Genomic DNA, 43,115 nt, shown 5'->3' on the forward strand with positions numbered 1-43,115 from the left:
AGGGGGAGTCCGCGGAGAGGGCAGGGATGCACGGGACGAGTACCGAACCGAAAGAAGTCGCGGTACGCGCGCGACTCCTCGGCCCGCTCGAACTGCACACCGGCGGGGCCGATCGCGCGCCGACCACGCCGAAACTCCTGCAGCTGCTGGCGATGCTGCTCATCCGGCCCGGCAAGACGGTCCACGTCGATTCGCTGGTCCACGAGCTGTGGAACGACACTCCCCCGCGCAGCGTCCGCCGCACTCTGCACACCTACGTCCACCACCTCCGCCGTCATCTGGACCCCGACGGCGAAGGTGGTCTGCTGGTCACCTGTCCGCCCGGCTACCGGCTGGACGTCGACGCGGGCATGGTCGATGTGTCGGAGTTCCAACGCCTGCACCGCCTCGGCCGCGACCTGCTGGCCGGAGGCGACGACGCGGCGGCCGCGCACGCGTTCCGTACCGCGCTGGATCTGTGGTCCGGTCCACCACTGGCCAACATCCACTGTGGACCGACGCTGGCCGCGTACACCGTCTATCTGCTGGAGCACCGGCGCAACGCCCGTGACCTGTGGATCGAGGCCGAGATCCGGTCCGGGCGGCACCGGGAGATGCTCGGCGTACTGCGGTCGCTGACCACCGCGAACCCGCTCGACGAAACCCTGCACGCCCAGCTGATCCGCGCGTTGTGGCTCAGCGGACGGCGTAGTGACGCGCTCGCGTCCTACCACTGGCTGCGGGCGAGGCTCGAAGACGAACTGGGGGTGGAACCCTGCGCCGAACTGCGAGAACTGCACCGCGAACTGCTCTCCGAGGGAAACCCGGTCCGCTGATCACGCCGACCGGCGGACGAACACCACCCCGTCACCAGATCCAGGAAGTTGAGGAGTCAAGCATGACCGCTCGCACCTACGGCCAGTTCTGCGGCCTCGCCCGCGCGCTCGAAATCATCGGGGAACGCTGGTCCCTGCTCGTGATCCGCGACCTGGTGCTCGGCCCGAAACGTTTCGACGAGCTCCAGCAGGGCCTGCCGAAGATCCCGACGAGCATCCTGTCGACCCGGCTGAACGAACTCGAACGGCACGGCGTCGTCCAGCGCCGGGTGCTTTCGCAGCTCGACGCCGGAGTGGTCTACGAGCTGACCGAGTACGGCAACGACCTCGACCAGATCCTGCTGCAGCTGGGCCTGTGGGGTGCCCGGTCGCTCACCGAGCCCGCCGCGGACGACCTGTTCACCCTCGACGCGGCCATCCTTTCGCTGTACACGACGTTCCAGCCGCACGAGGCCCACGGCGTCCGTGGCTCGTTCGAGCTGCACTACGGCGACCAGATGATCGTCCACGCGGTGGTCGAGGACGGGGCGGTGACGGCAGGCGAAGGCCCGCATCCGGATCCGGATCTCGTCATCGAGCCGCGCGGACCGCTCATGCTCAAGCTGATGAACGGCGAGCTGGACGCCACGAGCGCGCTCACCTGCGGCGCGGTGGCCATCAAGGGCGACGCGGCGTACCTGGAGCTCTTCACGCGGCTCTTCCACATCCCGTCGGCCCCGTCGAAGACCGAAGGGCTTGTCACGCACTGACGAGGACGGAACCGCGCGCGGGCCGGCACCACGACCGAGGTGCCGGCTCGCGGTCATTCGAAGCGTGCGGGGTCGCCGGCGCCGCGCCGCACGATCTCCGGTTCCCCCGACGAGAAGTCGATCACCGTGGTGGGCTCGACCCCGCATTCGCCGGAATCGATCACCGCGTCCACCACGTGCTCCAGCCGCTCCTTGATGTCCCAGCCCTGGGTCATCGGCTCTTCCTGATCGGGCAGCAGCAGCGTGCTCGACAGCAACGGTTCGCCGAGTTCGCCCAGCAGCGCCTGCGTGACCACGTTGTCCGGGATGCGCACGCCGACCGTTTTCTTCTTGGCGTGCATGAGGCGGCGCGGAACCTCCTTGGTCGCCGGGAGAATGAACGTGTAACTGCCCGGCGTGGATGCCTTGACCGCGCGGAAGACCGCGTTGTCCACGTGCACGAACTGGCCCAGCTGGGCGAAGTCCTGACACACCAGGGTGAAATGGTGGCGGTCGTCGAGCTTGCGGATACTCCGGATGCGGTCGATACCGTCCCTGTTGCCCAGCTGGCAGCCGAGCGCGAAGCAGGAGTCCGTCGGGTACGCGATCAGCCCGTCCCCGCGCAGGATGTCGACGACCTGTCCGATCGCGCGCCGTTGCGGATTTTCCGGATGTACGTCGAAATACCTGGCCATGCACCGAGCTTAAGGCCACCGGTCCCCCCGCGCCGCGACAGGCCGTCCCGGCGTGGCGTACACAGTGGAACCGGAGGATTCGGCGCACGTCTTCCATCGTGGCGTGTCGCGAGATCACCCGCATGGTCCGAACGACCCACACCCGCACGGGTGACCGCCGGGATTTTCCCTGTCACCGGCGGGGAAACGTCCTCTCGTCCGCCGTTCTCCCTTACCCGGAAAGACCAACCGGGGTAACAAGCATGGGTTAGGATCCGAATACACCGCGATGGAAGGCCGTGCGACGGCCGTCCTTGGCCGTCGTGAGGTCGGAACACGACAAAGTTGAGACGTTTCCTGTTACCACTGGGGTGCCTGTGCCGGAACAGCTCGCGGTGACCGCCGAGCCGCTGGGGACCGCCGGGATCGACCGGCGGCCCAGGCGGGCGTTGTTCCTCGCCGGGTTGATCATCACCGTCGTCTTCGTCAACTCGTGTCTGTTCGGTCTGCTGTCGGTGCTGCTGCATCCCGGGGTGGACTTCTGGCAGGGCCTGCTCGCCGTGCTCTACGTCGGCCCCGTGCTCGCGATCCAGCTCCTGTACTTCAGCCGCCCGGCCGTCCGCCTGGACACCAGGCTCGCGAAGGTCATGCTGGGGATCCAGGCATGCCTGGCCTATCTGCCGACCCTGCATTTCGAGGCCGCGCTGAGCTCGCTGACCACGCTCGCGGCGGGCAGTGCGCTGCTGCTCTTCCGGCCGCGGACGGGCTGGACGGTGTTCACCGTCTTCATGGCGGGGACGACGTGGATCCTGTGGACCTACGACGCCACCTGGCTCGGCGCGGTGTTCGACAGCGTCACCGCGCTCTTCTACGCGCTGGTCGTGTACCTGCTGACCTGGCTCGCGCGGCTGGTGACCGAACTGCACCAGGCCAGGACCGAACTGGCCGGGCGCGCGGTGGCCGAGCAGCGGCTGGCGTTCGCGAGGGACCTGCACGACCTGCTCGGGCTCAGCCTTTCGGCGATCGCGCTCAAGGGCGAACTCGTGCACCGGCTGCTGCGCAAATCGCTGGACCGGGCACGCGAGGAACTCGCCGAGATCACCGGGATCGCCCAGCGCACGCTGTCGGACGTGCGGTCGGTGGCCAGGGGCTACCGGGAGCTGTCGCTCGACAAGGAATCACGGACCGCGGTGTCACTGCTCTCCGCGTCGAACGTCGCGGTGCGGCTCGACCTCGAGCAGGTCGAGCTCCCGGTGAAGCTGCGCACCCTGCTGGCGAAGGTACTGCGGGAGGGCGTCACGAACGTGCTCCGCTACACCGGCGTCGAGCACTGCGAGATCACCGTGCGCGCGAACGAGGGACGGGTCGCACTGGAGATCGTCCACGACGGCACGGCGCACGAGGACGTCCCGGAGGAAACGGCCGAGAGCCTGCGCGAGGTGACCCAGGAGGTCGACGGGCACGGCGGAACGCTCAGCGCGGGCACCGACGCGGCGGGCCGGTGGCGGTTGCACGCCGAACTCCCGGTGCCCGACCAGGCCGAACCCACCGAGACGGCGCTGGCACAGAACACCGGCCACTGGTCGAGGATCGACGCCAGGAACGTCCAGTGGACGCTGACGGTGGTCTTCATCCTCTTCGGTCTCTCCGCGATGACGCGGGCCTTCATGCTGACCGACGACGGCTGGTACCTCACGCTCACCGCCGGGTATCTCACCGCGCTGATCACACTGCAGCTGTCCTATTTCGCCCGGCCGAACGTCCGCCTGCGCTCGCGCCAGAGCTACGCGCTGCTCTTCGTACAGGCCTGCCTGATCTTCCTGCCGTTGATCCCGCTGGGGAAGGCCTGGGTGAGCCTGCCCAGCCTGTTCGCCGGCACCGCGCTGCTGGTGCTGCCGCCGCTGGCCGGATGGACGGCGTTCGCCGTGACCGCCGCCGGGGTCGTGCTGATCCGGATCGACCACGGCACCGACTTCCTCGGCGGCTTCTACAGCTTCGCGTCCATGCTGAACACCGGGCTGATGGTCTTCGGGCTCATCTGGCTGATCCGGCTGGTGACCGAACTGGACGCGACCAGGAAACGCCTCGCCGAGGTCGCGGTCGCCGAGGAACGGCTGCGCTTCGCCCGCGATCTGCACGACCTGCTCGGGATGAGCCTTTCGGCGATCGCGCTGAAGAGCGAGCTGACCAGCCGGATCATGGACATCGACACCACCCGGGCGTCCGACGAGCTGCTGGAGATCCTTGGGCTCACCCGGCAGGCGTTGACCGACGTCCGCTCGGTGGCGAGCGGCTACCGGGAACTGTCGCTGGACCAGGAGTCCCGCTCGGCCCAGGCGGTGCTGGTGGCCGCCGACGTCCAGGTGCGGCTCGAGATCGAGCACGAGGACCTGCCGTCGACCGTGCGGACGGTGCTGGCCGTGGTGCTGCGCGAGGGCGTGACGAACGTCTTGCGGCACAGCAAGGTCGAACGCTGTGAGATCGCGGTGCGGCGGGTCGGCGACGGCGTCGCGCTGGACATCGTCAACGACGGCGTCCAGAACGGGCAGGCGAGGCCGGAGAAGACTGTCCGGGTCGAGGCGCCGGGCAGCGGCATCATGAACATGTCGGACCGCGTCGCCGGGCTCGGCGGCGAATTGACCGCCGGTGTCGAACCCGACGGGCGGTTCCGGCTGCGCGCGGTGGTCCCGGTCTAGGCCTAGATCCAGCCGGACTCCCTGGCGATCCGGATCGCGTCGACCCGGTTGCGCGCGTTGAGCTTCGAAACGATCGTGGTCAGGTAGTTGCGCACGGTCCCGGTGGAGAGAAAGGCCTTCGCCGCGACCTCGAGGGTGTCGCGGCCTTCGGCGGTCAGCCGCAGGACGTCGACCTCGCGCGGTGTCAGTGGGCAGTCCACGGTGTCCCAGGCGGCCAGCGCCAGATCGCCGTCGACCATCCGCCGCCCGGCCGCCACGCCGCGTACGGCGTTGGCGAGTTTCTCCGCGGGGGCGTCCTTCAGCAAGAACCCGTTGACCTTGGCCGCCAGCGCCCGCCGGAGCGTGCCGGGCTTGCCGAGGCTGGTCAGGATCAGCGTTCTGACCTCGGGAAGCTGCTCGTGCAGTTCGGTGGCCGCGGTGAGACCGTCCTTGCCGGGCAGATCGATGTCGATGACCGCCACCTGGGTGCGCGAGGTGCGCGCGGCGGCGAGGATCTCGTCACCGGAGGCCACTTCGGACACCACTTCGATATCCGGTTCCAACCGCAGCAACGCTACAAGTGCCCCCCTGACGATGTGCATGTCTTCGGCCACGAGAACCCTGATCACCATCGCGCCGCCCCTCAGACCACGCCCCCGTGACCCAAGATAAACACGGTCGGACAGAACGCGTTCCACCGTTCGGGTGGCGAGTGCTTCCGGTCCAGCGGCATCCGCCCCGAGGAAGCTACGACAATCGGGCCACCCGGACACGGCGCTGGTAGTTGGTCGGTGACTTTCCGTCGCCGCGAGGAGGTTCGCGGCGCGGCGCACGCACGGAACCGGCCGCTTTTCGCGTTCGAACGCGAAAAGCGGCCGGCGGGGATGCTCTCAACTCGCCTCGGCCAGCGGCGGGGAGACGCAACAAGCTCCGGTGAAACAGTCGAAGACCTGACCGCCCGGCCGGTTGGTCCAGTTGTCGAACCGGTCGATCACCAGGTCGACCTGGTTCCCGGCGGAACCGGTGTCGATTCCCCGTACGGCGAAAAGCGAGCGGACGTTGTCGGTCACGGTGTTCTTCATCGAGTGGCTCCCAGACGTTTCGGAGGTTGATCGGGGTGTTCCTTCGATGAAGAAATCGTGCTATCCGGGGCCGGTGCGCAACCAGTGCCATCAATCATCGCGAGTCGTGCTTTTCGCCTACGCCAGAAGGTTCGCTTCGACTACTCCATTTCCGCGCCCGCGATTATCAGATGGAGTAACGAGGCGGAATTGTGATCACGGACCGCGATCGCCTGCTCTCACCGGGCGATAATGACCGACTGTGGTCATCGAGGCGTCCGATGCACACGAATGGCGTAGTCACTCGCTAGGACCGGCTCGGGATGCACCCGAGTTCAGGAATCGAGCAGCCGCGCCAGACCCGCGTAGCCGCCGTCCTTCAACCGCACGCCCGAAGTCTTCGCGTAGGCGGCGTCGGCACGGATCCCGAGTCCCTCGACCATCCGGTTCATGAAGTTGAACAGCGCGCACACGAGGACGGCGTCGTGCAGCGCGGCTTCATCCCAGCCCGCCGCGAACACGGCTTCGGCGTCGGCGTCGGTCATCTTCGACGGCGTCCGCGTCAGCTTGCCCACGTAGGCCAGCACGGGCTTCATCCGCTCGTCCACGGGCGAGGAGTCCAGATCGGCCAGTGCGGCGGCCAGAAGCCCTTCCGGCACACCGAAAGCCTCGGCGGTGACGGTGTGGACCCCATGGCAGTACTGGCAATCGTTGACGCCGGAGACGTACGCCGCGATCAGTTCCCGCTCACCGTCACCGAACGCCGACGGCGCCCGCATGACGAGTTCGTGGAAGTCCAGCAGCCGCGACGCCGGGGCCGGGAACTTCTGGAAGACCTGCAGCAGCGTGGCGTCAGTCGGCAAAGACTTGAGATAGGACATCGCGTGTACTCCCCTTTTCCGGCGTCCGCCCGTGTTCGGCGAACTTGTCGACGTCTTCGCGGCGCAGCCAGCAGGCGGCGAGGCAGGCGACCGACGCCGGACCCAGCCCGGTCACCGTGGCGGTGACCCTGGCGGCGGTCTGTTCCCATTCCTTGCGCAGCGAACCGGCCGTGGTCACCTCCGGCCCCGCCTCGATCAGCGGGCGGACCGCGCGCCAGCGGACGACGCCCGCTTCGATCAGCGCGTCGGTGTCCAGGTTGAGCGCGTCGTGCCGGGCCTGGTCCACGGCGAGCGCGACCAGAGCGGGCTCGTCGGCGATCCGCGCGAGGCCGACGCCGGCGAGCAGCCGTTCGGCGTCCAGTCCCATCAGGATCACCCCCGCCTCCGTCGACGGGGCGTCGTCGATCGAGGGCAGGGTGAACCGGGAGTCGTAGGGCTCAGACACGGGCGACGTCCTTCGTGGCGACCCGCGGCGAGGTTCCCGTGCGCAGGTTCGCGGCCACGGTGGCCGCGACCCTGGCGGTGGCGACGCGATGGCCGTCGATGTTGCGGGCGGCCGGGCCCAGCGCCATACCCGCGGCCGCGCCGACGGCGAAGACCCGGGGCGCGCCGACGTAGGCGAAAGTGCGCTCGTCCAGGCTCGGCCAGCCACCGCGGTCGAGAACGGCCTCGTCGGGCATCAGAGCGTCGCCGATCGACGGCGTCGTGCCCAGTGCCAGGACGGCGTGGTTGACGGTGACCGTCTCGCCGTCTTCGAGGTGCAGGCGCACCCCAGGCCGCACCTTCGTGATCGCCTTGCCGCGGTGCACGATCAGCCGTCCCTCGGCTTCGGCGGCTTCGAGCATCGGCCGGAACTCGAACATGATCGACGCGCGCCGGAAGCGGCCCATCAGTTCGAGGCGGTCGGACCAGCTCACGCCGTCGAAGCGGGCGCGGCCTTCGGGGCGGAAGAACGACGAATTGACGTCAGCGCATTGATAGCGCTCGCCTGCTTCGCGGACCACCCAGTGCACCTCGCGGCCCTGGGCGAGCCCGGTGGAGAGCAGATGCGCGGCGGTGAGGCCCGCGCCGACGACGGCGAGCCGTTTTCCGCCGTCGGGAACGGGTTCGTCCCAGTAACTCACGCCGCGTGGCGGATGGCCGCCGCCCCACCAGATGTCCGGAGCCGACCGGCGTTCCTCGCCGAGGCACAGCACCACCTGGCGGGCGGTGACGGAGAACCGGTCGGCGCGCACGGTGACCGCGTCCGACGTCGGCAGTACCTCGCGGACCGAACCGCGCCAGGTCCGTTCGGTGACGTGATGGCCGGCGGCGAGATGCGCGCAGTAGGCCTCGAAGACGTCGACGGGGACGACCGAGCGGTGCCCGGCCTGCGCCATCCGGATCTCCCGCCGTTCCACCGGGGTCAGCACCGACCAGTGCAGCCGGGCGAAGTCCAGCAACTCGCAGTCGCGATAGCCCTCGACGCCGGGATGGTGTTCGTACGGCGAACGCAGCACACGCTGGCCGAGCAGGTCGACGCGGTCGAAGAACCGGCGGCAGGGGCGGCCGTCGCGGTCGACGACGACGAGGTCACGCACGCCGTGGTGCCACAGCGCGGAAGCGACCGCGAGCCCGGCCGGGCCCGCCCCGACGATGACGACGTCGGCACCGGACGGCGGGGCGGGGGTGACGGCGGCGCGGGTGGCCGGGAGAGCGGGCCACTCGCGCCCGCGCGGCGATTCGAGCAGATGGGGCTCCGGGACGAAGGTGATCACCGGCGTGCTCAGCCGATCACGGTCACCGGGACGATCAGCTCGATCACGGGACGCTGTTTCATCCCGTTGCTGATCAGTTCTTCCAGTGTCTGCTGGGACTGCTCGGCGGTGTCGGTCGCGATCGGGCTGTAGCGGGAATAGGAGTAGGTCGGCTTCCGCCCGCCCGCGTCCAGCGAGTACACCTTCAGCACGGCTTCGCCGGGGCGGACTTCACCGTCGTAGAAGGTGAGCCGTCGCTGATCCGGCGTCATGAAGGATTTCGAGAACTGGCGGGAAAGCACGAGGGTGTCGGCGTCGTTGACGAACGTCGAATCCTCGTCGGTGACGACCTGCATCGCGACCCAGGTCTTGTCGGTCAGGTTGGTCTCGGATTTGATCACCTGCCACCGGCCCGGTTCCGGCAGGTTGACGCTGACCGAGACGTCGTGGTCGGTGGTGTCGATGGCGCCGGAGATCATCAGCACCCGGCGGCGGACATCGGCGACGCCCGCCATTTGAATGTCACGTGCGCGTACCCGGGTGGAAACGTCCAGTCCTGGGAATTCGGGTGATGACATTTTTCGTGCCTCCATACCTCGATGACCGCACTCTTTCAGCTACACTGCTCAGCTGCGCCGTTCGATCGTGCCGTTCGACCCTGCCGTTCAACCGTCCCGTTCGACTAAACCGGTCGGCAGAATTCCCCCCATCCGCAAACACCCGAAGAATTTCACGGTGACACGGACGGTGTCAAGATGAGGAACGCAGGACGCACTGGTGCGAAAGGCTGCCGGTAACGAGGTTTCGGACTAGTCCGTTCAGCGGTACCAGGTCAGGACTCGTCCGAGTCCTCTGCCCAGGCCGCCGCGGGTGTGCCGTGTTCCAAGGCGCCGATATAGACGATCTCGAACGAGGAATCGGCCCGCTTGAGCCCTATCCTGATGACGAGGTCGTGTTTCACCAGAATGATGAACTGATGCGGATCCCTGCCATCTCCGAAAATGTCGTAGATGAGAAAAGCGGATCCGTCGGCTACCGCGAAGAGGGCTTCGTAGATAACATTGCGATCGGCCTGCGGAGCGTTGATCGCCCATTCTTCCAGCACCTGCAAACCCGACGTGAGCTGGAGGCGCATAGCCATCCGAAGGCCTCCTCGAGGTCTCGCCGGGTCGCGGACGATCTTCATTCTCCCGTCCGCGGTACCCGATGGTCTTCTTTGTTCGTGCCGCGCGTACTGGTCGCCGCTCATGTCCGCTAGTTGTAACCGAGGACGATGTGGTCGGCCGACGCCTCGTTTTCGGCGGACGGCCTCGGCTCCGGGACGAACACCGTCTCGTCGGCCCCGCTGATCCCGCGTGGGTCGAGATCATCGGTCACCACCCAAATTCGCACCTGTGCCGTCATGACGTTCCTCCCGGCCTTCGATGAACCGCTCACTTGACAACCCAGGATGGACCTCGCCGATCGGAGGGCGATCGTGGCGCACTCGAAGTCCGCTGGAGATCGCGATGAGCAAATAACGAGTCGCCGGTGAGGGGGTACCGGTAGTGCCCTGGTAGTACACGGAAACCCAAGGAGCACACCATGACCGAACGCCTCGACCCGTACGAGATCTACGCCGACGACGAACTGGACGTCGAACTGCTTGGCCTGTCCTGGCCCGACGCCGACGCCCCCGAACAAAGGGACCGGCCGTGAGCGCCGCGGAGCGGCAGCGGACCTGTGCGGCCTGTGGAGGCCCGTTCGAGCCTGGGGAGCGAACGGGTCTGGAGACGGTGGTGGCGGACGGGATTCTCTACGTCGCCGTGCACATCAACCACAGCACGTATCCGCCGCGGCGGGAATCCGAGGCGGCGCACCGGCTCGCGACCGTCGACGCCGCGTGAGCCGCAAACCGGAAAGGTCCGTGAAGGCCTCCTTCCCTACCTTGAGAGTAGGGAAGGAGGCCTTCACGGACCTGACACCTCAACGCAAGACCGAAGTACGCCAATCCGCCCGCCCCCGCGCGGACCACGCCGACCACACCGGGCCGGCGGGTGGCGACGCCGCGGAGGCGAGCGCGCCGAAGACGGCGAAGAGTGCCGCCAGTTCGCGGTCTTCCGGATCCCCCCGCAGGACCCGGAACACCGGCACCGAAGTGTCCTTTTCGGACGGTGGCATGGTTCCCCCGTTCAGATCGGGTGGTTGCCGTGCTTGCGCTGGGGCGCCGCCTTTCGCTTGTCCTGCAGCATTTCCAACGCCCGCGCGACGGCGGAACGGGTGTCCGCCGGGTCGATGATGTCGTCGACGAGTCCCCGTTCGGCGGCGTACTGCGGGTTCATGAACTCTTCGGTGTACTCGGCGACCAGGTGGGCGCGCAACGCGGCCGGGTCGGCCGCGGCGGCGAGGTCCTTGCGGAACAGTACGTTGACCGCGCCCTCGGCGCCCATCACGGCGATCTGGTTGGTCGGCCAGGCGAGCGACAGGTCGGTCCCGATCGACCGCGAGTCCATCACGATGTACGCGCCACCGTATGCCTTGCGCAGGATGACCTGGATCCGCGGCACGGTCGCCTCGCAGTAGGCGTGCAGCAGCTGCGCGCCGTGCCGGATGATCCCGGAGTGCTCCTGTTCGACACCGGGCAGGAAGCCGGGGACGTCCACGAGCGTCACCAACGGGATGCTGAACGCGTCGCAGAACCGCACGAACCGCGCCGCCTTCTGCGAAGCCGGTCCGTCGAGCACGCCGGCGAACACCACGGGCTGGTTGCCGACCAGGCCGACCACGCGGCCGTCGATCCGCGCGAGCGCGCACAGCACGTTTCGCGCCCACCGCTCGTGCAGTTCGAAGAACTCGCCGTCGTCGGCCAGTTCCGTGAACACGTCCCGCATGTCGTAGGGCTTGTTCGGCTCGACGGGGACGAGTTCGGCGAACCGGGGACGCCGGTCCTTCCCCGCGTCCTGTGACGGCTCCCGTGGCGCCGGGTCGAGATAGTTCGACGGCAGCAGCGACACCAGATAGCGGACGTCGGCGAGGCAGGCCTCCTCGTCGTCGTGCACCACGGTCGCGACGCCCGAGGAGGCGCCGTGCACGTCCGCCCCGCCCAGTTCGTCGTGGCTGACCCGTTCACCGGTGACGGTCTCGACGACGTCCGGTCCGGTCAGGTACATCCGCGCGGTGTCCCGCACCATGAAGACGAAGTCCGCGAGCGCGGGCGAATACGCCGCCCCGCCCGCGCACGGCCCCAGCACCACGCTGATCTGCGGGATGACACCGGACGCCTCGACCTGGCGGCGGAAGATGCCGCCGTAGCCGTTGAGCGCCATGACCCCTTCCTGGATCCGCGCTCCCCCGCTGTCGTTGAGCCCGATCAGCGGGGAACCGGTGGCGATGGCCAGATCCATCACCTTCTGGATCTTCGCCGCGTGCGCCTCGCCGAGCGAACCGCCGAAGACGGTGAAGTCCTGCGCGTAGACGAACACGCGCCGCCCGTCGATGGTGCCGGAGCCCGCGATGACGCCGTCGGTGTACGGCCGGTTCTCCGCCAGCCCGAGACCGCTCGCCTGATGCCGCCGGTACAGCTCGACCTCGGTGAAGGACTCGGGGTCCAGCAACAGGTCCAGCCGTTCGCGCGCGGTGTGCTTGCCGAGCGAGTGCTGCCGCCGGACGCCGTCGAGCCGCCCGTCGACGATATGCTCGCGCAGCTCGTCGCGCTGGCCGCGCAGCAACGGCATCGTCGGTTCCGGTGGGTGCACCGGTTCGGCGCCGCGGGCGAGCGGGATCACCTGCCCGTCGGTCGCCCTCGGGATCCGGGTGCGCCGCAGCCGGTCCTCCGGCAGCGGCACCACCTCGGAGTCCTCCGTGCGCTGAGCGCCCGGATCGCCTTGCAGGGTCACGCCGCCTCCTTCAGCCGGGCCTCGCGCTCGAGCTCGTCGAGTTCGATCTCGCGCACGATGTCGCGCCAGCACACCCCCCGTCCGAGCCGAGGCATCGTGGTCACCACCGGCGGCCGGTCGAGCGAGTGCACCGACACCGGTGTCTCGTCCGGCCGGGCGGTGGCGGATTCGTTGGTGGTCATGACATTTCCTCTCTCTCAGGCCGACGCGCGGACGCGGCCGTCGATCTGGTGGTAGCCGCCGCTGTAGAAGACCAGCGAGTCCTGCGCGGTGCCACGGCTGGAGGCGACCACCCGGCCGAGGAAGATCGAGTGGTCACCGCCTTCGTAGACCTCGGCGAGCTCGCATTCCAGCCACGCCAGCGCACCGTCGAGCAGCGGGGAACCGGTCTGCGGGCCTGCTGTCCACTCGACGGAATCGAACTGCGCGAGCCCGGCCGGACGGCGCCAGTCGGCGAAGTACTTCGCGAGGTCTTTCTGGTCCGACGCGAGCACGGTGACGGCGTACGAGCCCGCCGTCACGATCGCGTCGTGCATCCGGGCCGCGCGGGAGACACAGCACAGCACCATCGGCGGTTCCAGCGACACCGAGGTGACGGCGTTGGCGGTCATCCCGTGCGCCCGTTCACCCCCGGCGGTCAGCACGGTGACCCCGGTGGCGAACTGGCCCATCACCTCCCGCAGCCCGGCCTGCGCGGACAACCGGCGCCGCGCGGCCGGCGTCGGCAGGCGTTTCAGCACCGGCCGCGAGGGTTCCTGAGCTCCCGTTGCAGGCTCCACTGTGCCCACGTCACTCCCCCTTGCCGTTGACCGCGTACGGGATCAGCGCCTCGCGCAGCTGCTCGGGCACCCGGCTGGGCACCGTGGCCGTGTTCGGGCCGCGCATGCACGCGATCCGCTGCCGCCCGCGCGCCACCAGCCGCTCCCCCTCGTCGGTGAGGTGGACGTAGTCGAAGGTGAACTGGATCTGCGTCTGGGTCAGCTCCTCCAGGCGCAGCCTGATGGACAGCTCGTCGAACGCGGTGATCTCCGCGTAGAACTCGCAATCGACCTTGAGGGTGAACAGCTTGAGGTCGCGGCGGACCTCTTCGAGCACCGCGGGCGCCTTGTCCTTCAGGAACATCTCGCGGCACCGGCCCTGCCAGCGCACATAGTTCACGTAGTAGACGTTGCCAACCAGGTTGGTCTCTTCGAATCCGACCGTGTGCAGGATCTCGTAGTAGTCGGCCATGTCAGTCTTCCTCTCCCTGGAGCACCGCGAAGACGACGGGATCGGTCCGGTCGTTGACGGTCGTCGCCCAGGTGGCGATGCGCGCGGTACCGTGCGAAAGCACCGCCCAGCCGTCCGGATCGACCCGGTGCACGGTCAGCGCCTGTGTCATGTCGCCGGTCTTGCGCACGCATTCCAGCGCGCTCCAGACCCGGGTGTAGGCGACCGAGAGCGGCTCGCGGGTGTCGGCGGCGAGCAGTTCGCCGACCGAAAGCAGCTCCTCACCGAGCAAACCGGCCCAGTCCTCCGGTGTCCGCTCGATCGCGGTTTCGACGTCGCACGCGATCCGGCCGCTACCGGCGATCGCCAGGGTGAGGTCGGCGCTGTGCGACGCGCTCACCTCGACGCCGTCGGCCTCCGGTTTCCCGTCCGGGCGATAGCGGATCTCGAGCGGGGCGTCGACCGCGCGGCCGGCGGCCAGCGCCGTCTGCGCCCGCCGTTCCGGCGTGGTCTCGACCGGGACGCCGATCGGGTCCGGTTCGACGACGATCGCCCGTGACGAACCGAGCAGCCGTTCGGCGGAACGCTCCAAATAGGACCCGAGCATCGACGGGACCCATGGCCCCGCACCGTCGCGTTTGCGGACCGCGCGCAGTTTCAGCCCTTCCCATCGCTCGACGAGCTTCCCGTCGGGGTTGCGGACGTCGAGGTCGTAGACGTAGCTGTCGCCGTCCTGCGACCGCTCGCGGGCGTCGAGGAGCACGTATTCCGGATGCTGCTCGCCGGGTTCGGCGAGGTACAGCCGCTCGATCCCTTGCGGCAGCAGCGTCGCGTCCGGGACGCAGCACTGGATCGCGTGCATCATCGCGTCGCGGGTGCCGGGGTCGGCCAGCAGCTGTTCCTGCGGGAGGAACGGCGCGAACCAGTCGACCTCGGCGCCGGTCGCGATCTCCGCGACCGCGTGCCGCGCGCTGGCCCGGCGGTAACCGGTGACCCGCTGGAATCGCTTGCCCTGGAAGAGAACCGTGCCGTACAGCTCGGTCGTCGGGTCGACCGGGACCGGCGGCAGCGCGACGTCGCGGACCACCGTGTCACCGAGCGGATCCGGACGACTGAACCGCAGCCGGGCGCGGAAGTGGTCGGCGCTGAACCCGGTTTCCCCGCTGCGCAGCACCACGTCCACCGTTTCGGCGTCCCTGGCCAGCGCGGCGAGCCGGATGGTGGTCGACCCGCCTGGCGAGACGATGATCGGCCGCAGGAACTCGACGTCGGAGAACACCGGCGCCGTCAGGCTTTCCACCGCCAGCGTGGCCTTGGCGACCTGGGTCATCGCCTCCATCCCGATCACCGCCGGGAACAGCAGCTGGCCGTCGAGCAGGTGGTCGGCCAGATACGGGTCGCTGCCCGCGGAGAGGTCGGCCTCGGTGATCAGCTCGACACCCGGGTAGTGGACCACCGCGCGGTCCACGAAGCGGTTCAGCGGCAGTTCGCGCTTCTCCACCGGCAGGGTGGCCAACCCCGCGGTACGGCCGCAGACGACCAGTACCGACGGGGTGGCCGGATCGCCGACGACCTGGCGGAGGATCTCGATGCCCTCCTCGGTCGGGATGGGGGTGATGCCGTCGCGCAGCAAAGCGCTGACCACACCGAGCTTTTCGCCCATCCCGGTCCCGGACCAGACCGACCATTCGAGGGCGATCGCCCGCGCCTGGGGGTGTTCGCGGCCGAAGCGCACGGTCAGTTCGGTCATCCAGTCGTTGGCCGTGGCGTAGTGCGCTTCACCGCGCAGGCCCGCCCGTCCGATGATGCTGCCGAAGGTGACCAGCAGCTTGATCTTGTCCTTGTCGACGGCGTCGAGGACGGCGTTGAGACCGCCGATCTTCGGTGCCAGGGTCTTGCGGAAGGTCTCCTCGGTCAGGGAGAACAGCGCGGCGGGCTCGTTGCGGCCCGCGCCGTGCAGGACGGCGGTGACCGGGCCGAATTCGGCCTGGATCCGGCCGATCGCGTCCGCCACCTGTTGTGCGGCGGTGACGTCGGCGCGTTCGTAGCGGTAGGTGATGCCCGCCGCCGCCATCCGGCCGAGGTTCTCCGACAGTTCGGCGTCGTCGGCCGGATCGCTCCGGCCGAGCAACGCCAGTTTCGCGCCGGAGTCCTTGGCCAGCGCCAAGGCGCTCTCCGCGGTGATGCCCTTGCCGCCACCGGTGACGAGCAGGACGTCGTCGGTGCCCAGCGGGGTCCCTTCGGACTCCGACGGCTTCAGCGCGCCGAGCTTCGGCACGGTGCGGACACCGGCGGAGTCGTAGCGGACTTCGCTGAAGTCGTTCGTCGCCGCGACCTCGGTGACCACAGTGGACACCGCGGCGCCGATGGCCCCGGGGTCGACCGGATCGACGTCGGCGAGATCGACGATCGTGGTGCGGGCCGACGGGTCCTCCAGCCGTAGCGTCTTCGCCAGCCCGGAAGCGCCGAGGCCGTGCTGCACCACGACGAACCGCGTGCCGTTGGGCGCGGCCAGCACCGCACGGCCCGCGTCCAGGAACAGCCCGACGTCGTCGGCGTCGCTGTCCTCCTTCAGGCAGAGGAGGACACCGTCGCCGACACCCGCGCCTGCCAGCGCCGCGCGCAGCGGCTCCGCCAGCGGGTGCCCGGCCGGGGCGAACGCCGTCCACTCGGCGGTGGAGATGCCCGGTGTGAGATCGGGCGCCGGTTTCGGCGCGACCACGTACTCGACCGCGAACGGACGGACCCACGGTCCGACGCCCGCCACCTCGGCCTGGTTGCTGTCGGCGGGTTTGGCCGTCTGCGCGAGTTCGTCGATCATCTCGGCGAGTTCACCGAGACAGACGGTCGCGAAGTTCGGCATGCCTTCCAGCGCCGGACGGCCGAGCGCGCGGGTCACGTCGTTGACCAGCTGGCCGACGGTGATCGACGAAAGGTGCAGGTCGTCGAGTGGATGCGTATCGGCGGTGACCGCTTCGAGCGGCAGTTCGACCCGCTCGGAGGCGAGCTTGCGCAGCAGGTCGAGCGTGCTGCTGCCACCGCTTTCCGAGGCCTCCCCCGCCGCGGCCGCCTCGGCGGGTTCGGCGACGCGGTCGCGGGCCAGTTCCGCGCCGATGGACGGCGCGGCCTCGCACGGGCTGGCGAGGAAGGAGAACTCGCCGTTCGACGGCAAGGCCCGCACGACACGGCCGTCGAACAGCGCCGACGTGTCCAGCGGGGCGCCGAACGCGAAGGCCGCACCGGCGACCTTCAGTACCGCGGCCAGCGTCGGGCTTTCAGTGTCGATCGCGAGTACCGGCGTGCCGGGCGCGATCTCGCCGAACAGACCGGTGAGCACCCGGCCGGGGCCGACCTCGATCACCAGATCGCTGCGCTCGGCGACCTTCGCGGCCGCCTCGCGGAAGCGGACCGGCAGGACCACCTGGTCGCGCAGCAGATCACGGAGATCCTCGGCGGCGTGCAGGACGTCACCGGTCACCGTCGACACCACGGGCCGATCGAGCCGCGCGAAGCCGAACGCGGCCAGTTCCTCGGTCATCGCTTCGGCCGCCGGTTCGACCGCGGGTGAGTGGAAGGCGTGCGAGACGTTGATCCGGGTGGCGGTGATGCCCTCGGCACGGGCCGAGGCGACCACCCGCTCGATCGCGTCCGCCGGTCCGGAAAGGACGGTCTGCTCCGGCGCGTTGTAGCCGGCGATGACGACGTCCTCACCGTCGGCGATCCGCTCGACGACGTTCGGTGCGGCAGCGATCCCCGCCATGGCACCGTTGCCGTCGCTGGCGGTCGCCATCACCTTGCCGCGGATCTTCGCCAGTTTGAGGACTTCGCGTTCGGTGAGCGCGCCGCCCCAGTGCAGTGCGGTCAGCTCACCGAGGCTGTGGCCCGCGGCCGTCTGCGCCTCGATGCCGAGCCTCTTCAGCACGCGGAGCCCGGCGAGCGAACCGGTGACGATGCGCGGCTGGGCGACGTCGGTGCTCACCTGATCGGCGCCGGTGGACAGGCCCGCGGCGCGGTAGATGTCGTCGGCGCCTGTGAAGCGTTTCCGCAGCGCGCCGACCGTGCCGTGCCCGGAACCCTGGCCGGGGAACAGGAAGCCGATTTTCGGTCCCTTGGAGCGTGCTCCGGCGAAGATGCCTTCACCGGCGGAGAAGACCTCCGGTTCGCCCTCGCCGAGGAGGTCGAGCAGCTTGGCCAGCTTGCGCTCGGCGTCCTCCGGGTTGGTCGCGACGACCGCCGCCCGCACCGGTTTTCCGGACAGTTCCGCGGACAGCGTGCCGGCGAGGTCGGAAAGTTCCGCGAACGACAGCTTCGGCACGACCTCCAGCAGCCCGCTGACCCGGCCGCGCAACGAGGCGGCGTCGTCGGCGTCCAGCAGCAGCAGCTCGCTGTCCTGCCGTCCGGCGACGAGCGACCGGGTCTTCTCGTCGAGCTCCTTGCGCCGGGCCGCACCCGGTGCCTCGGTGACGGTGACATGCGAGTTGATGCCGCCGAATCCCATCGCGGAGACTCCGGCGCGGACCGGGTGGTCCGAGGGCCACAACCCGGCCTCGGCCGGGACGTACATCCGCGCGGAATCGCCGACCAGCGACTCGTGCGGGTCGAAATGACCGGTCGCGGGCGGGATGACCTGGTGGTAGACCGCCAGCGTCGCCTTGATCAGCCCGGCGACCCCCGCCGCGGCCTTGGTGTGCCCGATGTTGCCCTTGATCGTGCTCAGCGCGGCACGGTCGGCGAGCGGGTCGGCGTCGCGGCGGGCAGTGGAAAGCGCCTCGATCTCGGTGGCGTCGCCCAGCGCGGTCCCGGTGCCGTGACCTTCGAAGTAGGAGACGGTTTCGACGCCGTATCCGGCTTTGTCGTAGGCCCGCTTCAGTGCGAGCCGGTGCCCCGACGCCTCGGGCCGGGTGATGCCGCCCTTGCCGTCGGACGAGACGCCCCAGCCGCCGATCGAGGCGTAGATCCGTTTGCCCTGCGCGATCGCGTCGTCCTCGCGCATCAGCACGAGCATGCCGGAACCCTCGCCGGGCCAGAAACCGTTGGAGTCGGCGTCGTAGACCTTCATCTCGCGTTTGGCGAGCGCGCCGGTCTTGGCGAAACCGATCACCTCGAACGGGTCGATCGACAAGTCGACACCACCGGCGATGGCGACGTCGAGGTCGCCTTCCGACAGCGCGTTCGCCGCGGTGACCACGGAAAGCAGCGAAGAGGAGCAGGCACCGTCCACAGTGAACCCGCCGCCGCCGAAGTCGAAGAAGTTGCAGACCCGGCCGGCGATCGTGTTGGCGAGCCCGCCGGCGAGCGTGTCTTCGTCGATCTCCGGGAACGGCGCCTTGTACTGCGCCTCGAGGTCGTGGAGGAACTCGGCGGTGTCACCGTCGGCCCAGCCGCGCTCGGCGAGTGCCGCCGCGACCGTGCGGCGCACGTACGGCCAGCGCAGCCGCATGATGTTGGCACGCGAGAACTCACCGGTGAGGCTGTTTCCGATCACCACGCCGGTCGCGGACCTCGGCAGTCCGTCGCCTTCGGGGAAACCCGCGTCCGCCAAGGCCTGTGTGGCGACGTCGAGGGCGAGCCAGTGCGTGGTGTCGGTCGACCGGAACGTGCTGCCGGCCACCTTGTACTTGATCCGGTCGAACTCGTAGTCACGCAGGACCGCGGCCTTCTTGGCGTAGAAGCGGTCCGGCGCCTTCGGGTCGGGCGAGTAGTAGTCCTCAAGGTTCATCCGCTCGTCGGGCAGTCTCCGAAACGCCCGACGGCCGGCGAGGACGTTCTCCCACAGTTCATCCGGGGAACCGGCGTCCGGGTATCGGAGACCGATACCGACAATCGAAATCCGCTCAACGCTCATGCCACCGCACTCCCCTAGCTCTCAACCACTCAAGTCATGGAATCCGGCCTCGGCGCGGGCCGCTGTCCCCAGAAGCACCGCCGCCGTCCGCATCTGCAGTCCGGTCAAGCATGAACCGGAGCCGGTCGGCGAGTCTTCTCTCATGTTGTTGAAGGCGGACCGCGAAATCCGCATTTAGTCCTCTAAATGCGCTGACGTGGTGACACAGCGTTGCGCGGCAACGAAACTCGCCCACCCCACCAGCTCGATCAGCTCTCGGTCACCCAAGCCCGCCGCGGCGACCAGGGCGTCGTCGACCTGGTATGGCGCTTTCGCGACCACCAAAGCCAAACGAGCGGCCGGATCGTCGACGACGTCCACCCAGGACCGGCTCAATCCAGGTGGCGAGCCGTCCCAAGTGGACAGTTCGCGCGACACGACATCCCGCACGACAGGAGAGATCGACAGCGCCGCAAACGCGGCTTCAGCACGGGAGAAGGCATCCTCGACGACAGGATTCCCCGTAGCCCAGCCGAAATCCCGGGAACCGGGGCGCAAGAACTCCAGCGAGTCACCGGGCGGAGCGTCTTCGACCGGTTTCAGGAACCGGCCGAGAACCGCCTTCGCCCTCGCCCGTGCGGAATCCGGCACGGACGAAGGCAACGGCGACGGCCCGAGGAACACGCTCACCACCCGGTTCAGGTAGTGGAACGCGAAGGCGACCGCGGCCAGTTCCGACCGGCCCGCCTCCGACAACGTCGCCGAGGAGCGTGGATCGGCCACGGGACGGCCGGCCTCGATCGCCGAAGCCACCGAGGAACGCCCGAGCGAACCCAGCGCCATGCCGTGCACCTCGACGCAAAAGGGGCACGAATTCGCCTGTGACACCAGGGTGGCGACGACCTCCCGGTCCGCCCGGCTCGTCGCTCCCGCCGCCACCAGCGATTCCCGCAGCATCAGCCAGCTCGCCGCGAGAACCGGTGGTGACGGCGATTGCAGCGCCACCGGCGGGGCCAGCATGCCGAAGTCCCGTTCGATCTGACGATAGACATCACGGATGAGTCCGGTCGCCCGGCCGTAGGAGACCGGCCGGACGTACCGGACCTCGCGCAATGCCCGCCGCAAAGCCAGTTTCACCGGTTTGGGCGCCATGATCAGCTTCCGGCTACCAGCGACAGCTTGCTGACCGCCCGCCGCCCGGTGATCGAACCGTCCGGCGCCGGAGCGCCGTAGGAGACGTCGACCCCGCGCGCCTGCAGCGCCCGCACGATTCCCGGCACCGAACGTTCGGCCAGCGCCGCGATCGTCATCGCCGGGTTCACCGTCAGCGCGCCGGGGACGGAGGCGCTGTCGGTCACGAAGATCCCGGGATGGTTCCGGAGTTCGTGGTTCGGGTGCAGCGCCGAGGTCTCCGGGTCGTCACCGATCCGGCACGACGCCAGCGGGTGCACGGTGTACGCGCCGACGACATCGTTCGTCCACGGCGAGACCTTCGCCAGGCCGTCCTTCTCCAGGATCTCCTTGCACTCCGCGTCGGCCAGCGACCAGCCGTGCAGGGTGTTCGGCGTCGGGTCGTACTTCAGCGGCCCTCGGCCCAGCATCTGCTGCGAGATGCGGTAGGCGTTGCCGGTGGGCGGCGGAGCGCCGAAGACACCCTCGTTGTCGTCCTCGGTCATCAGGAAGATGGTGAGCCAGGAGGCCCACTTCTTGAGGATCTCCTTCTTCTGCGCCCCGAACCAGCGTGGCTCGTCACCGTCGGGCACCTGCGCGAGGATCGTGCCCAGCCCCGGCGGGAAGTACAGCTGCTCCAGCGAATACCGCTCGTACTCCGGCAGCGAACCGTCGAGTTTGTCCCAGTTCGCCACGGTCGGGCCCTTGCCGATGTGGTTGGCCTCGTAGACCTTGCCGTCCTCACGGGACAGTCCGAGCACCTCGCGGACCCGCTCCTCGTCGATGATCGCGGTGTTGAGCCGCTCACCGTTGCCCGAGAAGTACCGGCCGACCGCGTGCGGCATGGTACCCAGCGCGGACTCCGAACGCTGCAGGATCACCGGCGTCGCACCGGCGCCGGCGGCGATGATGACGATCTTCGCGTCGATCGTCCCGCCGCCGGAGTGCACGCGGTAGTCCTCGTCGTCGACGATGTTGAAATGCACGCGGTAGTCGCCGTCGTCGATCCGCTCGATCCGCTGGACCTCGTGCAGCGGCCGGATCTGCGCGCCGTGCGCGAGCGCGGCGGGAAGGTAGTTGGTCAGCAATGAGCGCTTCGCGTCGAAGCGGCAGCCCGCCATCATGAAGTTGCAGTTGACGCAGCGGTCGTTGTCCACCGCGACCGGCGCGGGATTCGCGGTACGCCCGGAATGGTTACAGAACGCCGCCCACAGGCCACCGGCGTACGAGACGTCGTTCCAGTCCTGTTTGGACACCGGCAGCGAGTCCGAAACCCGATCGTACCAAGGCTCCAGCGAGTCCCGCGTGATCGCCGACGGCCACATGCGGCGGCCGATGCCGCCGTGCCGTTCGAAGACGAACTTCGGCGCCCGCGGCATCGCGGCGAAGTACACGACGCTGCCGCCACCGACACAGTTCCCGCCCAGCACGCTCATCCCGTCGCCGACGACGAAGTCGAACGCCCGGGTGTAGGACGAGCCGAGCAGGTAGTCGTGCTCGAAGTCCTTGGTCTCCAGCCAGGGTCCGCGTTCCAGCACGGTGACCTTCGCCCCGCCCGCGGCCAGGTGGTAGGCGGGGATCGAACCGCCGAACCCGCTGCCGACGATGACGACGTCGGTCTTGTCGCAGGCAGTCATGCGGGGCTCCCGGATGGCGTGGTGTCAGGGTGGAGTTTCGCCAGTTCGCGGCGATACGAGAACTTCGGGAACCGCCACAGGCCGTCCGCGTCCGGCGCGGTGTACCCCATCGCCAGCAGACCGGGGTGGCCCTCGGCGATGGCCTCGGCGGTGTGCTTGTGCGCCGCGCTGTCGAAGGACATGTTGCAGAACAAGGCGAGGCTGACCCAGCCGTCCTTCTCCGGATGCCCCGGCGCGGTCAGCGACCGCACGAGCGCCGTCCGGTCCGCGAAGGACAGTGCGACGAACGGGGGCAGCTCCTCGGCGAGCGTGAGGTCGTGTTCCTTGGCGTAGACCTTCGCGTGCTCGTTGAGGGACTGCGCGAGATACGGCAATCCGACGGTCACCCCGGTCGCCTCGGTGTGCAGCAGTTCGAGCGCCCCCGCCACGACCGCGCCCGGCCCCGGCGCGGCGCCGGCGATCGCGTGGTCGCCGGGAAACCGCTTCTCCCCCGGCAAGATCGTGTCCGCGTAGGCCTCCAAAGTGGACACCTTGGCCTGTTCGTCCGGTTCCACGGAACCTACCTCCTGTTCCTGGTGTGCACGGTCATCGGCAGCCCGCCGCGCACCCGGAGCGACAGCATCGCCTCGGGAACCACGTCGTAGCCCGGGAGTTTCCTGAGCTCGAGGTCGCGCAGGACCATCGTCAGCACGAAAACGGCCTCCATCACGCCGAGGCTGTTGCCGATGCAGAACCGCGGCCCGGCGCCGAACGGGATGTAGGCGTACCGGGGCCGCCCGCTCGGCCGGTCCGGATCGAACCGGTCCGGATCGAACTTCTCCGGCTCCGGCCAGAAGTCCGGATGCCGGTGCAGCGTGTAGGGCACGACGACGACGTCGGATCCGGCCGGGATGTGGTAGCCGCCGATCTCGTCGTCGGCCTGCGCCACCCTCGGCAGCAGCCACACCGGCGGGTACAGCCGCATGACCTCTTCGACGACGCGCGCCGTGTACGGCAACCGGTGCAGATCGTCGTGGGTCGGCAGCTGGTCACCGAGGACCGCGTCCGCCTCGGCGCGGAGTTTCTCCGCGACTTCGGGATGTTCGTCGAGCAGGTGGAACGCCCAGCCCAGCGTGCTCGCCGTCGTCTCGTGCCCGGCCAGCAGCAGGGTGATCAGCTCGTCCCGCATCTGCTCGCGCGTCCCCGCCGAGTCGATGAGGCGGGACAAGACGTCCTCACCGTTCTCGACGGGATTCGCGAACCGCTGCTCGACGAGTTCCTCGGCGATCCGGCGCAGGTCGTCGCGCGACTCCCGGAACCGCAGTTGTTTCTTCAGCGGAGCCCACTGCGGGACCATGCTCAGCGTCACCGCTTCGAACATCGCCTGATCCTGCACGGCCTCGAAGGAGTGCCCCAGCGAGGTGAACCCGCCGAGATCCGCGTCGAGCAACGTCTTGCCGAGCACACCGAGGGTCAGCCCGGTCATCTCGTGCAGGATCTCGACCGGGCCCTTCGTGTCCCGCAGTCGTTTCACGAGCCCTTCGACCTCGTTCGCGACGACGGAGGCCTGCCGCGCTATCCGTTTCGGCTGGAACACCGGCTGGATCGTGCGGCGCTGCTTCTTCCAGGTATCGCCGTCGCTGGTGAGCAGCCCGTCGCCGAGCGCCCGCCTCGCCTCCTGGAGGCCGATTCCCTTGTGGTAGTTGGCCGCGTTGTCGGCGAGCACGTGTTTCGCCAGCTCGGGGTGGTTCACCAGGTACATCGTCTTGGGACCGATCGCGATCCGGACGACATCCCCATGCGCCTCCGCCGAATCCGACATAAGCGCCAGCCGGTCGGTGAACAGCTTCTTCAGCAGCCCGAAGGTCGCTCGGCGCGGCGGCCCCGGCGGCGCCGCCCTCGGCGTACTCACCTGCCGGGTCATGCCGCCACGGCCCCGGTTTCCGTTTCCGGCTTCTCGGCCGGCTTGGGCAGGGTCGTGACTTCGGCCGACTTCGCCTGCTCGGCCTCCCACTTCTCGGTGGCCTTCTTGGAGAAGTGCAGGCCCCACAAGAAGGCTCCGCGGATCAGGCAGACCAACGCGGTGGCCAGGAACAGGCCGTAGGCGACGTGGACCACCATGAAGAACCCGTAGGCCAGCGCCACCCCCGAACCGAACAGGACCTGCGACGCGGGCTTCGACGGCGTCGTCCCCGGGTCGGTGACCATGTAGTTCGTGTAGAGCACGAACGCCACCCCGGTCATCATCCCGAGCGCGCCGGGGATCGCGGTGTCGAACACCAGACCACGGACGATCGCCTGGAGCGCGAAGGTGATGAGCCACGCGCCGATCAGCCACATCCGCTGGGTCAGCATCGCGTTGAGCACGGTGCCCGACACGATGATGATGCCGACGATCAGCCAGCCGACCCACGAGTCGACCTTCTCGGTGAAGTGGTACGGCGGCGCGATGCTCGCCCAGGGGAACACCAGCAGGATGATCGTGATGCCGAAGTTCGACGGGTTCATGTAGTGCCGGAGCCTGCCTCGCACCGGTGCCTGCAGCACCCACTTGGCGCCGACGGCGACCACCACGCCGAACATCATCACCAGCACCTGGTCGTTGACGTAGGTCAGCATGTTGAGCGCGAGACCGGTGATGTGGGCCGGGAAGAGGAACTCCACCAGGCCCTTGAACCCGTTGCCCCGGAAGCGGACCGCGCGGCCCTGTGCACGGGCGCCGATGATCTCCAGCAGGATTTCCGTGGTGTACGCGGTCGCCAGCGCGATGAACGGGTAGGTCCAGGGCTGCTCGAAACCGAGCACGGTGTAGCCGATGATGTTGAAGATCGAGATCGAGATCGCGAACCGGCGAAGGGCCGTGATCGTCTTGTTGCTCTTCGGTGCGGCGAGTGTCTGCTCTGCCATGACGGTTACTTCTCCTTCGCCTGGGTGCCGAGCTGGAGCGTGTGGCTGCCCGGGGCCAGCTGGATCTCCTGCGTTCGGATCTGCCCGGTCAGGTCGCGCCACTGCAGGCAGACCTTCACCGGTCCGGTGACCTTGCCGAGTCCGATCTGGATCTCGTGGCTGCGCTTGCCGGAGTGGCCGCTGCCGCCGTCGACGCGGTCCATGTACTTCTTGCCGTCGGGGGTGATGACGGTGACCTGGGCGCCGATCGCCGCGGTGCCTGCCGCCTTCAGCGCGCCGTCCGCCGGCTGCTTGTCCTGCAGCAGCTTCAGGTTCAGGTACGAACCGGAGTCGGGGCTGACGTTGTGGTAGAAGATCGGCTGCTCCCACTGGCGGGCCACGGCGAAGTCGAGCTTGCCGTCACCGTCGGCGTCACCGGTGGCGATACCGCGGGTGGGCACCGGCACGGCGAGACCGAGGCGCGGGGCCAGGTCGGTGTAGCGGCCGTCGGCGCTCTTGGCCCAGAAGTGCAGGGTGTGATCGCCGCCGACGTCGTCACCGGCGACCATGTTCGGCCAGAAGTACGGGTGCTTCAGCAGTTCGTCGTTGGACGTCGCCAGCTCCTGCAGCTGCGGCCAGCGGTTGACGTCGCCCTTGACGAAACCGGTCGCCTGGGTGATGACCGATTCACCGCTGTTGTTGTAGTCGGCGATCTTGACGTCCCAGCCCCAGCCGGACCACGCGGTGCCCGCCTGTGCGCTGCGGTCCACCCACGGTGCCTCGCCGCCCTGCAGACGGCCACGCAGATCCGCGGTGTCCTTGGCGGTGTTCATGAACTGGAAGTGGCTTTCCTCGATACCCCACGACGTCGTGATGTTGCTGACGTACATGTCGTAGAGGCCGTCGTGGTTCAGATCGGCGAAGTCGACGCCCATCCCCTTGAACGAGTCGTTACCGACCACTTTGGACTTCGGCTCGGTGGGCCCGCGGATCCCCTTCACCTCGGCGAAGGAGGTCTTGCCCGCCGTGGACTTGTTGTACAGCAGGCGGTCGTGACCGAAGTCGTTGCCGATGTAGAGCTCCGGCAGGTTGTCGCCGTCGACGTCGGTGGCGCTGGCCGCCAGCGACCAGCCGCCGCGGGCGTCGGCCGGGATGGCCTGATCGTCGCATTCGAAGGTGACCGCGGGCTTGCCGCCCTGAGTGGTGGCGCCGGTGAAGCGGAAGATGTACTTGCCACCCGCGTTGTCGGCGTGCGACATCGACTTGTTCATCTCGACCCCGCCGTCGACCCGGTCGTCCAGCACCGCGCTGTCGGGGAAGTAGTTGCCGATGAAGATGTCCTGGTGGCCGTCGCCGTCGAAGTCACCCACGGTCGCGGCGTTGGTGTTCCACAGTGGACCGGCGTACTCGCCGTTCTTGACGTTGTTGCCCGGCACCAGTTCCACCGGCACGTAGGACTTCACCGCGAGGGTGGTCGCGGAGGGGTTCGCGAGGAACACGATCGGCGTGCGGCCCCAGTAGTAGGCCAGCAGGTCGACCCGGCCGTCCTCGTTGAAGTCGCCCGGCACGCAGCCCATGGGCGCGATGTACTTGCCCATGGGCAGCGGCGCGGCGTCGAGCGCGAACGGCGCGTAACGGTCGCCGCCCTTGCCCGGCGTCGGGGTGACGACCACCTGGTCGCTGCGCGGGTCCACGAAGCACAGGTCGTTGGCGAGCTTGTCGCCGTCGAGGTCGTTGACCGCGACCGCGGCGCCGACCGAGGAGATCCAGGCGCGGATGTGCTCGTATTCCTTGTTCACCGTCCGGATCGACTGGCTCTTCGCCGCCTCCGGCAGAGCGATCGTCAGGGGTTCGAACGCGTACTTCGAGGCCATGGTGTCCGCCTCGGCGGTCGAGACCGTGGGCAGCTGTGCCACCACGAACAGTCCCGCCATCAGCAACAGCGCCACGATGCCCGCAAGCTGCTTGCGGAGCCAGCCCAAGGTCGCGGTCATTTCCCTGCACCTCCAGAGAGAATCGCTTCGGCGATGCGCTGTCGCCAGGTTTCGAAATGCGGGAGTTCACCGTCGACGACCACAGCGGGGCGGACTTCCTGGGTGATGGCCGCGGCGCGCTCGGCCGGCAGCCCGCAGATCGCCTGGGTGGCGACCTCGGTCTCGGGGATCAGCAGTCCGGCGCGGATGCGAGCCTCGGCGGCGAAAGCGCTGCCCTGGGCCAGGTTTCCGCGATACTCACCGGCGAATTCGGCCAGCTTCAGCAGTTCGTCGCCGGTGACACCGCACGCGTACGTCGAGGCGAGCCCGACTCCGGCGTAGAGATCTCCTTGGCGCTGCTTGGGGAACCGCGCGATCGTGTCGGCGACCAGATCGACGTCGGTGCCGCGGACGAACCACAGCGCCCGGCCGATGCCCTGGTCGATCGCCCGCAGCGAATAGCCGTTGTTGCCGGCGGGCCAGTCGAAGTTGGGGTCCTGGAATTGACCGTCGATGTATTTCGCGGTCTTGAAGTAGGCCTGGTGGAAGCCGTACCCGTCGAGCACCAGCCAGCGCAGCAACGGATCGAAGTCCTCGGCCGACGGCCAGCGGAAGCGCGGGAGCCGCGCCATCGCCCAGCCGACACCGACGTAGATGATGTAGTCGTGCTTCTCGCCGGGGCCGTCGAGGAAGTCCGCGATATGCCCGCGGCCGCCTCCCGGCAGGCCGTCGAGCATTCCGTAGCCCATTCCCGCGCCCTCGTAAGCGAAGCCTCGGTATTTGACCGGAATACGCTCAAGCCATTCTTCGGCCTGTTCGACGGAACGCGCTTCCACCGCGTGCGCGTAGCCGAGGAGGAATTTCTCCCCGACGGTCTCCAGCAGTTCTTGAGCGGCTGGGCTCTTCTTGTGGAAACCCCGCTTTTCCAGCGACGTCTCGGAGACGTCCGGTGTGATCATGCGACGTCTTAACGTGCGCCAACCATTGCCCAACGCACTCTCCCCCTAACGGGTGGATTCGAATTCTGCGGTCTGGTTAAAGGCTCACATGCGCGGCGGCGCCCCAGCTACTCCACGGTTGCGCCCGCGGTTCTCCCGGTTTGCGTGACCGGGAGAACCGCGGAATAGGCCTCAGGCCACCGCGCGGAGGTAGTCCGTGGCCGGCATGGTCATGCGATTGCCGGTGGAGGCCGGGCCACCGGCGAGGGTGATCGCCATCGGCGCGTCGGTCGGCTGCGGGGCCCGCATCGGCATCCGCAGGTGGACCCGGCCGTAGCGGGTGATGTCGACGCGGCCGGGCAGCGTGCCCACCGAGAACGACGACGCCGCGGTGCCCGCCGCGTGCTCGGCGACCGCGATGACGGTCCACCGGCCCTCGGGAACGTTCTGGATCTCGATGTCCGCCGAAAGGACGTTCGCCCTGCCGCCGAACGCGACCGGCCCGCACTGCGGGATCGACTCGGCGAACAGTCCGATGAGGACACACGCCGGGCCTGCCCCGCGCGGGGTCTCGACCCGCACGCTGATCGTGCCGGTGCCGGCGCGCATCGAGGCATAGCCCATTCCGGCGCTGTGCAACGCTTCCAGCGACGGCAGCCGCTGGAAATGCGGCGCCAGTGCCACGAGCAGTTCGCCGACCTCGGGATCGCGGTACTGGGTCGGGGTCATCCCGACCGCACGGGTGAAGCGGCTGGTGAACGTACCGACACTGCTGTAGCCGACACTGCACACGATGTCCGACACCGTCAGCGATGTCGTCAGCAGCAGTCGTTTCGCTTCGAAGAGCCGGATCGCGGTGAGATACCGGCCGGGGGTCACGCCGGTCGCCTTGGTGAAGATCCGCGAGAAGTGGAACGGGCTGACGAAGACTTCCGATGCCAGGTCGCCCAGTGTGATCGGGTCGAAGTACCTCGCGTGCATCGACGAGATGGCCTGCAGCACCGCGGGTTGCAGGGGTGACGCCGGCTCGGGGAGCCGACCGGGTTCGATGACGCCTTTCTCGTTCGCCGCCGTGGCGACTGTTCGTAGCTGCATCAAGACCAACCTCGGATTCGCTGTCGCTTTTCCTCTGCTCTCCAGCAAACGCGTCAGAGGTTTCGGAGCACTCGACACGCGATCGAGGTGTGGTCTACCCAGGCATTATCCTCGCCTGCGCGATCGGCAGGCGGCTCGTTCCCGCGGTCGCATCCGCGTGTCGTCCATCCAGGTACGCGTGTCGTCCGCCGGAGCAATAGAACACGAAACGCCCCTCACGACCGACGCCTCACCCGCGCGGTCAGGCGGGGAAGTCGAGTACGCACTCCCCGACGCCCACCTCGGCGGGCCAGTCGAGTTTGAGGGCGCGGTCGACGCGGTCACCGGCGTCGACCGGGACGGCGTGCGCGGCCAGCCCCATGGCGCGGGCGACGAGGTAGAGCGTCTGTTGCAGCGCGCCGACATGCGCCAGGGTCGTGGCGTACGCGCCACCGCCGAGCACCGACGCCATCCGGGGCATGCGCGCGGTCACCGAGATCAGGGCGGAAGGCCGCCGATGGTTGCCACCGGCGATCATCGCCATGTCGAGCATCGCGTCGAGGTCGGCCTCGTCGTCGTTGACCAGGGCGAGCCGGTGGTCGAGCGGATCGTAGTGATAGATCCCGCGATCCAGCCCCGAGCAACGGTTCACCGAAACATACAACTCGAGCTCGTACAGACAGGCCACGCTGAAGTACGGCCGTTGTGAGGCATCGTGGACAGGTACGGCGACGCCGTGTCCGTTGGGGAAATGTGCGGGCCCGATCGACCTGATCCGCGCGCCACGGAACAGGAATTCGCCGATCTGCTCGGCCGACAGCACGCTCTCGGTGAACTCGGGGCAGGTGTGATCGTGCTCCAGCAGCGTGGTCAGTGTCGGATCGGTCTCCGCGCGGGCGGCCAGATCCGGCCGGTAGAGGGCATAGACCGGCCCCTCGCCCGTGGTGGCCTTGACCACCGGCGGATTCCCGAGCCCCGGCAGACCGGCCGGGCCCCCTGGTCTCCAGGTCCGGCTCGTGGTGTGGAACGACAGCTCGTCCGGGGACCACAGGCTCAGTTCGGGATCGTCGTCCTCGGCGAACCGGCCGTGCTCCCCGGCGAGCTGGACCACGCCCGCGGCGACCAGATAGGACACGATCGCACCGACCACACCGGCTTCGATTCCCGTCATGGACACGATCTCCCCCACCGACTTCGCCGTCGCCAGCGTCGCCGCGATGTGCACCGCCCACGGCTGGTACAGCACGACGCGGTAGCGCGCGGACGGCGACTCCAGCCCCATCCCGGAGGCGTCGGAGCGCAGGGAACAGAAGCGGGACAACCGGATCGGGCGCGAGGGCGGGATCTCCTCCGTGCCGAACACCGGCGCCAGCGCGACCGGGATCACCGACAGCAGCGGGCCCCGGCCATCGGCGAGCCCCAGCGAGTGCACCACGGAACCGCCGAGTTCCTTGAGTACCTGCCGCAGCGCGTCGGCGCCCTCGGCCGTCCAGCTCAGCTCGCCTTCGAGGTCGGGCTCCCGCTCGACCGGCTCCCAGGAGGACGTCACGTTCGCCAGCGAGATCGGCCCCAAGGCCATCCGCCGCAACGATTCCCGGACCAGTGGTCCGGGGTGGTCGAAATCGAACTCCCCCCACCGGGTGACGACCACCAGCGAGCCGTCCTCACCGATCTCGACAAGGCTGTCGTCAGTGAGCGACCACAAAGGGATCGTTTCGGCCACACCGCCGGGGGGATCTGTCCTCAACTGTTGCTCCAGCCGGATTACAAGAACATGGGGAAGGGATTCAATCTGTCGTACGGGGTCGGTTCGGCGATCCTGCCCAGCTGCACCGGCACGTCGAAAAGCCGCCCGGGCGCGAAGCGGCTCCAGAAGGGCCGCAACCCCGGAACGACGACCCGGACCACGGGAAGGTCGATGTCGGGCCTGGTCTGATCGAGCACCAGCGTCTCCATCCCCAGCGCGGCGAGTTTGCGTACCAGCGATTCCACGTCGTCCCGCACGTCAGGGCGCCGGACGAACTTGAAGTCCGCGGCCCGTTTCGCCGACCGGCCGGGCGCCGGCAGCAGATACGGCTGGTTCGCGACCGTAGCGTGCCGGAGCCACCTCGCCGCGTCGGGATCGTCGAGTTCGACGTCGTTCGCGAGCACCACCGGGATCATCTGGTTGAGCTCGCTGACCGCCCTCCGCAGCGCGGTCCTGGGGTCCAGGTGGGCGCCGAAACCCATCATGACGTTCTCGCGCGGCCCGGCGATACTCCTGGACAGCGCGACCATCACCGGCACACCGAGATCCGCGGTCAGATCGAGGACCCACAGTTCCCGGCCCGATCGCGCGTACTGGCCGACCATCTCCTCCGCCCACGGGTCGTCGAACGAGGTGATGTCGACGCCGGGCACGGGAAGCCTGTTGTACCACCACATCGCGACCGCGTCGCGTTCGACGAGTTCGAGCAGTCCCTGCAGGATCGCGTCCTCGATGCTGCTGCCCGCCGCGCAGCCGTTGGAGTCGGCGCGCATCCCGCCGATCCCGCATTCCGGCGGCACACCGTAGTAGAGGTACGCCGTCGGCATCAGCTTCCGGCGCTGCTGGGACAGCGACCACGTCGGCGTCCAGTCGACGGCGGACTCGTCGTCGAACCGTTCGGGTACGTGCTGGAAGATCGCGTGCTTGGTGTTCCAGTCGTCGCGGGTGTCGTACTGACGCTCATCGAAGAGCATGCACGAGTTCGGGTGGACGGCGTCCTCGCCGAGCGCGCGGAAGGTGTCGCGGATCCGCAGCTCGTCGCCCTGGTAGTTCGCCGAGAACCGTTCGATCGCTTCGCACAGCGCGCCGACCTCGGCGTCGAGGGGGCTCGCGCCCTTGCCGCCGTTGTCCCCGCGCAGCCCGGCCTGCAGCCCCGCCTCACCACGCACGCGGCGGGCGACGTTGAGCCCGGACCGGTAGGCGTTCACGAACGCCGGCGCCCTCGGGTCGCGGGCGATCTCCTTGATGATGCCGGTGACCGGGCTGACCACGTGGCCGTAACGGTCGAGCACCTCGACCGGGGTGAGCGTGCGGTGCCCGCCGCCGCCCGAGGTCGCCTTCTTGGCCTCCCGCAGGACGATCGGTTCGGCCGTCCGCGCCGCGACGATCCCTTCGTCACCGCATTCCGGGCACTGCGGACGCCGCCGCAGTTCGTGCAGCCGCCCCTGCAGATCGAGGGTGTCCAGGATCCACACCGCCTGCTGACCCGGATAGCGGTGTCCGGCAAGCCATTTGGACGCTTCGAGGGAGATCAGATGCGACGCGGCCGCGGTCAGCGGCGGCACGGCGGGCATCGGGAACGACGCCGGGCCGTCGTGCCCGAGGACCTCCTGCACACAGGCCTCCGCGTGCCGGTGCCCCCACAGCCGGTTGGTCAGGCAGTGCCAGCAACCCGAGCGGCCGGGCTGCATGATCGGGCCGATCCACACCTGCGAACCCGACGGCCTGGCCAGCAGCCACGGCCTTCCGGTGCGCCGGTGCTCCGCGTCGATCTCGGCCAGCCGCGGGTCGAGGTAGTCGTCGCACAGCACGATGGCCAGTTCGGAGGCCATCGGGACCACCTCGATCCCGCTCGCCTCGAGCGCGCTCTCCACCTGCGAGGTGTCGACGCCGCGGCCGATCGTGGTCAGGCTCGCCGTCGCCGGCTTCTGCCGCCCGGTCACCGCGGACGCGTCGAGACCGCACGCGTCCCAGTACGCGAGCGCGCGCTCGTCACCGCTGACTTCGTCCGGGACGTGGACGGTGACCAGGCCCGCCTCGACCAGCCGGGCCAGTACGCCGGTGACCTGTTCGGCGTTCATCCCCTCCGGGCAGGCGGACAGGAGTCCGTCGAGGTCACGGGTGCCGTCGAGCAGCGCCGCCACCGAGGCGACCTGCGCGCCGCGCATCGCGATGACACCCTGTTCCGAGAACAGATAGGCACCGTTGCCCTCACTGATCTCCGCACGCAGGTGACGTTTGAACCCCAGACCGCCGCTGATCGAGCCCGGTGTGGAAGATGCCTCGCGCATGAGAACCCCCAGGGTCTGTCCGATACCCGAATCCTGCTGGGCGGGGCCGGGTACCGGCCAGTGCTCGATTCACGCCTCCGATGTGAAAAACCCATGATTTCTCAGGACACACGCACGCGAGACCTGGTGGACGGCTCACTGGCCCGGTGGCCCGCCGCTCTGTCACTGTCGACGTACTGGAAAACGGGACACGACGCGTATCGAGCTGGAGGGCGCTTGCGATGTACGCCGGATCAGAAGTATCGGACACGCCCCACGGCTCGGCAACCAGCCCGACTCCGGACCTGTCCGCGAGCCCCGTCCGCTTCAGCCTGCTCGGTCCGCTCGAACTGGTGCGGGACGGGATCGACTACGCGCCGACGACGCCGAAGCTGCTGCAGGTGCTCGCCATGCTAGTGATGAGCCCGGGGAAGATCGTGCACATCGACACGATCGTGCAGGAACTGTGGGCCAACGACCCGCCGCGCAGCGTCCGCACCACCATGCACACCTACATCTACCAGCTGCGCCGCTGCATCGACGAGAACGACCTCGCCCCGTACGGCGAGGCCATGCTGGCGACGAAACCGCCGGGTTATGTGTTCCGGATCGCCCCGGAGCAGGTGGACGTCTTCGAGTTCCAGGCACTGCAGAAGGCTGGCCGTGAGCTGCAGCTGCGCGGCGAGCACGTCGAAGCGGCGAAGGCCTTCCGGTCGGCACTCGACCTGTGGTCCGGACCTCCGCTTGCGAACGTCCACTGTGGACCGGTCCTGTCGGGGTACGCGGTCGACCTCGTCGAACAGCGGCGCAGCACCCTGCACCTCCGCATCGAGGCGGATATCGCGGCCGGGATGCGGCACGAGCTGATCGGCGAACTACGCTCGCTGGTGAGCGCGAACCCGCTCGACGAAGCCCTGCACGGGCAGCTGATCCGCGTGCTCGGACGCAGCGGACGGCGATCCGACGCCCTCGCGACCTACCGCCAGGTGCGGGCGAGGCTCAACAATGAACTCGGCGTCGAACCCTGCGACGAACTGCAGGTCCTGCATCACGGCCTGCTTTCCGAGGGTGAACCCGCGTGAACGGCGGAAACCCACTCCCGAAACGGAACGAAAGTGAGGATCGGCGGATGAGCGGTCGTACCTATGGACAGTTCTGCGGTCTCGCCCGCGCGCTGGAGATCATCGGCGAACGCTGGTCGCTGCTGATCGTCCGTGACCTCGTCCTCGGCCCGAAGCGGTTCACCGAACTGCAGGCGGGCCTGCCCAAGATCCCGGCGAGCACCCTGTCCGCCCGGCTCAACGAACTCGAGCAGTCCGGGGTGCTCCGCCGCCGTCTGCTTCCCCAGCTCGACGCCGCGGTGGTCTACGAACTCACCGAGTACGGCGGCGAACTCGACCAGATCGTGCTGGACCTCGGCCTCTGGGGCGCACGATCGCTCGGGCAGCCCGCCCCCGAGGACGTCTTCACTCTGGACGCGGCGATCCTCTCGCTGTACACGACCTTCCAGAGTGAGAAGGCCAAGGGCATCCACGCCACCTACGAACTGCACTACCCGGGCGGGATGGTCCTGCACGCGATCATCGAGGACGGCGCGCTCAAGGTCGCGGACGGCGCGCATCCGGGCGCCGACGCGACGATCGAACCGCTGGGGCCGTTCATCAAGGATCTGCTGAGCGGCGAGCTGTCCCCCGCCGACGCCCTGCGGACCGGCAAGGTCCGGATCGAGGGTGCCCCGGAGTACCTGGAGTTGTTCGCCGAACTGTTCCACATCCCGGCCGCGCCGAAGGTGTCGACCGGGATCGTCGTGCGCTGAACGGCCTAATCCGCAGGTCGTTGCGCAATTCAGAGTAACGGAAACCGTCGGTACGGCAGATATCGTCGGTACCCGTCACCGGTCGGTCTTTTCTCCCAAGGAGCCCTTCATGGCCGCACTCGATTCCGCACGTCCAGGCCTGCTGGCGTCGCTCAACGGGAAATACCACCGCGCGGCGCTGACCGCGTTCGCGGTGGTCGTCGTGGCCCACTGGGCGGAACATCTCGTGCAGGCGTTCCAGATCTACGTCCTCGGCTGGAAGACGCCGGACGCCCGCGGCGTGCTCGGTATCCCGTTCCCCAAGCTGATCAGTTCCGAATGGCTGCACTACGGCTACGCCATCGTCATGCTGATCGCGCTGTTCGCGCTGCGGAAGGGCTTCGCCGGCCGTTCGCGGCAGTGGTGGAATCTGGCACTCGGCCTGCAGTTCTGGCACCACATCGAGCATCTGCTCCTGCTGGTGCAGGCGCAGACCGGCTGGCGGCTCGGCGGCGGCACCGCACCGAGCAGCATCATCCAGCTGTTCATCCCGCGCGTGGAACTGCACCTGTTCTACAACACGATCGTCACCATCCCGATGATCATCGCGATGATCGTGCACCGGAAGGCTTCCGCCATCGAACGGGAGCTGACCGGCTGCACGTGCTCGCCGGAAAGCCGGCGTGAGCTGGCGACCACGGCGTCGTGACCAGGAGGATCTTCGCACTCCTCGCCCTCGTGGTGGCGTGGTTCGGGGTCGCGGTGCTCGCCGCGGCCCCGGCCTCGGCCCACGTCGAACTCCTCTCCGCCGACCCCGCCGACGGCGCCCGCCTCACCTCGGCGCCCGCGCAGGTCTCCCTCACGCTGTCGGAGAACATCGGCATCCAGCCGAACTCGATCAAGGTCGTCGACGCCCACGGCACGAACGTCGTCACCGGACCGGTGTTCCAGCCGGGCGACGTCGCCGAACAGGTCGCCGTCAAGCTGGAGCCCGATCTCCTCGAAGGCAGCTACCTCGTCGAGTACGCCTTCGTCTCGATCGACTCGCATCCGGTGCGCGGCACGATCGCGTTCGTCGTCGGCACCGGTCCCCTGATCACCTCGGCGGGCGCGGTCTCCGCGTCGACCGGGACCGATCCGGTGACCGACGCGCTGTTCACCACGTTCCGCTGGGGCTCGTTCGGTGGGGTCGCACTGCTCGGCGGCCTGGTGTTCGTGCTGGTCTGCCGTCCGGGCGGCCGGACCGACCCGGCGGCGCGGAGGCTGATCATCGTCGGCGTCGGACTCTCGGCCCTCACGGCCGTCGCCGGGTTCCTGTTGCAAGGCCCGTACGTCGCGGGGCGTGGGGTGGACGCCGTCTTCGACCCGGCGCTGATCGAGGCCACGCTGCGGGTGGCGTACGGGAAACTGCTGCTCCTGCGCCTGGCCGCGATCGTCGCCCTCGCCGTGCTCGTGCGACGGCTGCTGGCGAGCGATCTGCCGGACCGGCTGCGCTCGCGTTACGAGAATCTCGGCATCGCGGCCGGGTTCCTCGTGCTGCTCAGTTTCTCCGCGACCGGCCACGCGGTGGCCGACAAGATCATGTTCCTCTCGGTCAGCGCCGACCTCGCGCACTTCGGGGCGATGGCCGTCTGGGTCGGCGGGCTGATCCAGCTGGCCGTGCTCCTGCGCGGCGGGTATCCGGCGAGGGAGGCCGAGCCGGCGCTGGCTCGGTTCCACCCGATCGCGACCGCGTCGATCGTGATCATGGTGGTCAGTGGCGCGTACCTGGGCTTCCGGCTCGTCCCGTCGGTCGAGGCACTCTGGACGTCCTCCTACGGCGTCGTCTTCCTGCTGAAGCTCACCGGATTCGCCGTGTTGCTGCTGGTCGCGAACGTGAGCCGCACCGCGGTGCGCCGCGGGATCGCCGGCCGCGGCGGCACCGGCGTCGTGACCGCCGACCTGCGGCGGCTGCGGATCAGCGTCGGGGCCGAGGTGCTGATCGTGGCCGTGGTGCTCGCACTGGCCGCGGCGCTGTCGTCGATGTCCCCGACCGCCTGATCAGCGCTCGATCGCCTCGGCGGGCGGGGCGAACGGCCCCCAGGTGAAGGCCCGGAGCCACGGCTCGGGATCGCCCAGCCACGCCAGAGCGGCGATCTGGGCCGGGCTCCGGCGTCCGGCGAGCGACCGGTACAGATCCGCGGGCGGCGCCGAGAGCACCGCACCCACCGGTTCGGTGCCGGCGATCCAGGTCGCGCCCTCGGTCTCGATCCGCAAGCCGGGCAGGCCATGCCTGGTCAGCGAGGCGCCGAGCCCGCCGATGAGCACTTCGAAGGAGCGGAGCCAGGCCGGGTGCGCCTCGGGCGACGGAGCGCCGAGCGCGTAGCGGAGGTCGAGTTCGTGGGTGAAGGCGTCCATCACCATGATGTCGCCGCGGCTCTTCCCTTCCCCGTCCGCGGCGAGAAGGGTGTCTGCCTCGGGCCCGCGTTCGATCCAGAGCCGCAGCAACGCGGCGACCGACTTCGTTTCCGGAACCGGGCACGGCTCACCGCCGAACCGGGTGATCACCCGGTCGCAGATTTCCGTCAGATGCGCCAGCAGGTCGCGCACAGTCCACTGTGGACAAGCGGGGACGGGACGCTCCCCCGCACCGGCGTTGTCGGTGAGCAAGATCGCGATGTTCTCTCTGACCTGCCGATACCCTTCGGCCGCGGTCGCCGTATTCCAGCCAGGGACCCGAATTCGGCTACTCGTCACGCGGCCACCTCCTGTGGGGAAAGCGATGATCGACCATTCTCCCACCGCTTCGGGGATCACCCTTCTCACCGCTTGCGCGGACCGTTCGGCGCAGAGATCACCCACCCGTGGCGCATGTCGTGATCGCATCAGGCACACTGGAGGAGAGAAAGCCCCGTGTGGCAAAGGCCCTGTGCACCAAGGGAAACGCCCACCGGTGACGGATCACCCACTGTGGAGGTGACTAATGGAGCTGCCCGGCTTCGATCTGGCTTGGCGTGGTTTCAATCGCGCTCAGGTCCGGGAATTCGTTCGCGAGGTGGAAACCGAACTACGACGAGTGGCCGCCGAACGCGACGAAGCGATCCGCCGCGGGGAGGCGCTCGCCGCGAAGCTCACCGCCGCGCAAGAGGAAAACCGTGAACTGAAAGCGACCGTCGACCGGATCAGCCGCGTGCCGATCGCGCCGGACGCGCTTCAGGAGCGCTCGCGCCGAATGCTCGAACTCACCCGCGAAGAGGCCGAAGACATCACGGCGCGCGCCACCGAGGAAGCCGCCAAGGCCGAGGCGGAGCGGAAGAGGATCACCGAAGACTTCGAGCGCGCCATGACGCTGCGCCGGGCCGAAGCCATGCGCGCGCTCGCCGTGCAGGACGAAGCCGCGCAAGCGCGGGCACGAAAACTCCTCGACGACGCCGCCGAAGAGGGCGAGCGCCTCGTCGCCGAAGCGCGGCAGAAGGCCGACGTGGCCCTCCGCCTGCGCGACGACGTGCTGAAACAGCTGACCGGCTGCCGTGAACTGCTCGCGGAGGCTGGCACGGTATTGACGATCACCGACGAACCGAAGCCGGAAGTGCCCGTTCAGCGCCGGAGCAGGTCAGAGGCCCGCGCCGGCGCCGAAGCAGCGGCGACCTAGGCGTTGTCGCCAGAAGAAAAGACCACCGGCCGGATCTCCATCGCGTTAACGTGCGCGTCCGGGACCTGACCGGCGATCTCGATCGCGCGCTCCTTGCTTTCGCATTCGACCAGGTAGAAGCCCGCGAGGTACTCCTTCGACTCCGCGTACGGACCGTCGGTGACCACGGGGACGCCGTCACGCACCCGGACCACCGTGCTCTCCTTCGGCTCCGCCAGCGCCTGCGTCCCGAGCAGTTCGCCGCTCTCGGTCAGCTTCTTCATGAAAGGGTCGATGCGGGCGACCACCTCGTCGCGCTCCTCCTCGGGAAGGGCGTCCCACGCGGTGGGGTTCATCGTGATCATGATCATGTACTTCATCGCTGTTCCTCCTGGTCATCCGGCCGGTGCCCGGCCACTCACGCAGGAGTCGGAGCCGCCGGATCGTCCTCGACATCCTGGCATCCACGAATTTCGCTGTCCCGGGGTGGATACATGGGGAGGGTATGATCGGCGATGGTCGCGGAACGACGAGAGAACGGGTGCGGGATGACGGGCTACGGCAACGAGCGAGAGGCCTATCTCAAGCGCCTGCGCCGGATCGAGGGGCAGATCCGCGGTCTGCAGCGGATGGTCGAAGAGGACAAGTACTGCATCGACATCCTGACGCAGGTGTCCGCGGCCACCAAGGCACTGCAGTCGTTCTCCCTCGAACTGCTGGACGAACACCTCGCCACCTGTGTGGTCCAGGCCGCCGCCGCGGGCGGCGAAGAGGCCGACCTCAAGGTCCGGGAAGCCTCCGACGCCATCGCGCGGCTCGTCCGCTCCTGATCACGAGCCGCGGGCGAACCGCCGCAGCCGCAGGCTGTTGGTGACCACGAAGACCGAGGAGAACGCCATCGCGGCCCCGGCGATCATGGGGTTGAGCAGGCCGAGCGCGGCCAGCGGCAACGCGGCGACGTTGTAGGCGAACGCCCAGAACAGGTTGCCCTTGATCGTGCCGAGGGTGCGGCGCGCGAGCCGGATGGCGTCGACGGCGGCGCGCAGGTCGCCCCGCACGAGCGTCAGATCCCCGGCCTCGATCGCGGCGTCCGTCCCGGTCCCCATGGACAGGCCGAGGTCGGCCTGCGCGAGCGCGGCCGCGTCGTTCACGCCGTCGCCGACCATGGCGACCACCCGGCCTTCGGCCTGCAGCCGTTTGACGACGTCGACCTTGCCGGCGGGCAGCACCTCGGCGATGACCTCGTCGATCCCCACCTCGGCCGCGACCGCGTTCGCGGAACCGGCGTTGTCCCCGGTCAGCAGGACCGGCCGGAGCCCGAGCGCCCGCAGTTCCGCGACGGCCTTCGCGGACGTCGGCTTGACCGTGTCGGCCACGACTATCACACCCCGCGCCTCACCGTCCCACGCGACGACGACGGCGGTCGCGCCGCGTTCCTCGGCGGCCGCCTTGGCCAGGGAAAACTCCTCGCCGAGGGTGATGCCGTGTTGTTCGAGAAGTGCGGTGCGACCGGCCAGGACGGTCTTGCCCTCGACCACGCCGACGACACCCAGGCCGTCGACGTTGCGGAAGTCTTCGACCGGCGGCAGGTCACCGAGCCGTTCTTCGGCGGCCGCGACGATCGCGCGGGCGATCGGATGCTCGGAAGCGTGCTCGACCGCCGCGGTGAGCCGGAGGACGTCGGTCTCGTGGGCTCCGTAAAGGTCGGTGAGGCTCATCTTCCCGGCGGTCACCGTGCCGGTCTTGTCCAGGACGACGGTATCGACCCTCCGAGTGGATTCGAGCACCTCCGGGCCCTTGATGAGGATGCCCAGTTGCGCACCGCGACCTGTGCCGACCAGCAACGCCGTCGGCGTGGCCAGGCCGAGCGCGCACGGGCAGGCGATGATCAGGACCGCGACGGCGGCGGTGAAGGCGGCGTCCGCGCCGCTGCCCGCCCCGAGCCAGAAGCCGAGCGTGCCGACCGCGAGCGCGATCACCACCGGGACGAACACGGCGGACACGCGATCCGCGAGCCGCTGGACCTGCGCCTTGCCGTTCTGCGCGTTCTCCACGAGCCGCGCCAGCTGCGCGAGCCGGGTGTCGGCACCGATCCGGGTGGCGCGGACGACGAGCCTGCCGCCCACGTCGACCGTCCCGCCGACGACGGCGTCGCCGACGGTCACCTCGACCGGGACGGCCTCACCCGTCAGCATGCTCAGGTCGACCGCCGACCCGCCGTCGATCACGACACCGTCGGTGGCGATCTTCTCGCCCGGCCGCACGACGAACTCGTCCCCGACCTTGAGTTCGCCGATCGGCACGCGACGCTCGACACCGCCTTCGAGGACGGCGACGTCCTTCGCTCCGAGTTCGAGCAGTGCGCGCAGAGCGGCACCGGAGCGGCGTTTCGACCGAGCCTCGAAGTAGCGCCCGGCCAGCAGGAACGTGGTCACTCCGGCGGCGACCTCGAGGTAGAGGTTGCCCGCGCCGGACCCGCGTTCCATGGTCAGTTCGAAGCCGTGCCGCATGCCGGGTGTCCCGGCGGTGCCGAACAGCAGCGCGTACAGCGACCAGAGCGTGGCGGCCGCGACGCCGAGCGAGATCAGGGTGTCCATGGTGGCGGCGCCGTGGCGGAAGTTCGTCCACGCCGGCCGATGGAACGGCCACGCGCCCCAGGTGACGACAGGGGCGGCCAGGGCGAGTGAGATCCACTGCCAGTAGGTGAACTGCCAGGCCGGGACCATCGCCGGCACGATCACCGGGACAGCGAGGGCCGCGGAGACGAGGAGCCGTGTCCGAAGCCCGTCAGCCTGCTCCGCGTCCTCGTCCGGTTTGGGCGGCTCGGCCGTATAACCCGCGGACTCGACGACACCGACGAGGTCGTCCACCGAGACCGCGGCCGGGAAATCGACCTGCGCCTTCTCGGTGGCGTAGTTGACCGTCGCGGAAACGCCGTCGACCTTGTTCAGCTTGCGTTCGACGCGGGCGGCACAGGACGCGCAGGTCATCCCGCCGATGGCCAGTTCGACGCGCTGGGTCGTCACGGCGTGCCTCCCGGATGGTGCCCGCCGTGCTCACTGGTCGACGGGGGCGGGCTCGGCGCCTCGTCCAGCGGCCCCACGGCGGAGCCGATCGCCCAGGCGACGACGAACACCGCGACCAGAGCCGCGGCGAACGCCGACACCTTGACGGGGGTACTCACGAGACGAGCTGGTAACCGGCCTCGGTCACGGCGGCGTCGACGGCCTGGACGTCGAGCGGAGCCTCGCTGGTGACGGTGACCTTGCCGCCGGCCACGTCCACGTTCACGGCGCTGACGCCGTCGATCCCGCTGACCTCCTCGGTGACCGAGGCGGCACAGTGCCCGCAGGACATGCCCTTGACGGTGTAGGTGGTTTCGGCCATCGGTACGAACTCCTCTACAGGACAAACGAAGCGATCATCTTCATTTATACCCCATGGGGGTAGGGGTGTGCCGGACGGGGGCGGGCACACTGCGGCGATGAGGAAGATCTCCGCGATCGGCATCGGCGCCGGCGACCCGGCACACCTGACCGTCCAGGCCGTCGAGCGGCTGAACGAGACCGACGTCTTCTTCGTCCTCGACAAGGGCTCGGAGAAGCAAGACCTGGTGGGCCTCCGCCAGGAGATCCTCGACCGGTTCGTCGAGCGGCCCGGCTACCGCGTCGTGCGGGCGCAGGACCCCGAACGCGACCGTACTCCCGATGACTACCGGAAGGCCGTCGCGGACTGGCACCGGCTGCGCACCGACGTCTACGAGGAGATGATCCGCACGCTGGGCCCCGGCGAGCGGGGCGCGTTCCTCGTGTGGGGCGACCCGGCACTCTACGACTCGACCTTGACGCTGCTGGACGCGGTGCTCGCGCGGGGGAACGTCGAGTTCGAGTACGAGGTCGTCCCGGGGGTCAGCAGCGTGGCCGCGCTGACGGCGCGGCACCGGACCACGATGAACCAGATCGGACGACCGGTGCTGATCACGACCGGCCGTCGTCTCGAAGCCGGCTGGCCCGCGGACGTGGACGACGTCTTCGTGATGCTGGACGCCCAGTGCACGTTCTCGCGGTTCGTGGACGAAGGACTGGAGATCTACTGGGGCGCCTACCTCGGGACACCCGACGAACTCCTGCTGTCCGGCCCGCTCACCGCCGCTCTCGCTTCGGAAATCCGCTCCACACGCTCCGCGGCCCGGACACGGAAGGGCTGGATCATGGACATCTACCACCTGCGGCGCCCCACCACCGCCTGACCAACCCCGGTATCTCACGTGCTCAGCCGGGTATCTCGTGTGATCAGCTGGAGAACTCGTGTGATGGGCTGGAGATCATCGTGTTCTCCGGCTGATCACGCGTGTTCTCCGGCTGATCACGGGTGTGGTGGGGTCTGGGTATGAGGAAAGGGTCCAGGTCCTGGGAGAACTCGTGGTTCTCGACCAGGTCCTGGACCCTTGTCCGTTTTCTAATGTTAGTCCGGCGGTGTCCTACTCTCCCACAACCCTTCGGTTGCAGTACCATCGGCGCTGTCAGGCTTAGCTTCCGGGTTCGGAATGGGACCGGGC

General features: G+C 68.7%; 41 protein-coding genes and 1 rRNA gene. 11 read left to right on the top strand and 31 right to left on the bottom strand.

Features of this window, described 5'->3' with window-relative positions:
- Window positions 1-26: 26 nt before the first annotated feature.
- A complete protein-coding gene (locus ACZ7KI_RS15800; protein WP_470273831.1) occupies window positions 27-815 on the top strand; it encodes an AfsR/SARP family transcriptional regulator in 789 nt (262 codons plus the stop codon).
- 62 nt (window positions 816-877) lie between these two features.
- On the top strand, window positions 878-1,564 hold the full coding sequence (locus tag ACZ7KI_RS15805) for a winged helix-turn-helix transcriptional regulator (protein WP_470273832.1): 687 nt from the start codon (window positions 878-880) through the stop codon (window positions 1,562-1,564).
- Window positions 1,565-1,617: 53 nt separating this feature from the next.
- Here the strand turns inward: ACZ7KI_RS15805 and ACZ7KI_RS15810 are convergent, their stop codons facing one another.
- Window positions 1,618-2,238, bottom strand: a complete 621-nt coding sequence (locus ACZ7KI_RS15810; RefSeq protein ID WP_465507382.1) for an L-threonylcarbamoyladenylate synthase — start codon at window positions 2,236-2,238, stop codon at window positions 1,618-1,620.
- Window positions 2,239-2,594: 356 nt separating this feature from the next.
- On the opposite strand from ACZ7KI_RS15810, the gene ACZ7KI_RS15815 reads away from it, so the two are divergent.
- Window positions 2,595-4,913, top strand: coding sequence for a sensor histidine kinase (locus ACZ7KI_RS15815; protein ID WP_470273833.1), 2,319 nt, complete (start codon window positions 2,595-2,597; stop codon window positions 4,911-4,913).
- A gap of 2 nt (window positions 4,914-4,915) precedes the next feature.
- On the opposite strand, the gene ACZ7KI_RS15820 is transcribed toward ACZ7KI_RS15815, so the two are convergent.
- The 8 genes from ACZ7KI_RS15820 to ACZ7KI_RS15855 all read right to left on the bottom strand — a co-directional run bounded on the left by ACZ7KI_RS15820 (window position 4,916) and on the right by ACZ7KI_RS15855 (window position 9,974).
- Window positions 4,916-5,524, bottom strand: coding sequence for a response regulator transcription factor (locus tag ACZ7KI_RS15820; RefSeq protein WP_470273834.1), 609 nt, complete (start codon window positions 5,522-5,524; stop codon window positions 4,916-4,918).
- Window positions 5,525-5,782: 258 nt separating this feature from the next.
- Window positions 5,783-5,974 (bottom strand): hypothetical protein, encoded by a 192-nt coding sequence (locus tag ACZ7KI_RS15825; RefSeq protein ID WP_470273835.1) that lies wholly within the window; start codon window positions 5,972-5,974, stop codon window positions 5,783-5,785.
- Window positions 5,975-6,288: 314 nt separating this feature from the next.
- A complete protein-coding gene (locus ACZ7KI_RS15830; protein WP_470273836.1) occupies window positions 6,289-6,834 on the bottom strand; it encodes a carboxymuconolactone decarboxylase family protein in 546 nt (181 codons plus the stop codon).
- The gene (locus ACZ7KI_RS15835; RefSeq protein WP_470273837.1) at window positions 6,806-7,279 is read right to left on the bottom strand and encodes a DUF6187 family protein; all 474 of its coding nucleotides are present in this window, start codon (window positions 7,277-7,279) and stop codon (window positions 6,806-6,808) included. Before ACZ7KI_RS15835 ends, ACZ7KI_RS15830 begins: the two co-directional genes overlap by 29 nt.
- Window positions 7,272-8,591, bottom strand: a complete 1,320-nt coding sequence (locus ACZ7KI_RS15840) for an FAD-dependent oxidoreductase (RefSeq protein WP_470273838.1) — start codon at window positions 8,589-8,591, stop codon at window positions 7,272-7,274. Before ACZ7KI_RS15840 ends, ACZ7KI_RS15835 begins: the two co-directional genes overlap by 8 nt.
- Window positions 8,592-8,599: 8 nt before the next feature.
- Window positions 8,600-9,085 carry a DUF6423 family protein gene (locus ACZ7KI_RS15845; protein ID WP_061987805.1) on the bottom strand — a complete coding sequence of 162 codons (486 nt, stop codon included), beginning with the start codon at window positions 9,083-9,085 and terminating at the stop codon, window positions 8,600-8,602.
- 317 nt (window positions 9,086-9,402) lie between these two features.
- On the bottom strand, window positions 9,403-9,711 hold the full coding sequence (locus ACZ7KI_RS15850; RefSeq protein ID WP_465507374.1) for a DUF6235 family protein: 309 nt from the start codon (window positions 9,709-9,711) through the stop codon (window positions 9,403-9,405).
- A gap of 113 nt (window positions 9,712-9,824) precedes the next feature.
- A complete protein-coding gene (locus ACZ7KI_RS15855) occupies window positions 9,825-9,974 on the bottom strand; it encodes a hypothetical protein (protein ID WP_470273839.1) in 150 nt (49 codons plus the stop codon).
- A gap of 290 nt (window positions 9,975-10,264) precedes the next feature.
- On the opposite strand from ACZ7KI_RS15855, the gene ACZ7KI_RS15860 reads away from it, so the two are divergent.
- Window positions 10,265-10,456 (top strand): hypothetical protein, encoded by a 192-nt coding sequence (locus tag ACZ7KI_RS15860; protein ID WP_470273840.1) that lies wholly within the window; start codon window positions 10,265-10,267, stop codon window positions 10,454-10,456.
- 79 nt (window positions 10,457-10,535) lie between these two features.
- Here the strand turns inward: ACZ7KI_RS15860 and ACZ7KI_RS15865 are convergent, their stop codons facing one another.
- The 16 genes from ACZ7KI_RS15865 to ACZ7KI_RS15940 form a co-directional block, all read right to left on the bottom strand.
- On the bottom strand, window positions 10,536-10,730 hold the full coding sequence (locus ACZ7KI_RS15865) for an acyl-CoA carboxylase subunit epsilon (protein ID WP_470273841.1): 195 nt from the start codon (window positions 10,728-10,730) through the stop codon (window positions 10,536-10,538).
- Between the two features lie 11 nt (window positions 10,731-10,741).
- Window positions 10,742-12,445, bottom strand: coding sequence for an acyl-CoA carboxylase subunit beta (locus tag ACZ7KI_RS15870; protein ID WP_470273842.1), 1,704 nt, complete (start codon window positions 12,443-12,445; stop codon window positions 10,742-10,744).
- On the bottom strand, window positions 12,442-12,627 hold the full coding sequence (locus tag ACZ7KI_RS15875; RefSeq protein WP_470273843.1) for a DUF6222 family protein: 186 nt from the start codon (window positions 12,625-12,627) through the stop codon (window positions 12,442-12,444). The genes ACZ7KI_RS15870 and ACZ7KI_RS15875 overlap by 4 nt, the downstream gene beginning before the upstream one ends.
- A 15-nt stretch (window positions 12,628-12,642) precedes the next feature.
- Window positions 12,643-13,185, bottom strand: a complete 543-nt coding sequence (locus ACZ7KI_RS15880; protein WP_470273844.1) for a flavin reductase family protein — start codon at window positions 13,183-13,185, stop codon at window positions 12,643-12,645.
- A gap of 49 nt (window positions 13,186-13,234) precedes the next feature.
- Window positions 13,235-13,675: an acyl-CoA thioesterase gene (locus ACZ7KI_RS15885; protein ID WP_470273845.1), complete on the bottom strand. Its 441-nt coding sequence runs from the start codon at window positions 13,673-13,675 to the stop codon at window positions 13,235-13,237.
- Between the two features lies 1 nt (window position 13,676).
- Entirely contained in the window at window positions 13,677-19,499 is a 5,823-nt protein-coding gene (locus tag ACZ7KI_RS15890; protein ID WP_470273846.1) for a type I polyketide synthase, read from the bottom strand.
- 174 nt (window positions 19,500-19,673) lie between these two features.
- Entirely contained in the window at window positions 19,674-20,630 is a 957-nt protein-coding gene (locus ACZ7KI_RS15895) for a carboxymuconolactone decarboxylase family protein (RefSeq protein WP_470273847.1), read from the bottom strand.
- A gap of 2 nt (window positions 20,631-20,632) precedes the next feature.
- Complete coding sequence (locus ACZ7KI_RS15900) at window positions 20,633-22,285, bottom strand: GMC family oxidoreductase N-terminal domain-containing protein (protein ID WP_470273848.1); 1,653 nt, start codon at window positions 22,283-22,285, stop codon at window positions 20,633-20,635.
- Window positions 22,282-22,839: a DUF5987 family protein gene (locus ACZ7KI_RS15905; protein WP_470273849.1), complete on the bottom strand. Its 558-nt coding sequence runs from the start codon at window positions 22,837-22,839 to the stop codon at window positions 22,282-22,284. Before ACZ7KI_RS15905 ends, ACZ7KI_RS15900 begins: the two co-directional genes overlap by 4 nt.
- Before the next feature lie 5 nt (window positions 22,840-22,844).
- Complete coding sequence (locus tag ACZ7KI_RS15910; protein WP_470273850.1) at window positions 22,845-24,188, bottom strand: cytochrome P450; 1,344 nt, start codon at window positions 24,186-24,188, stop codon at window positions 22,845-22,847.
- A complete protein-coding gene (locus ACZ7KI_RS15915; protein ID WP_470273851.1) occupies window positions 24,185-25,171 on the bottom strand; it encodes an enediyne biosynthesis protein in 987 nt (328 codons plus the stop codon). Before ACZ7KI_RS15915 ends, ACZ7KI_RS15910 begins: the two co-directional genes overlap by 4 nt.
- 5 nt (window positions 25,172-25,176) lie before the next feature.
- Window positions 25,177-27,144 (bottom strand): CRTAC1 family protein, encoded by a 1,968-nt coding sequence (locus ACZ7KI_RS15920; protein ID WP_470273852.1) that lies wholly within the window; start codon window positions 27,142-27,144, stop codon window positions 25,177-25,179.
- The gene (locus tag ACZ7KI_RS15925; RefSeq protein ID WP_470273853.1) at window positions 27,141-28,115 is read right to left on the bottom strand and encodes a DUF1702 family protein; all 975 of its coding nucleotides are present in this window, start codon (window positions 28,113-28,115) and stop codon (window positions 27,141-27,143) included. The genes ACZ7KI_RS15920 and ACZ7KI_RS15925 overlap by 4 nt, the downstream gene beginning before the upstream one ends.
- 138 nt (window positions 28,116-28,253) lie before the next feature.
- Complete coding sequence (locus ACZ7KI_RS15930; RefSeq protein WP_470273854.1) at window positions 28,254-29,156, bottom strand: helix-turn-helix transcriptional regulator; 903 nt, start codon at window positions 29,154-29,156, stop codon at window positions 28,254-28,256.
- Between the two features lie 241 nt (window positions 29,157-29,397).
- Window positions 29,398-30,858: a SagB/ThcOx family dehydrogenase gene (locus ACZ7KI_RS15935; RefSeq protein WP_470273874.1), complete on the bottom strand. Its 1,461-nt coding sequence runs from the start codon at window positions 30,856-30,858 to the stop codon at window positions 29,398-29,400.
- 41 nt (window positions 30,859-30,899) lie between these two features.
- Window positions 30,900-33,173, bottom strand: a complete 2,274-nt coding sequence (locus ACZ7KI_RS15940; protein ID WP_470273855.1) for a TOMM precursor leader peptide-binding protein — start codon at window positions 33,171-33,173, stop codon at window positions 30,900-30,902.
- Between the two features lie 221 nt (window positions 33,174-33,394).
- Between ACZ7KI_RS15940 and ACZ7KI_RS15945 the strand changes: the two genes are divergently transcribed.
- From ACZ7KI_RS15945 to ACZ7KI_RS15960, 4 genes are all read left to right on the top strand, one after another.
- Entirely contained in the window at window positions 33,395-34,234 is an 840-nt protein-coding gene (locus ACZ7KI_RS15945; RefSeq protein WP_470273856.1) for an AfsR/SARP family transcriptional regulator, read from the top strand.
- Between the two features lie 47 nt (window positions 34,235-34,281).
- Window positions 34,282-34,968: a winged helix-turn-helix transcriptional regulator gene (locus ACZ7KI_RS15950; RefSeq protein ID WP_470273857.1), complete on the top strand. Its 687-nt coding sequence runs from the start codon at window positions 34,282-34,284 to the stop codon at window positions 34,966-34,968.
- Window positions 34,969-35,077: 109 nt separating this feature from the next.
- Complete coding sequence (locus tag ACZ7KI_RS15955) at window positions 35,078-35,656, top strand: hypothetical protein (protein ID WP_470273858.1); 579 nt, start codon at window positions 35,078-35,080, stop codon at window positions 35,654-35,656.
- The gene (locus ACZ7KI_RS15960; RefSeq protein ID WP_470273859.1) at window positions 35,653-36,987 is read left to right on the top strand and encodes a copper resistance CopC/CopD family protein; all 1,335 of its coding nucleotides are present in this window, start codon (window positions 35,653-35,655) and stop codon (window positions 36,985-36,987) included. Before ACZ7KI_RS15955 ends, ACZ7KI_RS15960 begins: the two co-directional genes overlap by 4 nt.
- On the opposite strand, the gene ACZ7KI_RS15965 is transcribed toward ACZ7KI_RS15960, so the two are convergent.
- Complete coding sequence (locus ACZ7KI_RS15965; protein WP_470273875.1) at window positions 36,988-37,596, bottom strand: maleylpyruvate isomerase mycothiol-dependent enzyme family protein; 609 nt, start codon at window positions 37,594-37,596, stop codon at window positions 36,988-36,990.
- Between the two features lie 313 nt (window positions 37,597-37,909).
- Between ACZ7KI_RS15965 and ACZ7KI_RS15970 the strand changes: the two genes are divergently transcribed.
- The gene (locus ACZ7KI_RS15970; RefSeq protein WP_470273860.1) at window positions 37,910-38,578 is read left to right on the top strand and encodes a M protein; all 669 of its coding nucleotides are present in this window, start codon (window positions 37,910-37,912) and stop codon (window positions 38,576-38,578) included.
- Here the strand turns inward: ACZ7KI_RS15970 and ACZ7KI_RS15975 are convergent.
- Window positions 38,575-38,937 carry a YciI family protein gene (locus ACZ7KI_RS15975; protein WP_470273861.1) on the bottom strand — a complete coding sequence of 121 codons (363 nt, stop codon included), beginning with the start codon at window positions 38,935-38,937 and terminating at the stop codon, window positions 38,575-38,577. The two genes, ACZ7KI_RS15970 and ACZ7KI_RS15975, sit on opposite strands and share 4 nt — an antisense overlap.
- A gap of 168 nt (window positions 38,938-39,105) precedes the next feature.
- On the opposite strand from ACZ7KI_RS15975, the gene ACZ7KI_RS15980 reads away from it, so the two are divergent.
- Window positions 39,106-39,387 carry a metal-sensitive transcriptional regulator gene (locus ACZ7KI_RS15980; protein WP_037355320.1) on the top strand — a complete coding sequence of 94 codons (282 nt, stop codon included), beginning with the start codon at window positions 39,106-39,108 and terminating at the stop codon, window positions 39,385-39,387.
- Here the strand turns inward: ACZ7KI_RS15980 and ACZ7KI_RS15985 are convergent, their stop codons facing one another.
- The 3 genes from ACZ7KI_RS15985 to ACZ7KI_RS15995 are packed head-to-tail and all read right to left on the bottom strand — an operon-like array spanning window position 39,388 to window position 41,944.
- Entirely contained in the window at window positions 39,388-41,547 is a 2,160-nt protein-coding gene (locus ACZ7KI_RS15985) for a heavy metal translocating P-type ATPase (protein WP_470273876.1), read from the bottom strand.
- A 32-nt stretch (window positions 41,548-41,579) separates the two neighbouring features.
- The gene (locus tag ACZ7KI_RS15990; RefSeq protein WP_470273862.1) at window positions 41,580-41,741 is read right to left on the bottom strand and encodes a hypothetical protein; all 162 of its coding nucleotides are present in this window, start codon (window positions 41,739-41,741) and stop codon (window positions 41,580-41,582) included.
- Window positions 41,738-41,944: a heavy-metal-associated domain-containing protein gene (locus ACZ7KI_RS15995; protein ID WP_465507477.1), complete on the bottom strand. Its 207-nt coding sequence runs from the start codon at window positions 41,942-41,944 to the stop codon at window positions 41,738-41,740. The genes ACZ7KI_RS15990 and ACZ7KI_RS15995 overlap by 4 nt, the downstream gene beginning before the upstream one ends.
- Before the next feature lie 97 nt (window positions 41,945-42,041).
- Between ACZ7KI_RS15995 and cobF the strand changes: the two genes are divergently transcribed.
- On the top strand, window positions 42,042-42,806 hold the full coding sequence (gene cobF, locus ACZ7KI_RS16000) for a precorrin-6A synthase (deacetylating) (protein ID WP_470273863.1): 765 nt from the start codon (window positions 42,042-42,044) through the stop codon (window positions 42,804-42,806).
- Between the two features lie 218 nt (window positions 42,807-43,024).
- Here the strand turns inward: cobF and rrf are convergent.
- A 5S ribosomal RNA gene (rrf, locus tag ACZ7KI_RS16005) occupies window positions 43,025-43,115 on the bottom strand; the annotation flags it as partial.

The sequence above is a fragment of the Amycolatopsis sp. NPDC039088 genome (assembly GCF_055598845.1).

Coding starts and splice junctions, on each gene's coding strand:
- ACZ7KI_RS15800 (WP_470273831.1), top strand. CDS start 27: ATGCACGGGACGAGTACCGAACCGAAAGAAGTCGCGGTACGCGCGCGA.
- ACZ7KI_RS15805 (WP_470273832.1), top strand. CDS start 878: ATGACCGCTCGCACCTACGGCCAGTTCTGCGGCCTCGCCCGCGCGCTC.
- ACZ7KI_RS15810 (WP_465507382.1), bottom strand. CDS start 2,238: ATGGCCAGGTATTTCGACGTACATCCGGAAAATCCGCAACGGCGCGCG.
- ACZ7KI_RS15820 (WP_470273834.1), bottom strand. CDS start 5,524: ATGGTGATCAGGGTTCTCGTGGCCGAAGACATGCACATCGTCAGGGGG.
- ACZ7KI_RS15825 (WP_470273835.1), bottom strand. CDS start 5,974: ATGAAGAACACCGTGACCGACAACGTCCGCTCGCTTTTCGCCGTACGG.
- ACZ7KI_RS15830 (WP_470273836.1), bottom strand. CDS start 6,834: ATGTCCTATCTCAAGTCTTTGCCGACTGACGCCACGCTGCTGCAGGTC.
- ACZ7KI_RS15845 (WP_061987805.1), bottom strand. CDS start 9,085: ATGGCGGGCGTCGCCGATGTCCGCCGCCGGGTGCTGATGATCTCCGGC.
- ACZ7KI_RS15850 (WP_465507374.1), bottom strand. CDS start 9,711: ATGGCTATGCGCCTCCAGCTCACGTCGGGTTTGCAGGTGCTGGAAGAA.
- ACZ7KI_RS15855 (WP_470273839.1), bottom strand. CDS start 9,974: ATGACGGCACAGGTGCGAATTTGGGTGGTGACCGATGATCTCGACCCA.
- ACZ7KI_RS15865 (WP_470273841.1), bottom strand. CDS start 10,730: ATGCCACCGTCCGAAAAGGACACTTCGGTGCCGGTGTTCCGGGTCCTG.
- ACZ7KI_RS15875 (WP_470273843.1), bottom strand. CDS start 12,627: ATGACCACCAACGAATCCGCCACCGCCCGGCCGGACGAGACACCGGTG.
- ACZ7KI_RS15885 (WP_470273845.1), bottom strand. CDS start 13,675: ATGGCCGACTACTACGAGATCCTGCACACGGTCGGATTCGAAGAGACC.
- ACZ7KI_RS15890 (WP_470273846.1), bottom strand. CDS start 19,499: ATGAGCGTTGAGCGGATTTCGATTGTCGGTATCGGTCTCCGATACCCG.
- ACZ7KI_RS15895 (WP_470273847.1), bottom strand. CDS start 20,630: ATGGCGCCCAAACCGGTGAAACTGGCTTTGCGGCGGGCATTGCGCGAG.
- ACZ7KI_RS15900 (WP_470273848.1), bottom strand. CDS start 22,285: ATGACTGCCTGCGACAAGACCGACGTCGTCATCGTCGGCAGCGGGTTC.
- ACZ7KI_RS15910 (WP_470273850.1), bottom strand. CDS start 24,188: ATGACCCGGCAGGTGAGTACGCCGAGGGCGGCGCCGCCGGGGCCGCCG.
- ACZ7KI_RS15915 (WP_470273851.1), bottom strand. CDS start 25,171: ATGGCAGAGCAGACACTCGCCGCACCGAAGAGCAACAAGACGATCACG.
- ACZ7KI_RS15920 (WP_470273852.1), bottom strand. CDS start 27,144: ATGACCGCGACCTTGGGCTGGCTCCGCAAGCAGCTTGCGGGCATCGTG.
- ACZ7KI_RS15930 (WP_470273854.1), bottom strand. CDS start 29,156: ATGCAGCTACGAACAGTCGCCACGGCGGCGAACGAGAAAGGCGTCATC.
- ACZ7KI_RS15940 (WP_470273855.1), bottom strand. CDS start 33,173: ATGCGCGAGGCATCTTCCACACCGGGCTCGATCAGCGGCGGTCTGGGG.
- ACZ7KI_RS15945 (WP_470273856.1), top strand. CDS start 33,395: ATGTACGCCGGATCAGAAGTATCGGACACGCCCCACGGCTCGGCAACC.
- ACZ7KI_RS15950 (WP_470273857.1), top strand. CDS start 34,282: ATGAGCGGTCGTACCTATGGACAGTTCTGCGGTCTCGCCCGCGCGCTG.
- ACZ7KI_RS15955 (WP_470273858.1), top strand. CDS start 35,078: ATGGCCGCACTCGATTCCGCACGTCCAGGCCTGCTGGCGTCGCTCAAC.
- ACZ7KI_RS15970 (WP_470273860.1), top strand. CDS start 37,910: ATGGAGCTGCCCGGCTTCGATCTGGCTTGGCGTGGTTTCAATCGCGCT.
- ACZ7KI_RS15975 (WP_470273861.1), bottom strand. CDS start 38,937: ATGAAGTACATGATCATGATCACGATGAACCCCACCGCGTGGGACGCC.
- ACZ7KI_RS15980 (WP_037355320.1), top strand. CDS start 39,106: ATGACGGGCTACGGCAACGAGCGAGAGGCCTATCTCAAGCGCCTGCGC.
- ACZ7KI_RS15985 (WP_470273876.1), bottom strand. CDS start 41,547: ATGACCTGCGCGTCCTGTGCCGCCCGCGTCGAACGCAAGCTGAACAAG.
- ACZ7KI_RS15995 (WP_465507477.1), bottom strand. CDS start 41,944: ATGGCCGAAACCACCTACACCGTCAAGGGCATGTCCTGCGGGCACTGT.
- cobF (WP_470273863.1), top strand. CDS start 42,042: ATGAGGAAGATCTCCGCGATCGGCATCGGCGCCGGCGACCCGGCACAC.